Source organism: Leucobacter sp. USHLN154 (assembly GCF_037145595.1).
GTDB classification, from domain to species: Bacteria; Actinomycetota; Actinomycetes; order Actinomycetales; family Microbacteriaceae; genus Leucobacter; species Leucobacter alluvii.
Genome location: NZ_JBBCXF010000004.1, coordinates 112,593 through 168,499, shown reverse-complemented (window position 1 = coordinate 168,499; position 55,907 = coordinate 112,593). Strand labels below are relative to the sequence as shown.

At 66.0% G+C, this 55,907-nt stretch carries 55 protein-coding genes and 3 tRNA genes (2 of these 58 cut by a window edge); 34 read left to right on the top strand and 24 right to left on the bottom strand.

From position 1 onward, the window contains the following. From ssb to WFH23_RS08755, 5 genes are all read right to left on the bottom strand, one after another. Positions 1-401: the 5' portion of a single-stranded DNA-binding protein gene (ssb, locus tag WFH23_RS08775; protein WP_336662243.1), read on the bottom strand. It extends 145 nt beyond the left edge of the window; 401 of the gene's 546 nt are visible here — the first part of the coding sequence; it begins with the start codon at positions 399-401; its stop codon lies off the left edge, out of view. A gap of 3 nt (positions 402-404) precedes the next feature. Next, complete coding sequence (gene rpsF / locus WFH23_RS08770; RefSeq protein ID WP_090145806.1) at positions 405-767, bottom strand: 30S ribosomal protein S6; 363 nt, start codon at positions 765-767, stop codon at positions 405-407. 137 nt (positions 768-904) lie between these two features. Then, positions 905-1,552: a hypothetical protein gene (locus WFH23_RS08765; protein WP_336662242.1), complete on the bottom strand. Its 648-nt coding sequence runs from the start codon at positions 1,550-1,552 to the stop codon at positions 905-907. A gap of 15 nt (positions 1,553-1,567) precedes the next feature. Further along, entirely contained in the window at positions 1,568-2,392 is an 825-nt protein-coding gene (locus WFH23_RS08760; protein ID WP_336662241.1) for a PIG-L deacetylase family protein, read from the bottom strand. 15 nt (positions 2,393-2,407) lie between these two features. Then, on the bottom strand, positions 2,408-3,859 hold the full coding sequence (locus WFH23_RS08755; RefSeq protein ID WP_336662239.1) for a CCA tRNA nucleotidyltransferase: 1,452 nt from the start codon (positions 3,857-3,859) through the stop codon (positions 2,408-2,410). 53 nt (positions 3,860-3,912) lie between these two features. On the opposite strand from WFH23_RS08755, the gene WFH23_RS08750 reads away from it, so the two are divergent. The 3 genes from WFH23_RS08750 to trxA all read left to right on the top strand — a co-directional run bounded on the left by WFH23_RS08750 (position 3,913) and on the right by trxA (position 7,575). Continuing rightward, on the top strand, positions 3,913-6,171 hold the full coding sequence (locus WFH23_RS08750; RefSeq protein ID WP_336662238.1) for a DUF6049 family protein: 2,259 nt from the start codon (positions 3,913-3,915) through the stop codon (positions 6,169-6,171). 98 nt (positions 6,172-6,269) lie between these two features. Then, positions 6,270-7,223 (top strand): thioredoxin-disulfide reductase, encoded by a 954-nt coding sequence (gene trxB / locus WFH23_RS08745; protein WP_200330769.1) that lies wholly within the window; start codon positions 6,270-6,272, stop codon positions 7,221-7,223. 28 nt (positions 7,224-7,251) lie between these two features. Then, positions 7,252-7,575 carry a thioredoxin gene (gene trxA / locus WFH23_RS08740; RefSeq protein WP_336662237.1) on the top strand — a complete coding sequence of 108 codons (324 nt, stop codon included), beginning with the start codon at positions 7,252-7,254 and terminating at the stop codon, positions 7,573-7,575. A gap of 164 nt (positions 7,576-7,739) precedes the next feature. Here trxA and WFH23_RS08735 read toward each other — a convergent pair whose 3' ends face one another. From WFH23_RS08735 to rpmH, 8 genes are read right to left on the bottom strand one after another with little or no spacing between them, the layout of a single operon-like run. Next, positions 7,740-8,750 carry a ParB/RepB/Spo0J family partition protein gene (locus tag WFH23_RS08735; protein ID WP_200330771.1) on the bottom strand — a complete coding sequence of 337 codons (1,011 nt, stop codon included), beginning with the start codon at positions 8,748-8,750 and terminating at the stop codon, positions 7,740-7,742. Positions 8,751-8,753: 3 nt separating this feature from the next. Then, complete coding sequence (locus tag WFH23_RS08730; RefSeq protein WP_234037122.1) at positions 8,754-9,677, bottom strand: ParA family protein; 924 nt, start codon at positions 9,675-9,677, stop codon at positions 8,754-8,756. After that, positions 9,670-10,332 (bottom strand): 16S rRNA (guanine(527)-N(7))-methyltransferase RsmG, encoded by a 663-nt coding sequence (rsmG, locus tag WFH23_RS08725; RefSeq protein ID WP_336662236.1) that lies wholly within the window; start codon positions 10,330-10,332, stop codon positions 9,670-9,672. The genes WFH23_RS08730 and rsmG overlap by 8 nt, the downstream gene beginning before the upstream one ends. A 40-nt stretch (positions 10,333-10,372) precedes the next feature. After that, positions 10,373-10,879: a Jag family protein gene (locus WFH23_RS08720; RefSeq protein WP_090145792.1), complete on the bottom strand. Its 507-nt coding sequence runs from the start codon at positions 10,877-10,879 to the stop codon at positions 10,373-10,375. After that, positions 10,879-11,832: a membrane protein insertase YidC gene (yidC, locus tag WFH23_RS08715; RefSeq protein ID WP_090145791.1), complete on the bottom strand. Its 954-nt coding sequence runs from the start codon at positions 11,830-11,832 to the stop codon at positions 10,879-10,881. The genes WFH23_RS08720 and yidC overlap by 1 nt, the downstream gene beginning before the upstream one ends. A gap of 4 nt (positions 11,833-11,836) precedes the next feature. After that, positions 11,837-12,145 carry a membrane protein insertion efficiency factor YidD gene (gene yidD / locus WFH23_RS08710; protein WP_176698239.1) on the bottom strand — a complete coding sequence of 103 codons (309 nt, stop codon included), beginning with the start codon at positions 12,143-12,145 and terminating at the stop codon, positions 11,837-11,839. Then, positions 12,142-12,504: a ribonuclease P protein component gene (rnpA, locus tag WFH23_RS08705; protein WP_336662235.1), complete on the bottom strand. Its 363-nt coding sequence runs from the start codon at positions 12,502-12,504 to the stop codon at positions 12,142-12,144. The genes yidD and rnpA overlap by 4 nt, the downstream gene beginning before the upstream one ends. Positions 12,505-12,529: 25 nt before the next feature. Continuing rightward, positions 12,530-12,667: a 50S ribosomal protein L34 gene (gene rpmH, locus WFH23_RS08700; RefSeq protein ID WP_010155609.1), complete on the bottom strand. Its 138-nt coding sequence runs from the start codon at positions 12,665-12,667 to the stop codon at positions 12,530-12,532. A gap of 410 nt (positions 12,668-13,077) precedes the next feature. On the opposite strand from rpmH, the gene dnaA reads away from it, so the two are divergent. From dnaA to WFH23_RS08630, 14 genes are all read left to right on the top strand, one after another. Then, positions 13,078-14,544, top strand: a complete 1,467-nt coding sequence (gene dnaA, locus WFH23_RS08695; protein ID WP_200330777.1) for a chromosomal replication initiator protein DnaA — start codon at positions 13,078-13,080, stop codon at positions 14,542-14,544. 399 nt (positions 14,545-14,943) lie between these two features. After that, positions 14,944-16,086 (top strand): DNA polymerase III subunit beta, encoded by a 1,143-nt coding sequence (gene dnaN / locus WFH23_RS08690; RefSeq protein WP_090145786.1) that lies wholly within the window; start codon positions 14,944-14,946, stop codon positions 16,084-16,086. 7 nt (positions 16,087-16,093) lie between these two features. Continuing rightward, positions 16,094-17,398 carry a DNA replication/repair protein RecF gene (recF, locus tag WFH23_RS08685; RefSeq protein ID WP_336662368.1) on the top strand — a complete coding sequence of 435 codons (1,305 nt, stop codon included), beginning with the start codon at positions 16,094-16,096 and terminating at the stop codon, positions 17,396-17,398. Continuing rightward, positions 17,364-17,879, top strand: a complete 516-nt coding sequence (locus WFH23_RS08680) for a DUF721 domain-containing protein (RefSeq protein WP_336662234.1) — start codon at positions 17,364-17,366, stop codon at positions 17,877-17,879. Before recF ends, WFH23_RS08680 begins: the two co-directional genes overlap by 35 nt. Before the next feature lie 216 nt (positions 17,880-18,095). Further along, positions 18,096-20,090 (top strand): DNA topoisomerase (ATP-hydrolyzing) subunit B, encoded by a 1,995-nt coding sequence (gene gyrB, locus WFH23_RS08675; protein WP_336662233.1) that lies wholly within the window; start codon positions 18,096-18,098, stop codon positions 20,088-20,090. Further along, positions 20,080-22,650 carry a DNA gyrase subunit A gene (gene gyrA, locus WFH23_RS08670; RefSeq protein WP_370567926.1) on the top strand — a complete coding sequence of 857 codons (2,571 nt, stop codon included), beginning with the start codon at positions 20,080-20,082 and terminating at the stop codon, positions 22,648-22,650. The genes gyrB and gyrA overlap by 11 nt, the downstream gene beginning before the upstream one ends. Next, the gene (locus WFH23_RS08665; RefSeq protein ID WP_090145778.1) at positions 22,643-23,050 is read left to right on the top strand and encodes a DUF3566 domain-containing protein; all 408 of its coding nucleotides are present in this window, start codon (positions 22,643-22,645) and stop codon (positions 23,048-23,050) included. Before gyrA ends, WFH23_RS08665 begins: the two co-directional genes overlap by 8 nt. Positions 23,051-23,146: 96 nt before the next feature. Beyond that, positions 23,147-23,223 (top strand) — tRNA-Ile (locus WFH23_RS08660). 215 nt (positions 23,224-23,438) lie between these two features. Further along, positions 23,439-23,514, top strand: a tRNA-Ala gene (locus WFH23_RS08655). Positions 23,515-23,736: 222 nt separating this feature from the next. Further along, positions 23,737-25,152 (top strand): sensor histidine kinase, encoded by a 1,416-nt coding sequence (locus WFH23_RS08650; RefSeq protein ID WP_336662232.1) that lies wholly within the window; start codon positions 23,737-23,739, stop codon positions 25,150-25,152. Beyond that, positions 25,140-25,856, top strand: coding sequence for a response regulator transcription factor (locus tag WFH23_RS08645; protein WP_336662231.1), 717 nt, complete (start codon positions 25,140-25,142; stop codon positions 25,854-25,856). Before WFH23_RS08650 ends, WFH23_RS08645 begins: the two co-directional genes overlap by 13 nt. Beyond that, positions 25,853-26,872: a hypothetical protein gene (locus tag WFH23_RS08640; protein ID WP_336662230.1), complete on the top strand. Its 1,020-nt coding sequence runs from the start codon at positions 25,853-25,855 to the stop codon at positions 26,870-26,872. The genes WFH23_RS08645 and WFH23_RS08640 overlap by 4 nt, the downstream gene beginning before the upstream one ends. Positions 26,873-26,960: 88 nt before the next feature. After that, positions 26,961-28,172, top strand: a complete 1,212-nt coding sequence (locus tag WFH23_RS08635) for an alpha/beta hydrolase (protein ID WP_336662229.1) — start codon at positions 26,961-26,963, stop codon at positions 28,170-28,172. Between the two features lie 9 nt (positions 28,173-28,181). Then, on the top strand, positions 28,182-28,667 hold the full coding sequence (locus tag WFH23_RS08630; protein WP_090145770.1) for an NUDIX hydrolase: 486 nt from the start codon (positions 28,182-28,184) through the stop codon (positions 28,665-28,667). A gap of 153 nt (positions 28,668-28,820) precedes the next feature. Here WFH23_RS08630 and WFH23_RS08625 read toward each other — a convergent pair whose 3' ends face one another. After that, positions 28,821-29,312 (bottom strand): DNA/RNA helicase, encoded by a 492-nt coding sequence (locus WFH23_RS08625; protein ID WP_090145767.1) that lies wholly within the window; start codon positions 29,310-29,312, stop codon positions 28,821-28,823. 182 nt (positions 29,313-29,494) lie between these two features. Between WFH23_RS08625 and WFH23_RS08620 the strand changes: the two genes are divergently transcribed. Together WFH23_RS08620 and WFH23_RS08615 are read left to right on the top strand one after the other, a co-directional pair. After that, the gene (locus tag WFH23_RS08620) at positions 29,495-30,004 is read left to right on the top strand and encodes a peptidylprolyl isomerase (RefSeq protein ID WP_090145765.1); all 510 of its coding nucleotides are present in this window, start codon (positions 29,495-29,497) and stop codon (positions 30,002-30,004) included. A gap of 12 nt (positions 30,005-30,016) precedes the next feature. Further along, positions 30,017-30,943 (top strand): rhomboid family intramembrane serine protease, encoded by a 927-nt coding sequence (locus WFH23_RS08615; protein WP_336662228.1) that lies wholly within the window; start codon positions 30,017-30,019, stop codon positions 30,941-30,943. Positions 30,944-31,056: 113 nt separating this feature from the next. Here WFH23_RS08615 and WFH23_RS08610 read toward each other — a convergent pair whose 3' ends face one another. Then, positions 31,057-31,332 (bottom strand): cell division protein CrgA, encoded by a 276-nt coding sequence (locus WFH23_RS08610; protein ID WP_090145760.1) that lies wholly within the window; start codon positions 31,330-31,332, stop codon positions 31,057-31,059. A 59-nt stretch (positions 31,333-31,391) separates the two neighbouring features. Here WFH23_RS08610 and WFH23_RS08605 point away from each other — a divergent pair, with 59 nt between their 5' ends. From WFH23_RS08605 to WFH23_RS08595, 3 genes are read left to right on the top strand one after another with little or no spacing between them, the layout of a single operon-like run. Next, complete coding sequence (locus tag WFH23_RS08605) at positions 31,392-32,171, top strand: class E sortase (RefSeq protein ID WP_336662227.1); 780 nt, start codon at positions 31,392-31,394, stop codon at positions 32,169-32,171. Between the two features lie 8 nt (positions 32,172-32,179). Further along, positions 32,180-32,329, top strand: a complete 150-nt coding sequence (locus tag WFH23_RS08600) for a hypothetical protein (RefSeq protein ID WP_200331145.1) — start codon at positions 32,180-32,182, stop codon at positions 32,327-32,329. Further along, positions 32,326-32,961, top strand: coding sequence for a glutamine amidotransferase-related protein (locus WFH23_RS08595; protein ID WP_090145758.1), 636 nt, complete (start codon positions 32,326-32,328; stop codon positions 32,959-32,961). Before WFH23_RS08600 ends, WFH23_RS08595 begins: the two co-directional genes overlap by 4 nt. A gap of 78 nt (positions 32,962-33,039) precedes the next feature. Here WFH23_RS08595 and pknB read toward each other — a convergent pair whose 3' ends face one another. Genes pknB through WFH23_RS08560 form a run of 7 tightly spaced genes read right to left on the bottom strand, consistent with a single transcriptional unit; the run spans position 33,040 to position 42,242 of the window. Next, positions 33,040-34,755 (bottom strand): Stk1 family PASTA domain-containing Ser/Thr kinase, encoded by a 1,716-nt coding sequence (gene pknB / locus WFH23_RS08590; protein WP_090145756.1) that lies wholly within the window; start codon positions 34,753-34,755, stop codon positions 33,040-33,042. Positions 34,756-34,814: 59 nt separating this feature from the next. Next, positions 34,815-36,614, bottom strand: a complete 1,800-nt coding sequence (locus WFH23_RS08585; RefSeq protein WP_336662226.1) for a serine/threonine-protein kinase — start codon at positions 36,612-36,614, stop codon at positions 34,815-34,817. Beyond that, complete coding sequence (locus WFH23_RS08580; RefSeq protein WP_336662225.1) at positions 36,611-38,098, bottom strand: penicillin-binding transpeptidase domain-containing protein; 1,488 nt, start codon at positions 38,096-38,098, stop codon at positions 36,611-36,613. Before WFH23_RS08580 ends, WFH23_RS08585 begins: the two co-directional genes overlap by 4 nt. Further along, entirely contained in the window at positions 38,095-39,495 is a 1,401-nt protein-coding gene (locus WFH23_RS08575; protein WP_211649635.1) for an FtsW/RodA/SpoVE family cell cycle protein, read from the bottom strand. Before WFH23_RS08575 ends, WFH23_RS08580 begins: the two co-directional genes overlap by 4 nt. Continuing rightward, on the bottom strand, positions 39,488-40,759 hold the full coding sequence (locus WFH23_RS08570; protein WP_336662224.1) for a PP2C family protein-serine/threonine phosphatase: 1,272 nt from the start codon (positions 40,757-40,759) through the stop codon (positions 39,488-39,490). The genes WFH23_RS08575 and WFH23_RS08570 overlap by 8 nt, the downstream gene beginning before the upstream one ends. Before the next feature lie 2 nt (positions 40,760-40,761). Next, positions 40,762-41,328: an FHA domain-containing protein FhaB/FipA gene (locus WFH23_RS08565; RefSeq protein WP_336662223.1), complete on the bottom strand. Its 567-nt coding sequence runs from the start codon at positions 41,326-41,328 to the stop codon at positions 40,762-40,764. After that, positions 41,325-42,242 carry an FhaA domain-containing protein gene (locus tag WFH23_RS08560; RefSeq protein ID WP_336662222.1) on the bottom strand — a complete coding sequence of 306 codons (918 nt, stop codon included), beginning with the start codon at positions 42,240-42,242 and terminating at the stop codon, positions 41,325-41,327. The genes WFH23_RS08565 and WFH23_RS08560 overlap by 4 nt, the downstream gene beginning before the upstream one ends. Before the next feature lie 133 nt (positions 42,243-42,375). On the opposite strand from WFH23_RS08560, the gene WFH23_RS08555 reads away from it, so the two are divergent. Then, a tRNA-Leu gene (locus WFH23_RS08555) sits at positions 42,376-42,458 on the top strand. Between the two features lie 114 nt (positions 42,459-42,572). Here the strand turns inward: WFH23_RS08555 and WFH23_RS08550 are convergent. Next, entirely contained in the window at positions 42,573-43,814 is a 1,242-nt protein-coding gene (locus WFH23_RS08550; RefSeq protein ID WP_336662221.1) for a cation:proton antiporter, read from the bottom strand. 111 nt (positions 43,815-43,925) lie between these two features. On the opposite strand from WFH23_RS08550, the gene WFH23_RS08545 reads away from it, so the two are divergent. Then, positions 43,926-44,681 (top strand): ZIP family zinc transporter, encoded by a 756-nt coding sequence (locus WFH23_RS08545; RefSeq protein WP_200331127.1) that lies wholly within the window; start codon positions 43,926-43,928, stop codon positions 44,679-44,681. 37 nt (positions 44,682-44,718) lie between these two features. On the opposite strand, the gene WFH23_RS08540 is transcribed toward WFH23_RS08545, so the two are convergent. Continuing rightward, positions 44,719-46,548: a helix-turn-helix domain-containing protein gene (locus WFH23_RS08540; protein ID WP_336662220.1), complete on the bottom strand. Its 1,830-nt coding sequence runs from the start codon at positions 46,546-46,548 to the stop codon at positions 44,719-44,721. A 109-nt stretch (positions 46,549-46,657) separates the two neighbouring features. Between WFH23_RS08540 and WFH23_RS08535 the strand changes: the two genes are divergently transcribed. The 10 genes from WFH23_RS08535 to glsA form a co-directional block, all read left to right on the top strand. Then, complete coding sequence (locus tag WFH23_RS08535; RefSeq protein WP_336662218.1) at positions 46,658-47,815, top strand: zinc-binding dehydrogenase; 1,158 nt, start codon at positions 46,658-46,660, stop codon at positions 47,813-47,815. Then, positions 47,802-49,031 carry a thiolase family protein gene (locus tag WFH23_RS08530; protein ID WP_336662217.1) on the top strand — a complete coding sequence of 410 codons (1,230 nt, stop codon included), beginning with the start codon at positions 47,802-47,804 and terminating at the stop codon, positions 49,029-49,031. The genes WFH23_RS08535 and WFH23_RS08530 overlap by 14 nt, the downstream gene beginning before the upstream one ends. Further along, on the top strand, positions 49,028-49,891 hold the full coding sequence (locus WFH23_RS08525; RefSeq protein ID WP_336662216.1) for a 3-hydroxyacyl-CoA dehydrogenase family protein: 864 nt from the start codon (positions 49,028-49,030) through the stop codon (positions 49,889-49,891). The genes WFH23_RS08530 and WFH23_RS08525 overlap by 4 nt, the downstream gene beginning before the upstream one ends. After that, positions 49,888-50,652: an enoyl-CoA hydratase/isomerase family protein gene (locus WFH23_RS08520; protein ID WP_336662214.1), complete on the top strand. Its 765-nt coding sequence runs from the start codon at positions 49,888-49,890 to the stop codon at positions 50,650-50,652. Before WFH23_RS08525 ends, WFH23_RS08520 begins: the two co-directional genes overlap by 4 nt. A gap of 30 nt (positions 50,653-50,682) precedes the next feature. After that, on the top strand, positions 50,683-50,958 hold the full coding sequence (locus WFH23_RS08515; protein ID WP_336662213.1) for a hypothetical protein: 276 nt from the start codon (positions 50,683-50,685) through the stop codon (positions 50,956-50,958). After that, positions 50,948-52,462 carry a sodium:solute symporter family protein gene (locus WFH23_RS08510; protein ID WP_090145729.1) on the top strand — a complete coding sequence of 505 codons (1,515 nt, stop codon included), beginning with the start codon at positions 50,948-50,950 and terminating at the stop codon, positions 52,460-52,462. The genes WFH23_RS08515 and WFH23_RS08510 overlap by 11 nt, the downstream gene beginning before the upstream one ends. Positions 52,463-52,471: 9 nt before the next feature. Beyond that, complete coding sequence (locus WFH23_RS08505) at positions 52,472-52,873, top strand: thioesterase family protein (protein WP_090145726.1); 402 nt, start codon at positions 52,472-52,474, stop codon at positions 52,871-52,873. Then, positions 52,866-53,648: an enoyl-CoA hydratase/isomerase family protein gene (locus WFH23_RS08500; RefSeq protein WP_336662212.1), complete on the top strand. Its 783-nt coding sequence runs from the start codon at positions 52,866-52,868 to the stop codon at positions 53,646-53,648. Before WFH23_RS08505 ends, WFH23_RS08500 begins: the two co-directional genes overlap by 8 nt. Positions 53,649-53,650: 2 nt before the next feature. Further along, positions 53,651-55,270, top strand: a complete 1,620-nt coding sequence (locus WFH23_RS08495; protein ID WP_336662211.1) for a class I adenylate-forming enzyme family protein — start codon at positions 53,651-53,653, stop codon at positions 55,268-55,270. Between the two features lie 136 nt (positions 55,271-55,406). Next, positions 55,407-55,907 carry the 5' portion of a glutaminase A gene (gene glsA / locus WFH23_RS08490; RefSeq protein ID WP_336662210.1) on the top strand. It continues 510 nt past the right edge of the window, so 501 of the gene's 1,011 nt are visible here — the first part of the coding sequence; it begins with the start codon at positions 55,407-55,409; the stop codon falls past the right edge of the window.

Below are 55,907 nucleotides of genomic sequence, written 5' to 3'. Positions count from 1 at the left end.
GCATTGCCGCCGCCGAAGCCGCCGACCTGACCACGTGCCTGGCCGCGCGCGACCTGAGCCGTGGCGAACCGGAGCGAGGGCCCGACCTCTTCGACCTCGAGGTCGAGAGAGGTGCGCTGCTGCCCCTGGTTGTCGGTGTAGCTGCGCTGGGTGAGACGGCCCTGCACGATGACGCGCATGCCCTTGGTGAGCGATGCCGCGATGTTATCGGCGTACTCGCCGTATGCGCGGCACCCGAGCCACAACGGTTCGCCGTCCGACCAGTCGCCCGACTGGCGGTCGCGCACGCGAGGGGTCGAGGCGATCCGGAAGGTCACCCACGACTTTCCCGCCTGGCTGACGCGCGGCTCCGGGTCGGCAACGAGGTTACCGACGACTGTGATCAGCGGCTCACCGGCCATGAGCTACGCGCCGACCTTCGCGGCTGCGCGAGCGGCCTTGGCCTGGTCGCGCTTCGTCTGAGCTGCGCGCTGGGCGATGAGCTCGTCGGAGCGCAGCACCTTGGTGCGGAGCACGGCCTCGGAGAGACCCAGCTGACGATCGAGCTCAGCGGTGGCTTCGTGCGTCGCGGTGAAGTTCACCACGACGTAGATGCCTTCGGACTGCTTCTTGATCTCGTAGGCCAGACGACGCTTGCCCCAGATATCGGTGTTCTCGATCTCGCCGCCCGCATTGCGGATGACGCCGAGGAACTTCTCGATGCTGGGGGCCACGGTGCGCTCGTCGATACCCGGATCGAGGATCACCATCAGTTCGTACGGATGCATTATTGACCCACCTCCTTCGGACTTCACGGCCACAGGATTTCTGTGACAGGAGGGTGTTGATACATCGTGCCTCCGCGCAGCACAGAGTGCACTGAACGCAGACAACTTCAGAAGCTTAGCACCTTCGGCTCTCAGCGTCACGCCGCAGTCGGCGTCCGCGCGATCCCGAAGTACTGCATCGTGTAGTCGTACCACGGGCCGACCATGACGACCGGCCTCCACCCGGTGTCGGTTCCACGTCGGCGAGCCGCGTGCGAACCGATGCAGACGTACGCCACGCGGTCGACTCGCGACTCGTAGACGTGCACGTAGAGGTCGCCGAGGTTGTGCCACTGCGGCATCCCGAGCTGCTGCAGTGCGGCGAGTCGGCCTGAACGGAACTGCTGATAGATCCACTCGTTCCCAGCATCGTTCGAGTTCCACGTGCGCTCGAACACGCGTCTCACGGGGGCGCCCGTGAGACGTCGGAGCGAGTCGGCGCTGCGATTGAACCACAGGCGGTGCCGGATCATGTAGGCACCCCCGATGCTCAGTGCGAGCACGAAGAGCAATCCGAAGGGGAGGAGGGCCAGCGTGAGCGCGCGGCTCGCGCCGACCATCGCCGAGCAGTCGGCACCGGGCGCGCACGTCACCTCTGACGCGGAAGCGGCGCGGAGGACGACGCAGACGACGATCGTCCCGAGCACGACGAAGCCGATGGACCAGGAGAGATGGAACGCCGTTCTGCTCTGCCTGACATCGGGCAGCGTCAGCATCTGCTCGACCGGGTCGAGATACCGGCTCATCACGGGCTCCGGGAGTCAGCGCGCGGCGGATGACGATCCGTGCGCCTCCGGCGCCGGCGTCAACCGCCGGAATGCTTCGACCGTGCCGATGGGCTCGCGCTGACCGCCGACGTGCACGATCTCGTCCCCGTCGACGGTGAGCTGCGTGGCGTACCCCCGCAGCGCGGCGACCTTGCGGGGGAGCCAGGGGGAGACGTCGTGCACTTCCACCGCCTCGCTCGCAGGCGCCGCCGGGTCGGTCTCGCTCGCGAACACATCGGAGACGATCGCCCAGAAGGGCACGTCGAGCGCGTGGGCGACGGCGCGCGCGAGTCGATGGGCCAGCACGTGATCGGGGTGGCCGTATCCGCCGCCGTCGTCATAGCTCACCACTGCCTGCGCATTCGACTGGTAGGCGGCGGCGAGCAGATCGTTCAGCGCCTCGACCGCAGGAGCCGACGTCAGCGCATCCGGACTCGCGTCGCGCGCGGCGGTCGCCCGGCCATCGGCACCCCACTCCATGCCGGAATCCTCGTAGATGACGGGGGGATAGCCTTCGGCGCGGGCGGGCTCGACGCCGAGAAACGCATGGCGATCCACGCCGAGCATGCCGAGCGCCGTTCTGAGTTCGTTCTGCCGCGCCACCGCCAGTCCGTGCGCTGCCACGAGTGCCTCCAGCGGACCGGCTACGACCTCGCCCTGCTCTCCGCGGGTAAGCGTCACGAGGAGCGGCTCCCGCCCCGCCTCGGCGAGCGCGGCGAGGGTTCCTCCGGTCGCGATGGTCTCGTCGTCGGGATGCGCGTGCACGAACAGCACGCGCGCTCGTCCGTCGAACCAGCTCGTCGGTGCACCCTCACTCACGTCACGGTCTCCCATTCACTCGCCACCCTGTTCTGCATACCAGGCCCTGAGGCGCGCTTCAGCCGCCTCCGGGCCGATCGGTCCCTCATCGAGACGCAACTCGAGGAGATAGCGGTACGCCCGCCCGACGACGGGCCCCGGCGGGACGTCGAGGATCGCCATGATCTCCTCTCCGTCGAGTTCCGGCCGCACCGCCGCCAGCTCCTCCGCCTCCGCGAGCTCGGCGATCCGACGCTCGATGTCGTCGTACGCGTGATCCAGCCGCTCGGCCTTGCGGCGGTTGCGCGTCGTCACATCGGCTCTGGTGAGGATGTGGAGCCGCTCGAGCTCATCTCCGGCATCGCGCACGTAGCGCCGCACCGCCGAATCCGTCCACGGCTGATCGCTGTATCCGAAGAAGCGCAGATGCAGCTCGACGAGTCTCGCCACGCGCTTCACGGTGTCGTTGTCGAATCGCAGCTCGCGCAATCGCTTCTTCACGAGCTTGGCACCGACGACATCGTGGTGGTGGAAGGTCACACCCCCGCGTTCGAAGCGGCGCGTAGCCGGTTTGCCGACATCGTGCAGCAGCGAGGCGATGCGCAGCACGAGGTCTGGCGCCGCGGCCGCGTCGTCTTCTGCATCGCTCGCGCGCCGCTCGTGCTCGAGCTCGATCGCCTGCCGCAGCACCGTGAGACTGTGCTCGTAGACGTCTTTGTGCCGCCCGTGGTCGTCCTGCGTCGCGATGAGCGCCGTGAGCTCCGGCAGGAATCGCTCTGCAAGCCCCGTCTCGACCAGCAACCGAATGCCCGGAATCGGGTCGCGCGCGGAGAGCAGTTTCACGAATTCGTCGCGGATCCGCTCGGCCGAGATGATGTCGAGGCGTTCGGCGAGCTCCTCCATCGAATCCCGTGTCTCCGACGTGACCTCGAATCCCAGTTGCGCAGAGAAGCGCGCCGCGCGCAGCATGCGCAGCGGGTCGTCGGTGAACGACTCCTCAGGGGCGCCCGGCGTGCGGATCTTCCTCGCGAGCAGATCCTCGAGCCCGCCCGAGACGTCGACGAGCCGCAGGTCGGGGAGCATCAGTGCCAGGGCGTTGATCGTGAAATCGCGGCGCACGAGATCGCCCTCGATGGTCTTGCCGAAGCGCACCTCGGGCTTCCGAGAGTCATCGCGGTAGGTCTCGGCGCGGTAGGTGGTGATCTCGACGGTCTCACCGTGCACGCGCGCAGCGATCGTCCCGAAATCGCGACCGACGTCCCAGACGTTCGTCGAAACGGCGTCGAGCACCGCGCGCGTCTCATCGGGATGCGCCGACGTGGTGAAATCGAGGTCTGTCACGGCGCGGCCGAGCAGCGCGTCTCGCACCGGACCCCCCACGAGGGCGAATTCGTGGCCCCGATCGGCGAACGCCGTGGCGAGAACCGCGACCGGCGCTGAGTCGGCGATGGCGCGCAGAGCGTCCATGGATGCAGCGAGGGAGGGCATCCCTCTAGGGTACCCGGGTCGTCGTGGGGGATCCGGTCCCTAGACTTGACGCCATGCTCTCCGTACTCCGCCTGCACGTGCGCGTGTTCGGGCCGCGGACGCTCGCCGTCGCCGCGCTGGTCGGTGCGCTGCTCGGGACGTCCGGCACCGCGACCGCAGCGATGACGGCGAGCGGTCCCGGTTCGCAGCGCCCTGCAGTCGAGCACGTGTCGGGCACCCGCGCCGACGCGACCTCGGACGAAGGCGCCGACCGCGCTGCAGGGGTCGACCTCGTCGTCTCGCCGCGAGAGCCGGTGATCGCAGCCGGCGACGACGAGGTGCAGTTCGGGCTGCTGATCCGGAATTCGACCACCGCCGAACTCCCGGCCGGTACCGTCACGCTCGTCCTCGACGCTGATCGCCTGACCGACCTCGGAGACCTCGACGAGCCGATGCCCGCTTCGGCGAACCGCTTCGCAGAGGCGCCAGTGGAGGCGACCGCGCCCGGTTCCGAGCAGACCGCGACAGTCACGGTCTCCCGCAGCGACCTGCCGATCGGCACCGCGGCAGAGGCAGGGGCGTACCGCGTGGGGGCGACGTTGCAGTTCGCCGAAGACTCCGACCAGGGCTTCGCGGCGTTCGGCGCAGAGCCGGGCGAGGACGACTCGGCGGTCAGTCCCACCGTGTCGACCGCGACGCCGGTGATCTGGAGGGGAGCCGGGACGGACACCGTGCCGATGAGCGTCATCGTGCCGTTCGTGCTGCCCTCCGACATTCGCACGCTGCCCACGCGCGGTCAGCTCGAGGAGCTCGCGCCCGTCTGGGACCGGCTGCTGACGGCGGCGCGCGCCCACGACGCGACGCTCGCAATCGACCCCCGACTCATCGCAGGCATTCGCGCGTACGGCGACGAGGCGCCGCGGAATGCTCAGTTGCTCCTCAGCCGCCTCGAGACGACTCCGCTCCCGTCGTTCCTCCTCCAGTTCGCCGACGCCGACCCCTCGGTGCAGGCGGCGCTCGGCTTCACGACGCTGCTGGAGCCCACGAACCTCGATTTCGTGAGCCGATTCGGCAGCTTCTCGGAGACCCCCGATGCGACGGGTCCGGGCGCCGAGGAGAACGGTACCGCTGGAGGTGACGAAGGCGCCGACGCGCCCGACACCGACGGGGAAGCCGGATCAGCAGAACTGCCCCTTCCCACGCTCAGCGAGCTGCTCGACTGGCCGCAGCAGGAGACCGCTCACGTTTGGCCGGCCGAGGGCCGCGCCGATCCCGCCCTGCTCCCGCTGCTCGACCAGGAGGGAGTCGACTCCCTCGTGCTGAGCTCGGACGGAGCGGATCTCGACGGCGGGCCTCGCGCTCGCCTCGGGAGCGACAGCGTCACGGTCACGGATGCTGCACTCGACCGGGCGGCGCGCACGGCGCTGCACGCCGAGACCGAGACGGAGCGATCCGGGGGAGTGGCCCGCCTGGCGGCCGAGCTCATCGTCGACGCCCAGGGCGGATCGGACGGGGTCGTACTGGCTCTCGATCGCGGAGCGACCGGTGACGCCTCCGACCCCGCCGCGCTGCTCGAACAACTCGAGGCGTTCGCGTGGACGACTCCGACGGCGATCGCCGACCAGCGCACGGGGACGGTCGAACTCCGCCCATCCGGGCCCTCTCAAGACCGACTCGAACTCCTGCGCTCGGCTTCGAATCGAGAGGGATCGGTGAACGAACTCGGTGCGGTGCTCACCCACCCCGAGTACCTCAGCGGGTACCAGCGCACGCGATTGCTGCAGCTCTTCTCGACGCCCTACGCCGCCGATGCCGACGGCTTCGCCCAGGTCGCCGCCGACTTCCGCAAACGCGACGCCGAATTGCTCAGCGGAGTGCAGGCGATCAGCACCGAGCACATCCAGCTCGTCGGCAGCTCTTCGCGGGTGCCGGTGCAGCTGCGGAACGCGCTTCCCTTCGATGCGGTGGTGACGGTCGACGTCGACCCCGCGTCCGCCGCGCTCTCGGTCCCGGAGCGCCGCTTCCGCGAGGTGGTCGTGCCCGCGGAGACCAGCGAACGTGTGCTCGTGCCGGTGCGCAGTCGTGTCTCCTCCGGCGAATCAGGCCTCGTCGTCAGCGTCTCGGCGGCCGACGGCAGCCCGACGGTGTTCACGGGTACGCTGCCGATCACGATCCGCAGCAGTATCGAGACGATCATCTTCTGGGCGCTGGGCGGGCTCGCGGTCATGCTGCTCGTCTTCGGCATCGTGCGCAGCGTGCGTCGCCGCCGGAACCGGAACGCACCGGCAACCGGCCCGGACGGAGGCGGCGACGACATCGTCCCCGCGATGTAGGCGCCCTCAGGAGCCCAGGAATACTGCGCGCCTAGGATGGGTTGTATCACCCGAGCGGTCATCGCCGCGACTCAATCCCCAGGTGTGCAAGGAGCGTCATGCACCAGATCATCATCATCGGATCCGGCCCCGCCGGTTTCACTGCGGCAATCTACGCTGCGCGCGCCGGTCTCAAGCCTGTGCTATTCGCGAGCGCCGTGGGCATCGGCGGTGAACTGATGAACACGACGGAAGTCGAGAACTTCCCCGGTTTCCCCGAGGGCGTGCAGGGCCCCGACCTCATGCAGAAGATGCAAGAGCAGGCTGAGCGCTTCGGAACCGAGGTCATCTACGACGACATCACCGAGGTGGACTTCTCCGGCGAGATGAAGCGAGTGACCGCGGGAGACGGATCGGTCCACGAGGCCCACACGGTGATCTACGCCACAGGTTCGGCGTACCGCAAGCTCGGAATCGCCGACGAGGACCGACTGTCCGGGCACGGCGTCTCCTGGTGCGCGACCTGCGACGGCTTCTTCTTCCGCGAGAAGACGATCGCGGTGGTCGGCGGCGGCGACTCGGCGATGGAGGAGGCGACCTTCCTCACCCGCTTCGCGGACAAGGTCTTCGTCATTCACCGCCGCGAGGAGCTCAAGGCGTCCAAGATCATGCAGCAGCGCGCGTTCGACAATCCGAAGATCGAGTTCGTCTGGAATTCCGAGGTCGCCGCGATCCAAGGCGAATCCGAACTCACCGGCATCACGCTGCGCGACACGGTCGACGGCTCGGAGCGCGACCTCGCCCTCGACGGCCTGTTCATCGCAATCGGCAACGACCCGCGCACGCACCTCGTGCACGGCAAGCTCGACCTGACCGCTGACGGGACCATCGCCGTGGAAGGGCGCAGTTCTCGCACCTCTTCGCCTGGCGTGTTCGCGGCTGGAGACGTCATCGACCCGTCATACCGGCAGGCGATCACTGCAGCAGCCTCGGGCACCGTGGCCGCACTCGACGCCGAGCACTACCTCGCGGCTCGCGAGCAAGCCGAGCAGATCGCACTCGCGACTGTCTAACCGCAAGAAATCGTCAGAAGGAGTCACCATGTCACAAGCAATCACCGTCGACGAGCAGAGCTTCGAGCAGGCCGTTCTCCAGAGCAACGTCCCCGTGCTCGTCGATTTCTGGGCAGAATGGTGCGGCCCGTGCCGCGCGGTCGCGCCCGTGCTCGATCAGATCGCCGCTGAGAACGAGGGCAAGATCATCATCGCGAAGCTGAACGTCGATGAGAACCCGAACCTGGCTGCGCAGTACCGCATCACGTCCATCCCGGCCATGAAGGTCTTCAAGGGCGGCGCCGAGGTTCGCGAAATCATCGGCGCGATGCCGAAGCCGATGATCGAGAAGCACCTCGACGGCATCATCTAAGCCGCGCAACCGGAGGTTCGCCTCCGTCACGCAGCACAGCGGCCGGCGATCGTCACTCGATCGCCGGCCGCTGTGCTGTCTGCAGGCGACACGCCTCACATCGCCGGCGCTGCGCCCGGCGACGTCGAGCAGACGCGCTCAGGCCACTCCACGCAGGTGCGAGGTCAGGCGCCGAAGCCGGGGTCTCCGAGATCGGAGAGGATGCGCTTGAGGTCTGCGATCGTGGCGAAGTCGATGACGATCTGCCCCTTCTTCGCCCCGAGCTTGACGGCGACACGCGTGTCGAAGCGGTCGCCGAGTCGCTCGGCGATCTCGCCGAGCTGCGCCTGCACGCCTCCGGCTCGCGGTTTCGGTTTGTTCCGCTTCGGCAGCTCCGAGGCGGCAGCCTCAGCGGCACGCACCGACAGGCCCTCGTTCACCACCTTGTCGGCGAGGCGCTGCATAGCATCGACATCGCCGTCGAGCGAGAGGATCGCACGAGCGTGACCCGCCGTGAGCACCCCGGCGGCTACTCGTGCCTGCACGGGCTCGGGGAGGCGCAGGAGACGAATCGTATTCGACACCTGCGGTCGTGATCGGCCGATGCGCTCCGCGAGCTGCTCCTGCGTGATCCCGAAATCGGCGAGCAGTTGCTGATACGCGGACGCTTCCTCCAGCGGATTGAGCTGGGCCCGGTGCAGGTTCTCGAGCAGCGCGTCGCGCAGCATGTGCTCATCGGCGGTACTCCGCACGATCGCGGGAATCGTCTCCAGCCCCGCGCGCTTCGACGCTCGCAAGCGACGCTCGCCCATGATCAACTCGTAGCGGGCGCCATCGGCCGGTTCGGGCTCGATCGCGCGCACCACGATGGGCTGGAACACGCCGAACTCCCGCACGCTGTGCGTCAATTCGTCGAGCGCCTGCTCGTCGAACTCGGTGCGCGGCTGCGCGCGGTTCGGAACGACGTCAGCGACATCGAGACGGGTCAGGCGAGCTCCCGGCACTTCCTGCAGCGGCGCCGTTTCCGCGGCAGGCGTTCCGCCCTCCTCCGTGGTGACGTTCGCATCGGCACCGGCTGCGCTCAGCCCGGCGCTCGACGGGAAGAAGACGTCGACGGGACGCTCTTCGCCCGACGACGACTGCGGAATGAGCGCGCCGATTCCGCGACCGAGACCGCCTCGTTTCTTGGTCGCCATGCGTTACGCCTTTCCTTCATGCTGTGTACCGGCTGTCGCCGGGAGACTGCCACGTTCGCCGCGCTCGGCGATCTCAGCCGCGGCCTCCAGATATGCGAGCGCTCCGATCGAAGCTCCGTCATAGGCGTGCACCGTTTGCCCGTAGCTGGGAGCCTCAGAGATGCGCACGGATCGCGGGACGATCGCGCTGAGCACCTGTTCGGGGAAGTGCGCACGCACTTCCCCGGCCACTTCCTGTGCGAGGTTCGTTCGGGCGTCGTACATCGTCAACAGGATCGTGGAGATGCGCAGGCCCGGATTCAAGTGCTTCTGGATGAGCTGGATGTTCCCGAGCAGCTGGCTCAAGCCCTCCAGCGCGTAGTACTCCGTCTGGATCGGGATGAGCACCTCGTCGGCTGCGACAAAGGCGTTGACCGTCAGAAGCCCGAGCGACGGCGGGCAATCGATGAAGACGTAGTGATACTTGCGCTCTGATTCCGCGAGGAAGGTCTGCAGCGCCGTGCGCAGCCGCTGCTCTCGCGCGACCAGCGACACGAGTTCGATCTCTGCGCCGGCGAGGTTGATGGTGGAGGGAACGCACCATAGATTCTCGTGATCTGAGGTCGGCTGCAGCGCGTCGGGGATCGTGTCATCGCCGAGGAGCACGTCGTAGATGCTCGTGATCTCGGGGCGATGGGGGACGCCGAGTGCCGTCGAAGCGTTTCCCTGCGGGTCCATATCGATGACCAGCACCGTCGCGCCGCGGCGGGCCAGGGCCGCGGCAAGATTAACGGTGGTCGTCGTCTTTCCGACGCCGCCCTTCTGGTTCGAGACCGTGATGATGCGCGTCTCAGCGGGGAGTGGCGACACCGTCTCCGCGAGTTTGCGCCGTCGCCGAATCTTGTCGACGAGATGGTCGCCGACCAGCGACTTCTCCGCTTCAGCCATGTCTCACGATTTTAGCCCGAAAGACGCGAGTCGTCTCCGCAAGCAGCTCCTGCGCGAACAAGTCCGCACCGAGCTCGACCACAGCCACGTCACGCACCCGGAACTTGCGAAGCGCCTTCGCCGCGGCTTCGATCTCTGCATTGACAGCAGCGCCCTTCAGGAACAGCATCTCGCCCCCGTCGCGGAGCAACGGGGCCGTCAGTGGGACGAGCTTGCGGAGCGCGGTCACAGCTCGAGCCGTGATCTGGTCGACCTCCCACGCATCGTGGAACTCCTCGGCGCGCCCTCGGCGCACTTCGGCGTTCTCCAATCCGAGTACCTCGATCTGCTCCTGCAGCCACGCGCATCGTCGCTCCATCGGCTCCACGAACAGGAAGTGCGCGTCCGGGCGCACGATCGCGAGAACCAGGCCGGGCATTCCGCCGCCGGTACCGATGTCGGCGACCTGAGCACCACTGCCGATGAGTGGGGCGAGCAGTGCGCTGTTGAGCACATGGCGTGTCCAGAGACGCGGCGCCTCAAGGGGACCGATGAGCCCGAGCTGCTCGCCGCGCGTGCCGAGGTCCGCGGTGAACGCGCGCAGCATCTCGATGCGGTCGCCGGCGAGCAGCGGTGCGGCGGCGGGTTCCTGCTCGATCACCTGCTCAGCGGGCATGGCGGTCCTTCCGGAGTTTCACGTGAAACAGGGGGTGAGTTCATCCCCGGCTGATGATGAGACGGCGATCACGGCCTTCACCGCGGGACTCCGAGAAGTAACCGCGATCCGCGACGTCGTCGTGCACCAGTTTGCGTTCGTAGGACGACATGGGCTCGAGCTCGACCTGCTCACGGCCCGCGGCGATCTGCGCCACCGCCGAATCGACCATGCGCTTGAGTTCGGTGGCTCGCGCGTCCCGCGATCCCCCCACATCGACGATCAGGCGCGAGAAGCGCCCCGTCTTCGCCTGCACGGCGAGACGAGTGAGATCTTGCAGCGCCTGCACGGTATCGACCCCCGCGAGACGGTCGAGATCGACGTCCCCTCCGGTCACCGAGACGTATGCCCGGCCGTTCGCGACGTCGATATCGATGTCGCCGTCGAGATCCGCGATATCGAGAAGCCCCTCGATGTAGTCGGCAGCGAGGTCGCCGTCGGCCTCGAGTTCTTCGAGGCTGAGTTCAGCAGTCGAGGTGTCAGGTGCGGTGCGATCGTCGGTCGTCATCACTTGCCCTTCTTCTTCGAACGCTTGGCGCTGACCGGCTGCTGGCGCTGACCGGCCTTCGGGGGAGCGATCTCCTCGCCGCGAGCCTGCGCGCGCTTCTCGTCGTCGGTCAGCTTGCCCTTCGCCTTGAGGCGCTCCTGCCGCGCGCGCCACGCATCACTGCCCGGGGTCGGCATGTTGCGGATCACGATGAACTGCTGGGCCATGGTCCAGAGGTTGGAGGTGAACCAGTACACGTTCAGCGCGAGCGGGAATGCAACGCCTGAGAAGAGGAACGCGAAGGGGATGATGTACAGCAGGATGCGCTGCTGACGGTACATCGGCGAGTTCTTCGTCTCATCGGAGACGTTCTTCGACATGATCTGCAGCTGCGTGAAGAACTGCGACCCGATCATCAGGATGACGTTGATGCCCAGGAGCACCACGACCGTCCAGTTGCCGGACTCCCAGCCCTGCGTGAAGGTCATCTTCAGCGGAGCACCGAAGAGCTCAGCGGCATTGAAGTTCTTCGTCAGCTCCGCCGTCATGAAGCCGATGCCGGTGGTGTTATCGGACGCGTGCCGGAGTACGTAGAAGAGCGAGAAGAAGACCGGCATCTGGATGAGGATCGGCAGGCACGAGGAGAACGGGTTGGTCCCGTGCTTCTTGTAGAGCGCCATCGTCTCCCGGCTCATCGCCTCTCGGGAGTACTGATCCTTCTTGCCCTTGTACTTGTCCTGGATCTTCTTCATCTCGGGCGCGAGATCCATCATGCGGCGCTGCGACTTGATCTGCCGCACCGTCACGGGGATCAGCGCCGAGCGGACCACGACCACGAGGCCGATGATCGAGAGCACCCACGTGAGGCCCGACTCGGGGTCCATGCCGATCCACGTGAAGGCCTGATGCCAGACCGCGAGCACGAGCTCGACGAGCCAGCGGAGCGGCCACAGGATTGTTTCGAAGAAGTCCACCGGGTTAAGCCTTTCGCTCGATGGGGCGGACGAAGCCGCGGGTGTTGGTCACGAAGTGGGAGTGCGCACGCGGCGGGACGTCATCGATGCCGCCGGCAGTGAAGGGATTGCAGCGCAGCAACCGCCACGCAGTGAGAACGGTTCCGACAATGAATCCGCGGATTTGATACGCCTCAACAGCGTATCTGGAACACGATGGATAATACCTGCACACTTCGCCATAGAGCGGTGAGACGACTCGGCGGTAGGCGTGCATGCAAGCGAGAGCGGCATTACGGGGTGCCAACCAGATTTCGGCTGCGACCCGGATCATGAGCGCGTCTCCGTCGACGCATGCCGGCGCTCCACCCGATCGAGCGCACGGTTGATCTCCCGCTCGAGCTCCGCGAACGGAGCATCCGCCGCGGCGGGGAGCGCACGAAAGACCACGTCGACACCCGTTGCCCCGTTCCGCAGGCGTTGCTCCACGATCGTCTTCATACGCCGACGCACCAGGTTCCTGGTCACCGCATTGCCCACAGCCTTGGAGATGATGAACCCGAATCGAGCGGCGTCCTCCGGTGAACGCAAAACCGCGTGGGTGATGCAGAGTGCACCACCCACGCGGCGTCCGGCACGTACGGTCTGCCGGTAGTCCTCTCCCCGGGTGACTCGATTGCGCCGTGCAGGCATGATCGATCCCGGGGGAGTACGACGATTACGCGGTGAGCTTCGAGCGGCCCTTGCCGCGACGAGCTGCGACGATGGCGCGGCCCGCACGGGTGCGCATCCGGGCGCGGAAGCCGTGCACCTTGGCGCGGCGGCGGTTGTTGGGCTGGAAGGTACGCTTGCTCATAGTGAAAACTCCGTGACTTATGGAATAGATCCCCGCGCCTCTCGGGCGGCGAGGAAGTCGGATGTCGGCCACTCGTGTGCGTGCGGTTCCTCATGTGCTCGACACGTTCCGAGCGCACGGTAGCGCACTCGTCTCACACGAGCCACCCATACAAGGTCTTCACTCTACGCCTTCCGCACCATTCCGTCAAAGTTGGGGAGGCAGGATGGCTGCCGGGCACGTGGATCGTGATCGAGAAATGGCGCGTTCCCACATCGACTTGCCTGTGGACAAATCTGTGACTAACGTGGGCGCAAGCGTTTCCACACGGCTGCACTCCGCTGATTTCCCGCGAGATTGTGCCCGTCCCTCTGTGGATAAGCCTGGGTATAACAGGCATTCTTCATGATGAACAGCGAGCCGGGAGCGACGTGACTGAGGACGAACTGCAAGAAGTCTGGGATCGCGTCACCCAGGCGGTGATGAGTGATCCTGCCGTCGGCCCCGCCGTCGGCGCACAGCTCGCACTCGCATTGCCGCGAGGCATCGCAGCCGGAACGCTCTATCTCGCCGTGCAACTCGATTTCACGCTCAAGCTGCTCGAGAACCGACTCCGTCCCGCGATCATGGCGGCGATCTCCCGCATTCCGGAGGCGCGGGAGATCGACAACTTCATCGTCATCGTCGACGAAGACGCCCACCCTGACATCGACCCCGAGCCCGCTGCCGAGACGCCGTCCTCATCCGAGCACGTGCGCGATTTCGACGGCGGCGGATTCGGCGGCTCACGGTTCGACTCGCCCCGTCACGACACCCAGCGCCCCGTTGCAGAACCACGGCGTCGACACGGAGTCGACGATGCCCTCGACAGCCGGCTCAACGAGAAGTATCGATTCGACAGCTTCGTGATCGGGCAGTCCAACCGTTTCGCACATGCCGCTGCCGTCGCGGTCGCCGAAGCGCCGGCCCGCGCCTACAATCCATTGTTCATCTACGGCGATTCGGGTCTGGGCAAGACCCACCTGCTTCACGCCATCGGGCACTACGCACGCGAGCTCTTCCCGGACGTACGGGTTCGCTATGTCAGTTCCGAGGATTTCACGAACGATTTCATCAACTCCATCGCGAACAATCAAGGAGCGGCGTTTCACGCGCGCTATCGAAGCGTCGACATCCTTCTCGTCGACGACATTCAATTCCTTGAAGACAAAGTGGAAACCCAGGAAGCCTTCTTCCACACGTTCAACACGCTGCACGACCACAACAAGCAAGTGGTCATCACGAGCGATGTGCAGCCGAAGCAGCTTCGTGGGTTCGAAGAGCGCATGCTCTCGCGATTCGAGTGGGGCCTGCTCACCGACATCCAGGTGCCCGATCTCGAGACGCGTATCGCGATCCTGCGCAAGAAGGCGGAGCGGGAGAATCTCGAGGTCGACTACAGCATCCTCGAATTCATCGCGAGCAAGTTCTCGTCGAACATCCGCGAACTCGAAGGCACCCTGATTCGGGTGACTGCATACGCGAGCCTGAATCAGCAGCGGATCGACATGCAGCTCGTGCACACGGTGCTCAAGGACCTCATCACGCTGGACGCCGATAACGAGGTGCAGCCCTCCGACATCATCAGCAAGACGGCCGAGTACTTCGACCTCTCGGTCGACGACCTGTACGGTCCGACGCGCGCGCAGCAGATCGCGACGTCGCGTCAGATCGCGATGTATCTCTGCCGCGAACTCACACCGCTCTCCCTTCCGAAGATCGGTCAGTTGTTCGGCGGCCGCGACCACACCACCGTCATGTACGCGCACAAGAAGATCTCCCAGCTGATCGCCGAACGGCGATCCATCTACAACCAGGTCACCGAACTGACCACGCGCATCAAACAGGGCAGTCGATAGAGAAGTTATCCACAGGCCACTCGCCGAGTGTGGATAGTTGGGGAGAACTCGCCCGCGCCTGTGCATGGATCCGGGAAGCCTGTGAGGGAGCCTCCTGTCGCCGGGTTCCGCATGATTCCGCGGATCGCAATCCATCCACCACGATTGCACAAGTCACAGACGTGTAGTTCCGTTACAAGAATTGATGTGCCGGGACTTATCCACAGAATCCACAGACGTTAACACTGTTAACACTTCTCATTCTTTTCAACGGGCACTCGATCACACACACGGTGATCGGCGAAGCGACCCATGAACGATGACACGAACCTCGACCGGATGCTGAGGCTCGACGAGTGTGCAAAGATTGTCAGGCCGAGGAGAACGACGCGACCCAGAACGCGTGCGAAGGGAAGCCCGATGCGATTTACCGTCAATCGTGACGTATTCAGCGACGCTGTATCGTTCGCAGTGAAGTTGCTCCCTCCCCGCCCGACGCAGCCCCTCCTCAGCGGGGCGCTCATCGAAGCCGATGGCGATCAGCTCACGGTCTCGTCGTTCGATTACGAAGTCTCCGCGAGGACCTCGATCACAGCGGTCGTCGCAGAAGCGGGGCGCGCGCTGGTATCGGGTCGATTGCTCGGCGAGATCGCCCAGCGCCTGCCGCACTCCGACGTTGAAGTGTCTCTGCTCGAGAGCCGCGTCGAGGTTCGCTGCGGTTCTGCGTCGTTCAGCCTTCCGGCGATGCCGGTCGAGGAGTACCCGCAGGTGCCGAGGGTTGATTCCGTCTCCGGGTCGATGCCGGCGGATGTCTTCTCGGAAGCCGTCTCGCAGGTGTCGCTCGCGGCATCGAAGGATGATGTGACACCGGTGATCACGGGCGTGCAGTTCGAGATCGATTCGAATTCGGTGACCCTCACCGCGACCGATCGGTACCGCGTCGCGACGCGAAGCATCGATTGGGAGCACCGTGACTCCGGCGATGCACTGACTGCGCTGGTCCCGTCGAAGATCGTTACCGAGGTCGGAAAGACCTTCTCGGGTGTCGGGGAGGTCCAGGTGAGCATCGTCAAGGATGCCGACCGGGAACTCATCGCCTTCACCGGGGGCACGAAGACGGTGACATCGCTGCTGATCAAGGGCAACTACCCGCCGGTTGGTCGTTTGTTCCCCGAGAGCATCGAGAATTACGCCGTGATCAGCACTTCGGAGCTCATTGAGGCCGTGGGCCGCGTCGGGTTGGTGCTCGAGCGGGAGGCGGCCCTTCGCTTCTCGTTCGCCGAGGGCACCGTCACGCTGGAAGCCGCTGGGACCGAGTCGGCGCAGGCCGTCGAGACGGTTGATGCGCACCTCGTCGGCGACGAGATGGTGGTCTCGCTGAAGCCCCAGTTCCTGCTTGACGGCTTGCGTTCCACGCATTCCGAGTTCGCTCGAATCGGGTTTACTCGGACGGACAACCCTGGAAAGCCCGGTCCCGTCCTCATCACGAGTCAGCGCAGCAAGGACGACGCGGACGAGAAGAGTTTCCGCTACCTGCTGCAGCCGAACCTGCTCCTTCGGTAGGCCTGAGATGCGGGTGACGCATCTCTCGCTCGGCGACTTCCGCAACTACGCGTCTGCGGAGCTTCCACTCGCCGCTGGTCCGAATCTGCTCGTCGGCCGGAATGGTCAAGGAAAGACCAACCTCGTCGAAGCCATCGCCTACTTCGCGACGCTCCGCTCGCATCGAGTGACCGGCGATCAGGCGCTCATCCGCGCGGGCAGCGATTCAGCGGTTGCTCGAATGGGAGTGCGCTCGGGGGAGCGCGAGGTGCGCCTGGAGTTGCAGCTCAATCAGGGCCGCGCAAACCGGGCACAGGTGAACGGCAACTCGGTGCGCCCGAGGGAGATCACTCGGTGGTTCTCCGCGGTCGCTTTCGCACCAGAAGACCTCATTATCGTTCGTGGAGAGCCCTCAGGACGTCGGCGGTTTCTCGACGATGCGCTGCTCGCCCGCCATCCGGTCGCCTCAGCGGCCCTGGCAGACTACGAAAAGGTCGTCCGGCAGCGCACTTCACTATTGAAATCCACCCGAAGCCGGGGGTCAACTGTCCCTTCAACGCTCTCGATATGGAACGATCAGCTCGTTGAGTACGGCGTGCAGATCATGATTGCTCGGCGAGAGCTGTTGCGTGACCTCGCTGGTCCGCTTCGTGATCACTATCACGCGCTCGTCGGTTCCGACCACGTTCCTCGGTTGGGTATGGCGGAGAGCGTCGCCGCTTCGCTCACCGAACGGGGCGTTTCACGTGAAACACCGAACGCGAGCGAGCTCCCCGACGTTTCACGTGAAACGCTCGCGCAGGAGTTCCACGAGGCGCTCAGCATGGTGCAAGCTCGCGAGATCGATCGCGGTGTGACGCTCGTCGGCCCGCATCGGGACGATCTCGTGCTCTCGCTCAACGGTCTTCCGGTAAAGGGCTACGCGAGCCATGGCGAATCCTGGTCGTTCGCACTGTCGCTGAAGCTGGGCCTCGCCGAGCTGTTGAGGGCTGAGTCGTCGGCCGGTGATCCTGTGATTATTCTCGATGACGTGTTCGCGGAGTTGGATGCGGGGCGGCGAGCCCGACTGATGTCTGCCGTGGGGGACTATGAACAGGTGATTGTCACCGCAGCGGTGGAATCGGATGTGCCCGATGACGTTTCTTGGCAGAGGATGCGTATCAGCGCAGGCACCGTGGCACCGATGGAGTGCACTGACGACTCCGCAGTAGACGCCAGCGGGGCGGAAGGCGCCACGCCCCCGGTGGTGCGGACGACCCCCGATTCTGAGACATCAGTGTCGCGGGCGGAGGCTCGCGATGACGGACCGATCGAGGGGGACGACGGTGGGTGAGTCGGGCGTCGAGTTCACGTCAGACGCCTATCTTCGTGCGAAATCCGTGTGGCGCGGCGTTCCGCAGCGTCGTCGTTCCCGCCGAAACGGTTCGGAAGCCCCTGGTGGGAGTCCCTTCGGGTTCGGTCGCGATCCGAAAGCTCTCTCAGATGTGCTCGTCAATGTCGCGAGCGACATGGGATGGAGCGTCGAACTCGAGCAGGCTCGGTTGATCGGGGAATGGCCGGAGTTCGCCGGCGATGCAACCGCCGAGCACACGACGGTCGTGGGCATCAGCCACGGCGTCCTTCAGGTCCAGTGCGATTCGACGACCTGGGCGACCGAGCTCAGGCGGTTGCGGGGCGAATTGCTCACGCGGCTCTTGCGAGACTATCCCGATTCGGAGATTCGGGATCTCCGATTCCTCGCGCCGGGTGCCCCGAGCTGGCGGCACGGCATGAGGTCCGTTCCAGGCCGGGGGCCGAGAGACACGTACGGCTGATAGCGGACGACCTGAGGTGCGTTCGGCGGGACGATCTGCTCAGCAATGACGATTCTCGGGGAGGCGACAGGACGGAGGGGGGACGATCCCCGGCGAATCATCGGTTTGCAAGGCCCGTAATGCCCCGTACAGCGCCTGAATCTTGGTAAGCTGGTGGGCGGAAGTACGCAGGGTTCAATCGCGCCCTGAGACGCCCAGATAAGGATCATTCTACGTATGAGTTCAGAGCAGGCGACCGCCACGGAAGATTACGGTGCCGGAGCGATCCAGGTACTCGAAGGGCTCGAAGCGGTTCGCAAGCGGCCTGGCATGTACATCGGCTCCACCGGACCTCGGGGTCTGCATCACCTGGTGTATGAAATCGTCGACAACTCCGTTGATGAGGCACTCGCAGGATATTGCGACTTCATCGATATCACCATTCTGGCGGATGGGGGAGTGCGCGTGGTCGATAACGGCCGCGGCATCCCGGTCGATCAGCATCCGACGGAGGGCCGCTCAACGGTCGAGGTGGTGCTCACCGTTTTGCACGCGGGCGGCAAATTCGGCGGCGGAGGCTACGCGGTGTCGGGCGGATTGCACGGCGTGGGTTCTTCGGTCGTCAACGCCCTCTCGAAGCGGTTTGATGTCGCGGTGCAGCGCCAAGGTTTCACGTGGAACATGTCGTTCACCGACAGCGTCCCGGACGCGCCGCTCGCTCAGGGCGAGGTGAGCACGGAGACCGGCACGACGATCACCTTCTGGCCGAGCGAAGACATCTTTGAGACCGTCGAGTTCGACTACCAGACGCTCCGCACTCGCTTCCAGCAGATGGCGTTCCTGAACAAGGGCCTTCGCATCGCCCTCACCGATCTGCGCGAGCAGGATCCGATCGAGAATGCAGAGGGGGAGCTGGTCGCACCGCCCGCCCCGCATGACGAGTTCATGTACGAGAACGGTATCCAGGACTACGTGCAGCATCTGAACGCGGCGAAGCGCTCCGACCTCGTCAACGAGGAGATCATCTCCTTCGAGGCCGAAGACACCGACCGCAAGATCGCAGCAGAGGTCGCGATGCAGTGGACGACCTCGTACAGCGAAAGCGTGCACACCTACGCCAATACGATCAACACCCACGAGGGCGGCACCCACGAAGAAGGCTTCCGCGCAGCGTTGACCACGCTAGTGAACCGGTATGCGCGTGAGAAGAACATTCTTCGTGAGAAGGACGAAAACCTCTCGGGCGACGACGTGCGAGAAGGCCTGACAGCAGTGATCTCGGTGAAGCTCGGCGAGCCTCAGTTCGAGGGACAGACGAAGACGAAGCTTGGAAACACCGAGGCGAAGGCCTTCGTGCAGAAAGTTGTGGGAGACCAGCTCGGAGACTGGTTCGAGCGGAACCCCGGCCCTGCGAAAGACATCATTCGCAAGTCCATTCAGGCGGCCTCGGCCCGACTCGCGGCTCGCAAGGCCCGCGAGACCGCACGTCGCAAGGGTCTGCTCGAGTCTGGCGGAATGCCCGGCAAGCTTTCGGACTGCTCGAGCAAGGATCCTACGATCTCCGAGATCTTCATCGTCGAGGGCGACTCGGCAGGTGGTTCGGCGAAGACGGGGCGCAATCCGCATACCCAGGCGATCCTGCCGCTCCGCGGAAAAATCTTGAACGTCGAGAAGGCCAGGCTGGACCGCGCGCTCAATAACGCTGAGGTCCAGGCGATGATCACGGCCTTCGGCGCTGGCATCGGTGAGGACTTCACGCCGGAGAAGGCTCGGTATCACAAGATCGTGCTCATGGCGGATGCGGATGTGGATGGACAGCACATCACGACCCTGCTCCTGACGCTCCTCTTCCGGTACATGCGACCCCTGATCGACCTCGGCTACGTCTATCTCGCACAGCCGCCGCTGTACCGCATCAAGTGGTCGAATGCTGAAGACGAATACGTCTACAGCGATGCAGAACGCGATTCGCGGCTCGCCATCGGCGCCGAACAGGGACGGCGGCTCATGAAGGAGAGCGGTGTCCAGCGCTACAAGGGCCTGGGCGAGATGAACCACGAAGAACTGTGGGAGACCACGATGAACCCCGAGACCCGCACCCTGCTGCAGGTCACCATGGATGACGCGGCGATCGCCGACGAGATCTTCGCAACCCTCATGGGCGAAGACGTCGAAGCGCGTCGTACCTTCATCCAGCAGAACGCGAAGGACGTGCGCTTCCTTGACATCTGAGAACGAGACCCCAGAAACAGAGTCCGACGTCACCCTGGCGGCGGACCACGCCGTCCACGGGCGGATCGATCAAGTCGATCTGCAGCTCGAGATGCAGCGCTCCTACCTCGACTACGCGATGAGCGTCATCGTCGGGCGAGCGCTTCCCGATGTGCGCGACGGCCTGAAGCCCGTGCACCGGCGTGTCATCTACACGATGTACGACGGCGGCTACCGACCCGACAAGGCGTTCTCGAAGTGCACCCGTGTCATCGGCGACGTGATGGGCCAGTTCCATCCTCACGGCGACAGCGCCGTGTACGACTCACTCGTGCGTCTGGTGCAGCCATGGACGCTTCGCTATCCACTGGCGCTCGGACAGGGCAACTTCGGATCTCCCGGAAACGACGGGGCCGCTGCGCACCGTTACACCGAGACGAAGATGTCGCCGCTCGCCATGGAGATGGTGCGGGACATCGACGAAGACACCGTCGACTTCCAAGACAACTACGACGGGCGCACGCAAGAGCCGACCGTGCTCACGGCGCGCTTCCCGAATCTGCTCGTCAACGGGTCAGTCGGCATCGCGGTCGGCATGGCCACCAACATTCCGCCTCACAACCTGCGGGAAGTCTCGGAAGCCGCGATCTGGCACCTCGAGCATCCGGAGGCGACTCGCGAAGAGCTGCTGGAAGCGCTCATGGAGCGAGTGCACGGGCCCGATTTCCCGACGGGGGCTCAGATTCTGGGCTCCAAGGGCATACGCGAGGCCTATCGCACCGGGCGCGGGTCGATCACGATGCGGGCGGTCGTCAACATCGAGGAGATCCAGGGCCGCACCTGTCTCGTCGTGACGGAGCTCCCGTACCAGGTGAACCCCGACAACCTAGCCGTGAAGATCGCCGACCTGGTCAAGGAGAACAAGGTTCAGGGCATCGCGGACATCCGCGATGAATCGAGCGGTCGGACCGGCCAGCGACTCGTCGTGGTGCTGAAGCGCGACGCGATCGCCAAGGTTGTGCTGAACAACCTCTACAAGCACACGCAGCTGCAGGAGAACTTCGGCGCGAACATGCTCGCGATCGTTGACGGCATCCCGCGGACGCTCGCGCTCGACGGCTTCATCTCCGCCTGGGCGAAGCACCAGATCGAAGTCATCGTTCGCCGCACGGCCTACCGCCTGAAGAAGGCCGAGGCCGAGGCCCACATCCAGCGCGGCTACTTGAAGGCGCTCGACGCCCTGGATGCGGTGATCGCCCTCATTCGGCGTTCGCCCACGGTCGACGAGGCCCGCGAAGGTCTCATGACGCTCCTCGACGTCGACCAGATCCAAGCCGACGCGATCCTCGGTCTGCAATTGCGCCGCCTCGCTGCGCTCGAGCGGCAGAAGATCCTCGATCTCGCAGCGAAACTGGAAGCGCAGATCGCCGAGTACGAGAAGATCCTGGCCTCTCCCTCGGAGCAGCGTGGAATCGTCGTGCAGGAGCTCGGCGAGATCGTCACGAAGTTCGGCGACGATCGGCGCACCGCGATCCTGCACGGGTTCGACGGCGACATGTCCATGGAAGACCTCATCCCCGAGGAAGAAATGGTCGTCACCGTGACGCGCGGGGGATACGTCAAGCGAACCCGAATCGATAACTACCGTTCGCAGCACCGGGGCGGGAAGGGCGTCAAGGGCGCTCAACTGCGCGCTGACGACATCGTCGAGCACTTCTTCGTGACGACGACGCACCATTGGCTCCTGTTCTTCACGAACACGGGGCGCGTGTATCGAGCGAAGACGTACGAAATTCCTGAGGCTGGTCGTGATTCGAAGGGCCAGCACCTCGCGAACCTCCTCGCCCTCGCTCCCGACGAGCAGGTCACGCAGATTCTCGATGTCCGCGACTTCGCCGCAGCGGGGTATCTCGTACTCGCCACCCGCGATGGATTGGTCAAGAAGACCGCGCTGACGGAGTACGACACGAACCGCACGGGCGGCATCATCGCGATCAAGCTGCGCGACGGAGACGAACTGGTCTCGGCGCTCATCGCCGAGGCGAGCGACGACGTACTGCTCGTTTCGCGCCACGGTATGTCGGTGCGCTTCACCGCGTCTGACCAGGCTCTTCGGCCTATGGGGCGCTCGACCAGCGGCGTTCGCGGGATGAACTTCAGGGAGGGCGACGCACTTCTCGGGGCATCTCGCATCGATGGGAGCGGCGGATACGTCTTCGTCGTGACCGAGGGCGGTTACGCCAAGCGGACCGCTGTCGACGAGTACCGCGTGCAGCAGCGCGGCGGGTACGGCATCAAGGTTGCAAAGCTCGACGAGAACCGCGGCGTGTTGATCGGGTCTCTGATCGTGGACGAGACCGACGAGGTGCTCGCGGTGCTCGCAAGTGGTAAGGTCGTGCGCTCGGGCGTTGCAGAAGTGCCGGCCAAGGGCAGGAACACCATGGGCGTCGTCTTTGCACGATTCCCAGAGCAGGACCGTATTATTGGCATCGCGCGCAATCCGGAGCGTGGGCTCGACGACGATGAGTCCGAGGCCCCCGGGCCCGAGAACGCGGAAAACGAGGAAGACCTGAATGAGTAACACTGTCGCCGACAAGCTGGCCAAGAAGACCCGTAAGAAGGCGCCGGCGAAGCAGGTTCGCCTCAAGCTCGTGTACGTCGACTTCTGGTCTGCGGTGAAGTTCTCGTTCCTCGTAGCGGTGTGCTTCGCGATCGTGAGCGTCGTCGCGACGATCCTGATCTACACCGTGCTGCTGCAGACCGGTGTCTTCGCGCAGGTGGACCAGCTCTTCATGGACATCGTGGGAGAAGACAACAGCCTGATGAAGATCATCGGCTTCCCGCAGGTGCTCGGCTTCGCCGTCGTCGTCGGGATCCTGAACGTCATCGTCGGCACTGCGCTCGGCGCTGTCGGATCGCTCGTCTACAACTTGCTCGTACGGGTTCTGGGCGGTTTCCAGCTCGGTTTCACGAGCAACTGATTCGAGGCCCGGGTCCGAAACGGCCCGGGCCACGCCCGGTATACGAGCCCGATTTCGGATTTGTCTCGGCTTCGGGTAGAGTCATTGCTTGGTCGAGGGGCTATAGCTCAGGTGGTTAGAGCGCTTCACTGATAATGAAGAGGTCCCAGGTTCAAGTCCTGGTAGCCCCACCACAACCACACGAAAGTCCCGCTGAATTCAGCGGGACTTTCGTGGTTTGCGGGACCATTCCCGTGACCGGCGTTCGACCCCGAGCTCTTGATGCCGCCGACGAACGCGCTGGTACGCGGCTCGGCTCGTTTTGCACTTCAGTGCAGATGTCTGTAAAGTAGAGCGAGTTGTTCCGGTCTCGTACGGGAACGGTGAGCGGAGGTTCTCCACCTCCCTCGGGTCCTTAACTCAGTTGGTAGAGTGCCTGCTTTGCAAGCAGGATGTCGGGAGTTCGATTCTCCCAGGATCCACCATCAAGCCCCTGTCGGTTCACGACGGGGGCTTTTTCGTTTCACGTGGAACGTCGCCAGGGGCATGTGGGGGCGACATCGCAGCACTGCTCGAACTGGCGGCAAATTCATGCGGGGTGCGAAGCCCCGAGGGCTACGCCGCCGCTGCGAAGTAGGGAAAACCCGAAGCGCGTTCTCCGGGTCCCACGCTCACCGACGACCCGGGGGAGCACCTACCGTAGAGACATGATCACTCCTCAAGACTCAGAGGCAGCCACGACGCCGCTGCCTCCGCTCTCCAGCGCTGACGCCCGCGCCGTCCCCGGAGGGCCGCAGGGATCGGCGCCCGGCCCGGGTGCGACCGCGCCATCGCCGGGAGCGCCGGGCATCCCGGCGGCGGTGCCGAGTACTGCTCCAGGCCAGAAGTCGAAGCGGTCGGCACCGCCCGAGGTGAAGACGTCCTCCATCCCCAAGCCGCCGCTCAACCTCCTGCTGACGCTGCTGCATCTCGCAGCACTCGGCGTCGTGGGGTTCACGATCACCGCCGTGCTGCTCGCGCTCATGGGCACCGGCATCGGAATGCTCGTCATCGGAGTCGGTCTCGTGCTGCTCGCAGCGCTGGTCTATGCGCTGTACGGCATCGCCTGGTTCGAGACCTTCCGGGTCGGCGGGCTCTACGGACTGCACGTCTCGGCTCCGCAGTGGCAGCAGCGTCGTGCGCCAGGTTTCAAGGGCTGGTTCACCTCGATGGTGCGGCAGGCGGTGGACGGGCGCATGTGGCGCGCGGTCGCGAACTTCGCCATCGCGAGCGCTCTCGGCGCCGCGATGCTGGGCCTCGTCCAGGGCTTCGTGCAGGCGTTCGTCTCGGTCTTCCGCACGTTCAACGTCTGGTGGCAGCCGGGCATCATCGGCATGCTCCTCTGCGCAGCAGGCATCGTCGGTCTCGCACTGCTGCACCGGCTCATCTCCGTCGCGATCATCGGATCGACCGCGACCGAGGCCGAGCTCACGGAGACCGCACGCCTGTCGGCGCGTCAGCGCGAGGGCGCGGTGCGCGCAGCGGACGTCGAGCGCACCCGTATCGAACGCGATCTGCACGACGGGGTGCAGCCCCGGCTCGTCTCGGTGGGCATGACCCTCGGACTCGCTCAGGAGAAGATCGATACCGATCCGCAGGCGGCGAAGCTGCTCGTCGCCGAGGCGCACACCTCGACGAAGGCGGCGATCACGGAACTGCGGCAGCTCGCCCGGGGCATCTACGCCTCGGTGCTCGACGACCGCGGGCTGGACGCGGCGCTCTCGGCGCTCGCTGCACGCTCCCACATCCCCGTGCACATCGACGTGCGGTTGACCGACCGCTGCAGCCGCGACGCGGAAGCCGCCGTGTACTTCGCCATCGCTGAGTCGCTGACGAACGCGGCGAAGCACTCCCGCGCCAGCGAAGCCCGCGTGGTGGTGCGCGTGCGCGAGGACGGCCCGACGCAGGCGCCCCAGCTGTGGGCTCGGGTGGAGGACAACGGCATCGGGGGAGCCCGGGTCACGCCCGGAGGCGGCCTCGACGGGATCATGAACCGGGTGCTCGCCGCGGGCGGTACGACCCGGCTCGACAGCCCGAATGGCGGCCCGACGACCCTGGAGGTGAGCGTCCCATGCGCATCCTGATCTGCGAGGACTCCGTGCTGCTGCGGGAGGGCCTGGTTCGTCTGCTCGAACACGGCGGGCACACCGTCGTGGCGGCGCTGCCCGAAGCCAGTGGTCTCCTCGAAGCGGTGGAGGCCACTGATCCCGAGTTGTGCATTCTGGATGTGCGCCTCCCGCCGACGTTCACCGACGAGGGCATCCTCGCCGCGCTGGAGCTGCGTCGCCTCCGCCCCGGGCTCCCGGTGCTGGTGCTCTCCCAGTACGTGGAAGAGCGTTACGCGAGCGAACTGATCGCGGCGCAGGGCGGAGCCTTCGGATACCTGCTGAAGGACCGTGTGGCCGACGTGGGCGAGTTCATCGAGTCGGTGCGACGCATCGCAGGAGGAGCCACAGTGCTCGACCCCGAGGTCGTGGCTCAGCTCCTGACGCGCAGGTCTCGAGACGACCGGATGCGAGCGCTCACCGAGCGGGAGCGCACGGTGCTCGCGGCACTCGCCGAGGGCCGATCGAACCAGGCGATCGCCGCTCTGCTCTTCCTCTCCGAGGCGAGCGTCGAGAAGCACATCACGGCGATCTTCCAGAAGTTGCAGCTCGAGCCAGACGGCGGAGGCAATCGTCGGGTGCTCGCCGCCATCGCCCACTTCGAGAGCATCGGATCCTCCTCAGCCGTGGCATCCGACGCCGATCGACCTTCCCAGTACCCACAGACCGGAGCTTCCGCATGAACACCCCCACAGACCCGCACCAGCACCCGTCGCAGCCGGAGGGGCCCTCCGCACAGCATCACGGGCAGCAGCCCTCCGCACCGAGCCCCACCGGGGCTTCGGGCAAGCAGTCCCCGACGTCCCGCGCCATCCTCGTGGTCACCGCGGCTGTCGGCGGCGTGGCGCTCCTGGCAGTCGGTGTCTCGGCGGCCTACGCCGCCATCGCGCCGCAGCGCTTCGACGGCATCGAGGCGATCGTCGGCGACGCGAACGCCGAGAACGGATTCGACGATGCAGACGATGCTGCGGTGCCCGCCGTGGACGACGGCTCCGGAACGCAGACGTATTTCGCGAACGTCGACGACGTGCAGTCGCTCGACCTGGATATCGCGGCAGCCGGCTTTGAACTCGCATTCGGCGACGTCACCGAGGCCGAACTCGTCACGAGTGGCGACCGGGCCGAGCAATGGGTGGTGAGCGTCGAGGAGGGGGAGTTGAGCGTCGAGACCCCGGCCAGGGCGTTGACTGCAGGGTGCCTCTTCAACTGCGGGGCGGGCGGACTCGGCAACGCGACGGCCACATTGACCCTTCCCGAATCGATGAGCGAGAGTGGCAGGCTCGATGCGGAGATCAGCGTCGAAGGGGGAGCGGTGCGCGGAGCCGGATCCTTCCGCTCGCTCGACCTCGGACTCGAGGCGGGCGAACTCCGTCTGGAAGGCAGCGCGCAGCGCCTCGCGGTCGACGTCGAGGCCGGGAAGGCCGAGCTGGACTTCGCGGATGTCGTCACAGCAGAGGTCGGTGTCGAAGCCGGCTCGGCGCGCCTGTCGCTGACGGGCGAGGCTCCGGATCGCGTGTCCGTCGATGCGAGCGCCGGCAGCGCCGCCCTCGACCTGCCGGAAGCGGACTACCGCGTCGACGCGAAGACCGAACTCGGTGAACTCGACGATCGCCTGTCGAAGAGCGACGATTCGGCAGCCGCAGACGCGGCGCACGTGATCACGGTTCGCGCCGAAGCTGCGAAGGTGACGCTGCAGTAAGGTGAGCCCGTGCACACCGCGACGTCAGGGTGTGCACGGTGACGACCTTCCGCCCCGCCGCGGCCCATGCGACCCGTACACTGGGCGCATGGACCACGGCGGGGTTTCTGCGCGACACGGCCGATCGGCGGGGCCGAGCGCAGCGGCCCGCGATCCGGCACCCGCCGGGCCGCACACGGATCGCTCGGCGACCACGCTCCCGGCTGAAGCACCTCAACCGACGGTGGTCGAGACCCGCGAGCCGCTGAGCTGGAGGCCCGACATACTCGGCCCTGGCTTCGAGGCGGCCGAACTCGATCTCGGAGCGGATGACGAGGGGCCGCTGGTCGCGACCCTCGTCAGGTGCCTGCCAGACGACCGGTCACTGCTCGATCGCGTGCTGCGTCGCACTCGGGTGCTGGAGGACGTCGACGTGCTCTACGTGCACGGGTGGTCCGACTACTTCTTCCAACGTACGATGGCCCGTTTCTGGACGGACCGGGGCGCCCGGTTCTACGCGCTCGATCTGCGCAAGTACGGTCGGAGTCTGCGAGATGGACAGACGCCGGGCTACATCGAGAACCTCGACGAGTACGACCTCGACATCGGCATGGCTCTCGATGCGCTGGGGCATCCCGAGCGCGGGTCCGGCGAGACGCAGCATCGCTCGGGCTCGGAGCGCAAGCTGATGCTCTTCGGCCATTCCACCGGCGGGCTGGTGTTGAGCCTCTGGGCGTCGCGGCACTCGGGGCGAGCTGACGGCCTCGTGCTCAACAGCCCGTGGCTCGAGTTCCAGTTGACCGGAGCCGGGCGACAGATGCTGGCACCACTGCTCGATCTGGGGGCCCGATTCAACCTTCGCGACTCGGCGCCCCAGTTCGACGCCGGGCTGTACACGCGCGCGCAGCGCGAGGTGGGCCCCGCCGATGAGCTGGACTTGATCGACGAGCGGTGGCGACCGACGCGGAGCCATGCGGTGCTGACGGTCTGGTTGCGCGCGATCCTGGCCGGCCATGCGCGCGTGAGCCGAGGCCTCGGCATCGAAGCCCCGATGATGATGCTGCTGTCGGCGCGGTCGGCCTTGCCGTTGAAGTGGGACCCGAGTCTCACGAGCGCCGACACCGTGCTCGAGGTCGACGAGATCGCCAAGGCATCCCTCCGACTGGGCGCATCGCTCACCGTCGAACGGCTCGACGGCGCCCTGCACGACGTCTTCCTCTCCCGAGACGCCGTGCGCGCGGAGGCCTATCACCGGCTCGACCGCTGGCTCGTCGGCTGGGCTGCGGCGCGCGGTCAGCGGTCGCGGCGCCCGACCGACTAGGCTCGGATCATGGATCTTCGGGTGGCCGCCTACGCGGTGGTTGAGCGGCGTGGCAAGATCCTGCTCACACACTGGCGACGGGGTCACTTGCACGGGTGGACGCTGCCAGGCGGCGGCATCGAGAACGGCGAGGATCCACGGGACACCGTCGTGCGCGAGGTCGCCGAGGAGACCGGGCTCGAGGCGCGCGTCGGCAAACTGCTCGGCGTCGACTCGCGCGTGATGATTCGGGAGGAAGTGCCCGCCGGAGACAACCCGGAGCTGCACACCATTCGCATCGTCTACCGCGCCACCGTCGTGGATGGGCCATTGCGGAACGAGGTGGACGGATCTTCGGACGAGGCGCGCTGGGTCGCTCTTCGCGATCTCAAATCGCTGCGCACGCTCTCCCTCGTGCAGACGGGGCTGCGGATGGCCGGCCTCAACCGGCGGCCATCGGGAAAGCCCGGAAAGGGCGCAAACCGCCAGAATCGAGCAGCCAAACCGCGGAAGTAAGCGCTGGCGACCGAGCGATTCTCTCCTGACGCTGCCGAGTTCCGGCGTCCCTGATGCTGGCGCATGCCGGCGTGAGAATCAGCCGACGTTCTCCGGTGAAACGACGAATGGCGCCCGGGCTCGTGTGCCAGGACGCCATCCACCGCATCGGAATCAGTTCTCGGGTGCGACCCAGAGCTCATCGTCCGTGCGGAATGCCTGCCAGAGCGCGTACCCCACTCCCGCCGCGGCGACCACGCCGAGACCCAGCGCGATCACGCCGCCAGCGCTCTTCTTCGGCTTGAGATACCCCGAGCGCTCGCCGAATCCGCGAACCTTCTTCGCCGCCTTCGGGTTGTCGATCTCGTCGAGCGCTTGAATGGTGCGCGCAAGGGCGCTCGCGACGAACGGCGTCGTGGCCCGACGCACGGTGTCCGCTGCCCGCCGCGCCGATGCGACCCCGCGATCGACGGTCGGACGGACTGCCTCGATGGCGCCGTCCACGCGCGGCATCAGGTGCTCATCGCTCAGTCGACGAGCCTGTCCACCGGCCTGACCGAGCACCTCCCCGGCGTGTCCCAGTACGACCCGCTGCTGATCGAGCAGCTCCTGGGCGTTCTTCCGCAGCTTCCGGAGTTCGCGGCGGCGCTTACGTGAGAGATTCATTCGTATCCTCCTTGCTCGACGAGGCAATCCTTTGGCCATATCACCCGTAGCCTCCACGCTACACCGAACCCGCCCGGCGGCGGCGGCCGGATCCCCGGAAACCGCGCGTTGTCAGGGTTTCCCAGGCTCCGAAGGGCCTTGACAACACTTTCTTCACACGCCCCCCGGCCTACACTGGTCGCATGACGATTCACTCCTCTGTAGCCACCATCCACACGAACCACGGCGACATCGTGGTCAACCTGTTCGGAGATCACGCTCCGAAAACCGTGAAGAACTTCGTCGATCTCGCCGAGAAGGGGTTCTACGACGGCGTGATCTTCCACCGCATCATCCCGAACTTCATGATCCAGGGCGGCGACCCCACCGGCACCGGCACCGGCGGCCCCGGCTACACCTTCGACGATGAGATCCACCCCGAGCTGGGCTTCACCGAGCCGTACCAGCTCGCCATGGCGAACGCGGGAAAGCGTCCCGACATGACCGGTCGCCTCGCGGGCACCAACGGCTCGCAGTTCTTCATCACGACCACGGCTCCTGATTGGCTCAACGGCAAGCACACCATCTTCGGCGTCGTCGCCGACGATGCGTCGAAGGCCGTCGTCGATGCGATCTCGAGCGTGCAGACCGGCGCTCAGGACCGTCCGGTCGACGACGTCGTGATCTCCGGCGTCGATATCGCCGCGGCATAAGGAAGAGTTCAGGTGACGAACGGGTCGGGGCCGGCGTTCGGCGAACGGGTCGAGCCCGGCCCCGACGACGTCTGCTACCGGCATCCGGGCGTGCGGAGCTTCGCGCTCTGCCAGCGGTGCGGTCGAACGATCTGCGGAGACTGCCAGGTCACCTCTGCGGTCGGCGTGCTCTGCCCGGAGTGCACGAAGGAGATGCGCGCGCCCGCGACGAAACGCGCAGCTCGATCCACCAGGGTGGCCGGCCGCAGAATCGCGGCGATGGATGCCCCGGTGACGTACGGGATCATGCTGCTCTGCGCAGTGGTCTTCGTCGCGCAGTGGTTGAGCGCGACGTTCGGCGGGAACGAGGTCACCGCGGCGCTCTGGTACGCGCCGCTGTATTCGATGCCAGGCGTGTTCGAGCCCTGGCGCATGCTGACCGTGATGTTCACGCATTCGACGGGCTTCATCTTCCACATCCTGTTCAACCTCTACGCACTCTGGTTGTTCGGGCGCAATCTCGAACAGGCCATCGGGCGAGGGGCGTTCGCCGTGCTGTACGTGTTCGCGGGCATCGGCGGATCGCTCGGCGTGATGATGTGGGCGTACTTCGACCCGCAGTCTCTCGTGTATCCGACGGTGGGCGCATCGGGCGCCATCTTCGGAGTTCTCGCCGCCACGTTGGTCACGATGCGCGCAGCCCGCGTCAATGTGACGTCGCTCGCGGTGCTCATCGCGATCAACTTCGCCTTCGGATTGATCCCGGGCGCGCAGATCTCATGGCAGGCCCATCTCGGCGGCATGGTCGTGGGTGCCGCTGCGATGTGGGTGATCCTCGCCACACGCGGTGTGCGGCGCAGAAAGCAGCGCGTCGCCGGCCTCGTCGCGCTCGGCGCCGTGCTCGTGCTCGCATCGGGAGCGTACTTCGTCGTCGCCCCAGCTGCGAACCTCGTCGCCTGAGACGCCCCCAGAACTGACTGAGGCCCGGCATCTGCCGGGCCTCAGTCAGTTATCCACAGGTTCATCCCCACCTGGGGAGGAATTACACCCGTGTGATTCGGAAAATGACGACGTTACTTCCACCACGGCGTCATGAGGAAGCCCACGAGCACGAGGCCGAAGCCGATGAAGATGTTGGCCTGTCCGAACGCGGGGACGGGGAGCTGGAGCCCGGCGCTGGTGATGTAGTAGAGCACGATCCACACGAGACCGAGCAGCATGAAGCCGAACATGACCGGCTTGAACCAGACGGGATTCGGAGCATCTTTCCGTGCGGCCGCAAGGTCTGCACGATTCTGCGCAACCTCGGCCGAGTTTCGCTTACTAACATTCTTTCCAGGTGCTGCCATGGGTGACAGTCTACCCGGAACCTGGCTCACGCCCAGTGAGCGGGCTTTAGAATGTGGGGGTGAGCGAGACAGTCGAGAGAGGCCGCCGGCGCCGTCGCGCCAGGTTGAGCCCGTTGACCGTGATCGGCGAATTGCTGCTGGTCGGGGGTCTCGCCGTCATGGGCTACATCGTCTGGCAGCCCTGGCACACCGGCGTCGGTGTCACAGCCAAGCAGACTGATCTTTCGGCTGAAGACTCTGCCCAATGGGACAGCGAAGCAGCGTCGGCACCGTTCGACGGAGTCGTTCCGGTCACGGCTCGCCCCGCGGATGCCGAAGTATTCGCGGTATTGCGGGTGCCGGCATTCGGTACGACTTATGCGAACCGCGTCGCTGAGACGACGAAGTGGGAAACCGTCCTGAATTTGGACGACAAGGGCATCGGCCATTACGAGATGACGCAGATGCCGGGCGAACCGGGCAATGTCGCGCTCGCGGGCCACCGTTCCGGGCCGCTCATCAACTCGTTCCGCGAGGTGATGAATCTGCGCGTCGGCGATCCGCTGTTCGTGGAGACCGCGGACGGTTGGTACACCTACCGGTTCCGGTCGATCGAGTACGTGCTGCCGGATGAGACCGACGTACTGAACCCGTTCCCCCGTCTCGAGGGAACCCCTGGCGACGATCAGATTCTGACGCTGACCACGTGTCATCCGAAGATGGCCGGGAGCGACGAGCGCGCGATCGCCTACTCCGTGTACGAAGGATTCCAGCCTCGCTCCGACGGCCCGCCGCAGGAGCTTCTGGAACTCAATCCGACGATGGGTGCAACCCAGGCCCTCAGAGGGGATCAGGAATAGTGTTCTCGATGCTCTGGCGTTTCTTCCCCGGCCCGGCATGGCTCCGGGTCATCGTGCTGCTGCTCGTTGCGGCGGCCATCGTGTACGCGCTCATCGCGTACGTCTACCCCTGGGTCGCCACGCAGATGCCTGGCGAGGAAGTGACGGTCAACACGTGAGCAAGATCCTGGTCATCGACAACTACGACAGTTTCGTCTACACGCTGAACGGGTACCTGCAGCAGCTCGGCGCTGAGACGCATGTGCTGCGCAACGACGAGGTCACCCGCGGAGGCCTTGAAGCCCTCGTCTCCGAGTACGACGGTGTGCTGATCTCCCCGGGCCCGGGGACGCCGACGGACGCCGGTGTCTCCATCGCCATGGTCGACGTTGCGCTCCGCACCGGCGTGCCGCTGCTCGGTGTGTGCTTGGGCCACCAGGCCATCGCTGAAGCGCTCGGAGCCACCGTCACTCACGCGGAAGAGCTGATGCACGGCAAGGTCTCGCGCGTCATCCACACTGACGATCCGTTCTTCGACGGTGTGGCTCGTGAGTTCGATGCGACGCGGTACCATTCGCTCGCGGTGGTGCGCGACACGGTGCCCGACAGTCTGGTGATCACCGCGGAGACTGCGAGCGGGATCGTCATGGCGGTGCGGCACCGCGAGCTCCCGATCTACGGCGTGCAGTACCATCCGGAATCGGTACTCACCGAGGGCGGGTACCAGCAGCTGGGCAACTGGCTCGCAGTCGTCGGCGTCCCGAACGCGGCGGAAGTTGCGCGCACCCTGTCGCCGCTGCTGATCGACTGACTCCGCGGCCACCGCGTGCGCGGGGAACTGCGGGGACTGCGGGGACTGCGGCGGACGACCGCCACGTTCACCCGCAGGTCAGCCTGCGCAGTACTTCAGGGTGAGAGCGGAACGCTGCGCCTGGGACCCGACGATCGACTGCTCGATGATCGGATACCCCTCGACGGTGGGGCACGACGGGTCGGGCGTGTAGGTCACGTTCAGACCGAGGCTCTCCACCATCGACTTCGCGACCTGCATCGGCTGCGCCACGACCTCCGGCACCTGCACGTTGCCGCTCGACACCACCATCTCGACGCCGGAGCCCGACTCCAGCTCCGTACCCGGCTCGGGCGTCACGCTGAGTACGCGACCCGCAGCCTCGGTGGGGTCGTCTTGCTTCGACACGATGCCGACGGTGAGGCCGAGATCTTCCAGCTTCTGCCGATAGTCGTCTTCGGACATGCGGCCGACCGACGGAACCTTCGCGGTCTCCGGCCCGGTAGAGATGTAGATCGTGATGCTGTCGCCGGAGGTCAGCACTGAGCCGGCCTCCGGCTCGGTGGAGATGATGTGGTCGTTGGCGATCGTCTCGCTCGTCTGCTCCACGCTGATGGTCGTGAGCTCGAGATCGCGCAGTCGGTCGAGCGCTTCGCCGCGCGGCATGTCGATGAGATCGGGCACCTCGCGCGAGGAATCGGGGAGGAATTCCTGCGGCGCCAGGGTGACCAGCCAGAAGACGACGGCGACGATCACAGCGCCGATGGTGAGAATCGCGGCCCAGGTCCACATGACCGGCGGGCGGCTCTGCGTGCGTGTCGCGCCGCCCCCCTCTGAGAGCTGGCGGAGCGCGAGATCCGACTCGGATACCTCCTCGCCGCCGGAGAACAGCACCGTGTCCTGCTGCTGGACGGCGAGCTTCGGCATGCGCCCCTCAGCCGCTTCACGGAGAGCCTCTCGGAACTCGGAGGCCGACTGGAAGCGCTTGGCGCGATCCTTCGCGAGACCGTAGAGCACGACGCGGTCGAGTTCGGGCGTCACCTCTGGTTCGCGATCGCTCGGCGGCTTGGGGCGTTCGCTCACATGCTGGTACGCGACCGCGACTGCGGTGTCGCCGCGGAACGGCACGTCGCCCGTGAGCAGTTCGTAGAGCATGACCGCGGTCGAGTAGAGATCGGTGCGAGCATCGATCGATTCGCCCTTGGCCTGCTCGGGCGAGAAGTACGCTGCGGTGCCGAGAATCGCCGTCGTCTCCTGCAAGGTCGACGACGTGTCGGAGACGGCGCGGGCGATGCCGAAGTCCATCACCTTCACCTGACCACTCTTCGTGATCATGATGTTCGCGGGCTTGATATCGCGGTGCACGATGCCGGCGCGATGAGAATACTCGAGCGCCGTCAGCACCGAATCCACGACACGGCACGCCTCCGACTGCGACAGCCGGCCCTTGGCCTCGAGCTGACGGAGGTTGGTGCCCTCGACGTACTCCATGACGATGAACGGCAGGCGCTTCGGGCCATCGGCCGTCTGAATCAGGTCGTCACCGGCGTCGAAGACGCGGACCACCGTGGGGTGGGCCATGCGCGACGCGGACTGGGCCTCCTGACGGAAGCGCGAGCGGAACTGCGCGTCTCCCGCGAGGTCGGCCTTCATCACCTTGATGGCGACTTGACGGCCCAGCTTCGTGTCGGTGCCCCGATACACGGTCGCCATGCCACCCTGGCCGACGAACTCCCCGATCGCGTACCGGCCGGCGAGAATTCGCTGTTCGCCGACATCGGTCGTTTCGGGCATGTTCACCTCTTCCGTGGTCATGGATTATCGTCCTCAGTTTATCTCGATGCGAACCGGGATTTCGCCGTGTGGCCGAGCTGTTACCCTTCGTCGTCGCCGTTCGACCCCGAATTCGGGTTGCCGTTCGGGTTGCCCGAACCGTTCGACCCGGAGTTCGAGCCGGTGGTCGGGGCCTTCTCGGGTGCTTCGAGGGTGATCGCGAGGTCGGGTGATGCCGGCGAAACCCGCTCCGCGCCGTTGCCCTGGCACGAGACCGTGTAGTTCACCGTGATGGCGCCGTCACTCGCGCCTTCCTCGAGCTCATCAGCGACGAGATTCGCGGTCGTGCCGGAGAGGCTGGCGAGCGAGGCGCCGGTGGGAACGACGTTGTAGTTCGTGACCTGCATGCCGGTGGGGCAGACGTACGTCGGCAGCGAGACGGTGAATGACGCGCCTGACTTGACGGAGCTCGGGCCGGTCGGTGCGCCCGGGGCGGGTGCCTCACCGTAGGCGACGTTGTAGGTCAGGGTGATCGGCTCGTCGAGCGGCACGCTGCTGCCGGTCGGGTTGACCGAGGTCACCACGTTGACCTGATCATCGGGGGCCTGATTGCCGGGGGCGGTCGTCACGTTGGTGAAGCCGAGTCCCTGCAGGTACCCGACGGCCTCCTCGACGTTCCGCCCGACGACTTCGTCGCCGTTCACGACGCCCGTGGTGGGCTCCGGGGGAGTCGTGGTCTTCGTGGGAGTGGTGGTGCGCTTCGGCGTCGAGGTCGTCGGCTGCTGGTTGGCGTCGTCGTTGCCGTTCAACAGGGCGATCGCCGTGCCGCCGCCGATGAGCAGCAGCAGCACGAGCAGGGTGATCAGCGGCCAGGTCCAGGGGCTCCGCTTCTTCTTCTTCGGTTCTTCCTCGACCGGGGCCTCGTCGTCCGCGATATCGGCGCCCGCAACGGCGCCCGCCATGGCCGTGGTGCGCGGCAGCGCCGTGGTCGCAGCATCGTTCGAGGCGGTCTGCGGCAGCGCCATGGTCGCGGGCTGGCTGTCGCCGAGCACCTGCGGAACGTAGCTCGCGGCAAGCTGCACGTCGCCGCGGTGCAAAGCGGTTGCGGCCTGCGCCAGCTTCGCGGCGGTCATCGGCCGACCTGCCGCATCCTTCGCGAGGCAGGCGTACACGAGGTTGCGCACGGGCTCGGGAATGTCGTTCGGCAGGTCGGGCGGCGTGTCGTTGATCTGCGCCATCGCGATGGCCACCTGCGATTCCCCGGTGAAGGGGCGCTTGCCGGCGAGGCACTCGTAGGCGACGACGCCGAGCGAGTAGATGTCGGTCGCCGCGGTCGCCGTGTGCCCGCTGGCCTGCTCCGGCGCGAGGTACTGCACGGTGCCCATGACCTGACCGGTCGCGGTGAGCGGTACCTGGTCGGCGATGCGCGCGATCCCGAAATCGGTGATCTTCACGCGCCCCTCAGGCGTGATGAGCAGGTTGCCCGGCTTGATGTCGCGGTGCACCAGGCCGGCGTCGTGGGCTGCCTGCAACGACGTCGCGGTCTGCGCGACGATGCCGAGCACGCGGTTGGCGGGGAGGCGCCCCTCGCGATCGATGATCGCAGAGAGCGGCTCGCCCGGGACGAGCTCCATCACGATGTACGCGGAGCCCTGCTCCTCGCCGTAATCGAACACGTTGGCGATGCCTTCGTGGTTCACGAGAGCGGCGTGACGGGCCTCCGCGCGGAAGCGCTCGAGGAAGCCCGGATCCCCCATGTACTCGTCTTTGAGGATCTTGATGGCGACGGTGCGGCCGATAATGCTGTCGGTCGCCTTCCACACTTCACCCATGCCACCGACGGCGATCCTCGAGCTGAGCTCGTAGCGTCCGCCGAATGTGATCCCTGCCGCTGGCCTCATTCGCTCAACACCGCTTCCATTACTCGTTTTCCAACAGCCGTGGGGAGATCGAACGAGCCCCCCTCATTTCCGAAGTTCGCGCCGCCGCCGTCGGCGACCACAACGGCTACCGCGACCTCCGGGTCCTCTACCGGTGCGAAACCAGTGAACCACAGCGTGAAGGGAAGATCATTCCCATCTGCGTCCGTGCCGTTCTCCGCGGTACCGGTCTTGCCCGCGACGCGCACGCCGTCGATGCCCGCGTTCTGCGCGAGACCCTCCGGCGTGTTCACACCGCGCTCCATCATGCCCGCGACCGCATCCGCCGTCTTCTTCGAGACCGGCTGACTGAACTCCTCGGGCGCGTACTCCTTCTCGACCTTCAGATCGGGCGTGATCACCTTGTCGACGAGGTACGGCTTCATGACCGTTCCGCCGTTGGCGATGCCCGCCGAGACCATCGCGATCTGCAGCGGCGTCGCACGCACATCCTGCTGACCGATCGAGGAGAGGGCGACCTGCGCCTTGCTCTCCGGCACCGGCGACTGGCTCGGCGTCACCGGAGTCGGAATCGCGATCTCCTGCTCGAACCCGAACTTCGCTGCCATCTCCGGCACGGCGTTGTCATCCATCTTCGTCGTCATCTCGGCGATCGGGATGTTGCACGAGAGCACGATCGCCTGATCGAGCGTCGCCTTCTCACCGGGGCCGCAGGTGCTGCGGGAGGCGTTCTGCAGCACGGAGCTCGACTGGGGCAGCGTCCACTGCGCCGGGTTGTCGAACTCCGTCGACGGCGTCGCCTCTCCGGCTTCGATCGCGGCGGCGGCCGAGATCAGCTTGTACACCGAGCCGGGGTGGTAGAGGTCGCCGGCGATGGCGCGGTTCTGGAGCGGCTGCGCGGGGTCATCGTTGAGCTGGCGGTAGTTCGTGATGATGTCGGCGTCGTTGTTGCTCGACAGCGCGTTGGGATCGAACCCTGGCGTCGAGGTGAGCGCGAGAATCCTGCCGGTCTTCGGTTCGACGGCCACGACGGCGCCCTCGAACCCGTTCTCGGTCATCGCCGCATACGCCGCTTCCTGAGCCGCGGGGTCGATCGTGGTCTCCACCGAGCTGCCCTGCGGCTCGACGCCGTTCAGGGTGTTCATGATGCGCGTGAAGAACTGCGCGTTGCCGCTTCCCGAGAGGTCCTGGTTCATCGCGGACTCCAGGCCCGTCATGCCCTGGGTGCGCGAGAAGTAGCCGGTGAGGGGCGCATACATCGGCCCGTTCGCGTACTGGCGCACGTACTGGAAATCGTCGTCGGTCGGCGTCGAGTAGGCGACCGGATCGCCATCGACGAGGATCGCGCCGCGCTCCACCTTGTAGCTGTTCATGAGCGCGCGCGAGTTCAACGAGTTGGCGCGCAGGTCGTCGGCCTGCACGAACTGGATCATGGTGACCGAGAAGAAGAGCACGATGAACATGCCGAAGACGGCGCGGGTAATGATCTTGAGGGGCTTGTTCATGCGCGGATCACCAGCTTCGGTCGATTGCGTACCGAGTTCGAGAGCAGGATCAGCAGAGCGATGATGATCCAGTTGGAGACCAGCGACGAGCCGCCGGCCGCGAGGAACGGCGCCGTGAGACCCGTCAGCGGGATCACGCGTGTGACACCGCCGACGACGATGAAGACCTGGAACGCGATGGTGAACGCGAGCCCGGCGGCCAGCAGCTTGCCGAAGTCGTCGTGCCCGGCGAAGCCGATCCGGAGCCCGCGGCCGACCAGCAGCAGGTAGGCCGCGAGGATCACGAAGATTCCGATCAGACCCAGCTCTTCACCGAGGCTCGGGATGATGTAGTCGCTGAACGAGAGCGGCGTCACCCACGGGTAGCCCTGTCCCAGTCCGGTGCCGGTCATGCCGCCGTTCGCCATTCCGAAGAGCCCCTGCACCATCTGGTAGCTCGCACCGTTGGGGTCGGCGAACGGGTCGAGCCAGTTCGCGAAGCGGTTGCCGACGTAGCTCAGCGTCTGGCTCGCGATGAGCCCTCCGGCCAGGAAGAGGCCGAGCCCGAGAATGATCCAGCCGATCCTGCCCGTCGCCAGGTACAGCATCGAGAGGAACAGGCCGAAGTAGAGCAGCGAGGTGCCGAGGTCCCGCTGGAAGACCAGCACGGACATCGCGGCGAGCCAGAAGACGATGAGCGGCCCGAGGTCGCGGGCGCGCGGGAAGCGGATGCCGAGGATCTTCTTCCCGGCCATCGCGAGCGAGTCGCGGCTGCGCACGAGATAGCCCGCGAAGAAGATGGCGAGCAGGATCTTGGCGATCTCGCCCGGTTGGAAGGAGAACCCTCCGATGTTGATCCAGACCCGTGCGCCGTTGATGGTCTGCCCGATGCCCGGGAGCATCGGCAGGAGCAGGAGCACGACGGCCGCGAGGCCCGTGAGGTAGGTGTAGCGGAACAGCACCATGTGGTTGCGGATCACCCACAGCACGATGATCGCGGCGATGACCGCGATGGTCGACCACAGCAGCTGGCGCACGGGATCGGCCGCTTCCTCGTCGAACGAGATGCGGTAGATCATCGCGATGCCCACCATGTTCAGCATCGCCGCGATCGGCATGATGAGCGGGTCGGCATCAGGAGCGATGCGGCGGATCGTCAGGTGCAGGCCCACCAGTGCGACGGCGAAGGCGATGCCCATCGGCAACAGTCTCGTGGACGGCTCACCGCCCACGGTGAGGTCGATGATGACGATCGCGCCGACGCCGATGGCAATCGCGAAGAGGAGCAGCGAGAGCTCGAGCGCCTGCAGCTTGCGCGGCGCGCGCAACGCCGTGATGCGCTGCAGCACGGTCTCGCTGGTGCGGGTCTTCTCGAAGGTGCGGGCTTCCGCGCCGCCCGAGGACTGGGCGTCACTCATCCGCATCCCCCAATCGCAGCACGATATCGCGGGCTTCCTCCAGCGAACCCGCCGTGAGCGTGCGCTTCACCTGGCGCTGCTCGAGGCCGTCGAGGTCTTCGAGAGGTATCTCGGTGTCCTCGGCGACCGAGTAGAGCGAGAGCGCGCCGATGTTCTGCTGCACGCCCTGGTAGATGATCACCGTCTCGTCGTTCGTGCCGACGAAGTAGCGGGTCTGCGTCCACTGATACCCGACGAGCAGGGCGCCGCCGATCGCGACGAGCACGGCGACCGCGCCGAATGCCCAGAGCAGACGGCGACGCCGGTTGCGGCGCTTGGTCTCTGCGATGAGCTCGGCGAGATACTCGTCGACGCGCGACTCGAAGTGGCTCTCCTCGACGACCGGGGCCTTGCGAACCGCGCGCTTGCGGCTCAAGAGGCGATTGCGCGCCGTGGAGGTGGTCCCGTCCATCGCCGCTTCAGTGGTGGCTGCCGAACCTGCGAAGCGCCGGCCCTCATGCTTCAGCTCGAGCGTGTCACCGGGATCGACCGCGGGAGCGGCGACGGTCTCGACGAGAACCACGGTGACGTTGTCGGGGGCGCCGTGCGAGAGGCTCTTGTCGATGAGGGCGTCGACGCCGCCCTGCAGAGTCGAGCGACGCCGCAGGATCTTCTCGATGTCGACGTCGTCGACGTACCCGCACAGGCCGTCGGAGCACAGCAGCCAGACATCGCCCGGCTGCGTGTCGACCACCTGCGTGTCGACCTGCGGCGACGAATCCACGTCGCCGAGCACGCGCATCAGCACCGAGCGGCGAGGATGGATCTTCGCCTCCTCCTCGGTGATCTTGCCGCTGTCGACGAGGCGCTGCACGAAGGTGTGATCCTTCGTGATCTGCTGGAGCGCGTCGTCGCGCAGCAGGTACAGGCGGGAATCGCCGATGTGGCCGATGGCCAGCTGATCCTCGACGGGAATGAACCCCGTGAAGGTCGTTCCCATACCCGCCAGCTCGGGGCGGTCGCGCACGGTGGAGCGGAGCTTCGTGTTCGTGTCGAGGATCGCCGTGCGCAGCACATTGGTCATCGCCTCCGGGCTGCCCATCGGCGGCACATCGAGCTCTGCCATAGCTTTCGCTGCGATCGCGGAGGCGACGTCACCGCCCGCGTGACCGCCCATGCCGTCGGCGACGAGGTAGATGTAGTCTCCGGCGAAGGCGGAATCCTGGTTGTTCGACCGCACCATGCCCACATGGGAGCCGATGGCGCTCGTGTACGCGACCGTCACGCTCAGGGCCTCAGCTCGAACGTGGTCGTGCCGATGGTGACGGGCGTGAACGGGGGAACCGGCACGGACTTCGTGACGCGGGCTCCATCGAGGCGAGTGCCGTTCGTGGAGTCGAGATCGGTGAGGATCCACTCACCGCCCGTGCGTGCGAGGCGCGCGTGATAGGTGGACGTGTACTCGTCGACGATGACGAGGGTCGAATCGCTGCTGCGCCCGATGGTGACCAGGTCGTCGTCGAGCACGATGGAGGTTCCGGAGGCGACGCCCGACGTGATGACGAGATGCTGCGGAGCTCCCGCGCCCCCGGCGGAGGGCAGAGCACCGCCGCTCGGCGTGATCGCGGGCGGGGCCGCTGCCGCCTGAGGGGCGGCCGGCGCGGGGGAGTGCGTCGGGGAGGAGACCGGCGTCATCGCCTGCACCGAGGGGCCGGATGCCGACCCGTCTCCCTTCATGCGTCGCACCGGGGCGCCGAACAAGTCGCTGCGCAGGGCGTAGACGATCGCGAATATGAAGATCCACAGCACCAGCAGGAAGCCGATGCGGAGGATCAGGAGGGTGAGTTCGCTCACAGGCCTCTCCAGAAGTCTTCATCGATGCCCGGGGCCGCGTCTTGCGCGGGCTTCGGGCTCGAAGTGCGTGGGGCGCTGCGGTCGGCGCCTCGGTCGGGTGAGTCTGAAATTCGAGGGGCCGCGCCCGCGCTCGGCGGCGCACTGGGGAAGTCGGCGGCGGGAACCGGGCGGGGCTGAGGCGGCTCCTGCCGAGCGGCCGGATTCACCCGCGTCGGGGCGGCGGGCGCCGGACGCTGCGGTGTCTGAGCTTCGCGGCCGGGAACCAGCTGGAACTGGAGACCCGTCTGACCGATGGTGATGACGGTGCCGGGGGAGAGCGCCGCCTCACGGAAACGCTGCCCGTTGATCTTCGACCCGTTCGTCGATCCGAGGTCGCGTGCGATGCCCGCCGCTCCGTCCCAGATCAGCTCCAGGTGCTTGCGCGACGCGGCGTTGTCTGAGATGCGGATGCCGCAGTCGCTGCCCCGCCCGACCGTCGTGGTGCCGCGGCTCAGCTCATGGCGGGTGCCGTCGACGTCGATGGCGGCGACCCAGTCGACCGCGCCCTCGACGCGCGACGCATCGACCTCGAGCACGCCGACCGTGATCGAACTGTCGCTGCGGATCTCGACATCTGGCTCGCCGAGCAGCTGATAGCTCTGCCGCTTCGCATGCTTCGTGATGACCCCGCGCAATTCCTGCCCGAGCGTGCTGCCCAGCTGGTACAGCCGGTCGGCGTCTTTCTCGGAGACGCGCACGACGAAGCGGTTGGGGGCGAGCACGCGGTCGCGGTCGACGACGACCGCGCCGATGTCGAGCTCGCGCTTCAGAGCCGACGCGATCTCGACCGGCTGCACTCCTGAGCGGAACGTGCGCGCGAACGCGCCGTTGACGGCTCGCTCGAGCCCGCGCTCGACGCTATCCAGAATGCCCACGTGCCGTCTCGTCCCTTCGTCTGCCCGGGCGACGCCCGCGGCGGTTTGGTTTAGTTTAGCCCGCTTTGGTGAGACGGGCTTCGGCTGCTAAGCTAGGGGAGTTGTCTGAGTGGAAGCGCTCAGGAAACGTCTCGCGCGAGTGGCGGAATGGCAGACGCGCTGGCTTCAGGTGCCAGTGCCCGCAAGGGCGTGGGGGTTCAAGTCCCCCCTCGCGCACGAGAAGGTCTTTCAGTACAGGGAAGGCTTCAGATTATTTTCTGATGAGCAGGGCCCGGAATCGGTAACGGTTTCGGGCCCTGCTGCGTTTCTGGCAGTCGGAGGCAATCGACGTCAGTTCTTGTCGGCCGTGGTCGCCGGGGCGGCGGAGGCGTCGTGCGTGAGCGCGACGATCATGCGGGGAGCGGTGACGCCGTGGAAGACGACACTGCCCAGTACGACGACGATGGTCAGGTAGAGCGCCAGATTTGCGTAGTCTTCTCGCAGCGCATTGAATGCGAGGAGCCCGAATACGACCGAAGCCGTACCGCGAGGCCCGGCAAGGCCGATGGCCGTGCGCTCCCTCCACCGGAGTGCGCTTCCCCAGAGCGCTGCATGCACCGGGACCACTCTCAAGACGGTCAGTGCCAGAACGCCCAGTGCGATGAGCACCCAGTTCACACCCGTCTCCGCAGCAAGGATGATCACGGCGCCGAACACGAACCACACGCCGAGCGATGAGAGAAAGCCGAGGTCGTCGACAGCAGACATCTCGGCGTGGTCGAGGCTCGAATCGGATCGGCGGTGCTCGAGGCGGCCCGACCGGAACGCGATGCCGGCGACGAACGCCGCCACGAAGCCGTTTCCGTTGAACTGGATCGCGAGCACGTACACCAGAAGCGGGATCATCACGATCCCGATGCGCAGGGACTGCGCGGTGAGCCAGTTCTTCCGGTGGGCCACCTGCATCATGACGCCGGTCGCACCCCCCACGATCGCACCGACGAGCACCGCGATGAGCGAGGCCCAGAGAGCGCTCTCGAGAGCCGGACCGATTCCTTGGGCTTCCTGACCTTCTGCGACTGCCAAAGCGAAGATGAAGAGCGGGGAAACGAGGCCGTCGTTGTACCCGCTCTCGACATTGAGGCTGTGCCGCACTCGAGACGGGATGCGCGTGTCGCGAAGCATCCCGGCTGAGGCCGCGAAATCTGTGGGCGTGATGATGCAGGCGAGAACGAGGATCACCGCCCAGGGAGTTCCCGGGAGGAGCAGCATGCAGGCGAGCGACGTGAGGATGAGGGCGCCTGGGAGTCCGATGGAGAGGAGACGGGCGACGATGCGGCCCTCTCCGCCGAGGAAGCCACGTCGTACCTCGGTCGCATCGACGAATAGGAGAACGGCGAGGACGATCTCGACGACCTTCTCCGCCACATCCGTGTCGAGATGCTCGCCGAGATCCTCTCCGAACAGCAGGCCGGAAAGCGCGCCGAGGACGATCACCGCAAGCGGGCCGGCGATGCGAAACCTCTCGAGTACGCGACTGAACAGCGACCACACGACGATGACGGCCAGCCCGCTCACGATCAATGCATGCACGCCCTGCATGCTACTTGCACGAAGCCAGCGGGAGGCGAACCCACGGATCAGGCGGACGCCGAGTAGCGTGGCTGGGAGACCGAACATTCCGAAGCGACGGGGGTGGCGATGATTCCGATGTGGTTGCAGGCCCTCTGGTGGGGGTTCGTGGGCGGCGCTGCGCTGATCCTCGGAGCGTTCGTCGCCTGGCGGTGGCGCATACCGCCGAAGGTCGTGTCGACGATCATGGCGTTCGGCGCCGGCGTGCTGATCTCGGCCCTGGCGTTCGAACTGGTCGACGAGGCTGCCGACGGGGGAGGCCTCGTGCCCACCGTCTCGGGGTTTCTCGTCGGTGCGGTGATCTTCGTCGCGTCGAACGCGCTGCTCGCGCGCCGCGGGGCGCGGCACCGGAAGCGGTCGAACGGGCTTCAGTCGAGCGAGACGCAGCAGCCGGGGAGCGGCACCGCGATCGCAGTGGGGGCGCTGCTCGACGGCATCCCCGAATCCCTCGTACTCGGCCTCGGCCTCGTCGCATCGGGCGCGGTCAGCCCGGCGATGCTCGTCGCCGTCTTCATCTCGAATGTTCCCGAGGGGCTCTCGAGCAGTGCCGGCATGAAGCGGGCCGGCCGCAGCGCAGCATACGTGTTCGGCGTGTGGACCACGATCGCGGTGCTGTCGGGCGTCGCCGCGGCGGCCGGGTTCCTGCTGCTCGACGGTGCACCCGCCGCCCTGATCGCGTTCATCACGGCGCTCGCCGCCGGCGCGATCCTGGCGATGCTCTCCGACACGATGATCCCTGAAGCGTTCGAGGACGACCACATGCTGACCGGCCTCACCACCGCCCTGGGGTTCGCCGTGGCGTTCAGCGTGCACTCGCTCGGAGGCTGAAGCGAGCGCTCGGAGAGGCGGCAAGGGCATCTCTGCTTCACCTCGTGCGAGATGCCTTATCCGTCTCGTGCCTCCGCACCCTCCAGAGGCGCAGTGCGGTGTGCAGGTCCGTGCGCCGTCGCCCCGAAGCCCAGTCGGGATGGATCAGTTCAGCGATGCGCCGCACGCGTTGCCGCACCGTGTTGGCGTGCACGTGCATCGCACGCGCTGTGGTCTCGGCGTTTCCGTCATTCTCGAGGTACACCCACGCCGTGTCGAGCAGCACCGACCCGTGGGCGCGGTCGTATGACAGCAGCGGCGCGACCGCGTGATGCACGAGATCTGACGCGGTCGACGCCGGCAGGTGGGCCAAGAGCAGGCCGGTGAGGCCGAGGTCCCAGCGCGGATCTGCCACACCGGTGAGATCGAGCGCCTGCATGGCTCGAACGCTCCTCCGTGTATGCAGCAGCGCTTCCTCGGCCTGGGACGCGGTGAGCACGGTTTCTACCTCGGCAATGCTCGACCGCAGTCCCGAACCGGCAAATCCGCGTTCGATCTCCTCTCCGGTGAGGTTCTCGCCGATCGCGACGAGCAGCCCACCGGACTCACCGGCGATTCCCCCGCGCGGTGCGGCCAATTCCCTGAGCTCGGCGCGCCCTGCGCCGAGGTCGTCGCATCCGATCGAGATGATTCTGACCTTCGATCCTTCTCGCAACCAGTAGCGCTGCAGCTGCCGGGAGATCTGCTTCCAGTCCCGGCTCGCCCCTTGTTCGAGTCGGGTGATCAGACTCTGCTGCTCTTCCGCCGATGCTGCGATGCCGCGTTCTTCGGAGAGGATGATGGCCGTCAGCACGGGCCCGCTGCGCTCGAGGAGTACGCGCTGGTCGTGATCCAACCGTCCTCGCGCTTCGAACGCTCCGAGTGTGCGTTCTCCGGCGACGGCGGCGCACACCACGGATGCCTCAGTTTCGATCGTTCGGTGATTGTCGGAGGGAAGGGCGGACCGGTGCGCACCATCGACGCGGAGATGCTTGACTTCGCTGCGTTGCAAGTACCGCACGTCGACACCGATCTCCGCAGAAATGACCTGTGCGAGCTCCGCCGGTGATCCCTCGTGACGGAGGACTTCGAAGAGCGTTTGATCGAACGTTTCGATCCTGGCGAGAAAGCGGTGGCGCGCTTCAGCTTCGGCCCGTGCCTCATCGCGTTCCGACAGACTCGCCCTCAGATCATTGATCAGACCGGTGCGCTGCAGGGCGACTGCGGCGAGTCCGGCGATCTGACTGAGGAGATCTACCTCTTGCGGGGTGTAGCGGCGTTGGCGCCGCTCTGCAACGAGCAGGGCACCCGAACGCTCGCCCTTGACGCGCATGGTGACCGCGAGGATCGAGACGACGCCTTCGAGACGCACGGCCTCGTCGACCTTGGGGATGTGCGGAAAGCTGCTGTCGTCGAGATATTCGGTGGTCTGGGCGATGGTGGATCCGCCAGCGGCTTGGCCGAGGATGCCCGTACCGAGCGGCATGCGGAGTCCGCGGTACTCCGGTGTGAGCACGCCATCCGTCGTGCGAATGTAGGTCTCCTGCGCGCTCTGATCGTTCAAGCTGATGTAGGCCATATCGCTGCCGAGCAGATGTTTACTGCGGTGGCACACGAGTTCGAGTGTCTCATCGACGTCAACGGCGGCGTTGATGTTCGTCGCGACCTCGGCGATGATCTGCGCCGTCTCGCGTTGCTGGCGAACCTGCAGCACCTCCGCTCTGAGCTGCTGCACATCGGCCCGACTGAGGCCGTCGCGCCCGAAACTCGCCGCGAGCCCCTGGATCGTCGGGTCGTCGTCCGGTGCCGACTGGAGCAGATCGAGAAGGTGCGCGTCGGATCCGGTCATGTGTCGGATCTTATATTGATTCGGCCAAGATGTGTCGGTTGGCATATAGGGCAGGGGCTCGCCATCTGGTTGGCTAGCTGGAGTTCACCGTCGATCCCGAAAGGCAACCATGAGCGCGAGCGAGACTCCGAGGCGACGCACCCGGGGCGCCGTGCTCCGCAGACTCGATGCCAGTTCCCCCTTCGCCGGATCGACTCCCCTCACCATCGAGGAGCTGGCACTCGCTGCTCCCGTGGGTCGTGAGGTGCTCGTGAGGATCGAGGCTGCGAGCGTGTGCCATTCCGACCTCTCTGTGGTCGAAGGCCTTCGCCCGCGCCCCACGCCGATGCTGCTCGGACATGAGTCGGCGGGAATCGTCGAGGAGGTCGGTCCAGACGTTGTCGACGTTGCGGTCGGAGAACGGGTCGTGATGACATTCTTGCCGCGGTGCGGCGATTGCGCCGAGTGCGCTACCGACGGACGCCTTCCCTGCTCCGTCGGAACGCGCTCGAACGAACGGGGCGAACTCATCGGCGGTGGCTTCCGTATCGGATCACTGCCGCGCACCGGGGAACAGGTGCGGCACCATCTCGGTGTCTCGGGCTTTGCCACACGAGCGGTAGTCGACGAACGCTCGGTCGTCGCGATCGAACACGATGTTCCAGCGGATGTGGCGGCCGTGCTCGGGTGCGCCGTGCTCACGGGCGGCGGGGCAGTCATGAACGTGACCGACCCGGGCGAAGGGGCGTCGGTCGTCGTGGTGGGCCTCGGCGGGGTCGGCATGGCTGCCGTTCTGATGGCCGTCGCACTCAACTATCGAGTGACAGGCATCGACGGAGTGCAGGCGAAACGTGATCTCGCCGTTCAACTGGGGGCGGAGCAGGCCTGCGATCCCGAGACCTCTCGCGATGTCGTCGAACGGGCTGACCTGGTCATCGATGCGACCGGCAACGCTCGCGGCTTCGAGACCGCGGTTTCGTTGACCGCACCTGGTGGGACAACAGTCACCGTGGGCCTGCCTCCCGCTGAGGCGATGAGCTCGATCAGCCCGCTCGGACTCGTCGCGGAGGCGCGCACGATCGTCGGCAGTTACCTGGGCTCGGCGGTGCCGAAACGGGACATTCCAAAATTCATCTCCCTCTGGCGGGAGGGCAAGTTGCCGATCGAGCGATTGATCAGCTCGGAGATCCGCCTCGACCAGATCAACGAGGCGATGGACGCACTGGCGGCGGGCGAGCAGATGCGACAGATCGTCAGGTTTGAGGAGGCGTCTCATGACGAGCAGTGAGCGAATGGTTCGAGCGCGGGCCGCCATCGTCGCGGGATCGCGGACGCCGATCGGACGTCGCGGTGGAGCGTTCGCGACGCTTCGGGCGCGCGACCTCGGGGCGGCCGTCATCGCCGAGACGCTCGCTCGTTCGACGGTCGAACCTGAAGCCGTTGACGATGTCGTGCTCGGATCAACATTGGCGCCGGAGGGCAACCCGGCACGCGTCGCGGCGCTCCAAGCGGGAGTGCCGATCCGTGTTCCGGCCCGCAGTATCGATCGGCAGTGCGGCTCGGGTATCGATTCCGTCTGGATGGCCGCACAGGCGATCACCTCGGGGGCGATGGACATCGTGCTCGCGGGCGGCATGGAGTCGATGACGCACGAGCCGTTCCAACTCGAACGCTCGGCGCGAGCCTTCGCTCCCACACCGCCGCAATTCCTCGCGCGTGAGCTCTCGCCGGCAGCGCTCGGCAATCCCGGCATGGGAACGACCGCCGAGAATCTTGCGGAGTCGTACGCGATCTCGCGCAGCGAGCAGGATCGCTACGCCTGCACGAGTCAGCGACGAATGGCCGACGCGACGGCTGCCGGTGTGCTCGACGAGGCGATCGTGCCCGTCACAGTCGGAAGCACGCGCATCGAACGCGACGAGCACCCCAGACCCGATACGACCGAGGAGAAGCTCGGTGCACTGCGGCCGGCGTTCTTGCCCGGGGGAACCGTTACCGCGGGCAACGCCTCCGGCATCAACGACGGCGCGAGCTGCGTCATGGTGATGTCAGAGGACGAGGTGCGCCGGAGAGACCTCGCACCGCTCGCCTGGGTGGTCGACGGCGCGGTCGTTGGAGTGGACCCCAATGTCATGGGCATCGGACCAGCGCCGGCCATCGGCACACTGCTCGATCGCACCGGCTGGCGGCTTGACGAGGTCGATGTCATCGAGATCAATGAGGCTTTCGCGGTGCAGGTGCTCGCGTGCGCGGCCGACCTCGGAATCGACTCGGATCGCGTGAACGCCTGGGGAGGGGCGATCGCGCATGGGCACCCGATCGCGGCAACGGGCACGGTCCTCATCATGAAGGCCATCGACCAACTCGCGCGCGCGGGCGGAGGGCGGACGATCGTCTCCGCCTGCATCGGCGGGGGCCAGGGCATCGCCCTCGCCATCGAACGAGACCGATCGGCCCCCGGCGTCGCCGGGTGGCGGACACACGAGCACCGGAGGAACACATGAGCGAGATCTCTCGCGTCACCGTCATCGGCGCGGGCGTCATGGGCAGCCAGATCGCCATGCTCGCCGCTCAGGCGGGTTGTACGACGACGCTGGTCGATATCGATGAGAATCGAGTGGATGCCGCCGTGGAGACACTGCGTCGTACGATGGCGCGATCCGTCGAACGCGGGCGGGCGACCGCTGAGGAGGTGGGCGCCGCATTCGAGCTGCTCTCCACCAGCACAGACCTCTCCGAGGCCGCGAGCGACGCCGATATCGTCATCGAGGCGATCATCGAAGACCTCGGGGCCAAGCGTGCGCTCTTCGCCCAGCTCGATGAAATCGCTCGAGTCGATGCGATCCTCGCGACGAACAGCTCGAGCATCGTCTCGAGCCGCCTGGCCTCCGTACGCAATCCGGCCCGGGTGTGCAACATGCACTTCTTCAACCCGGCGCTCGTGATGCAGCTCGTCGAGGTCGTCGGGGGCGACCACGCCTCTGAGGAGACGGTGGCGCGCGTCGTGGGGCTGGCGAAATGCATGGGCAAGACTGCGGTCGTCGTGAGGCGGGAGATCTTCGGCTTCATCGCGAACCGCATCGTCGGCGCGGTGTTCGATGAGGCCATCTCGCTGCTCGAAGCCGGCGTGGCCACCCCTGAGGAGATCGACACTGCCGTCACACTCGGGCTCGGGCACCCGATCGGACCCTTCGCGTTGCTCGATCTCACCGGCATCGATGTGAACGTCGGCATCAAACGGCTCGAAGCGCAGGAAACGGGCGTTACCTCCCGAGGCCCGTCTCGCACCCTGCTCGAGCTGGTAGAGGTCGGCCATCTCGGCAAGAAGAGCGGTCGCGGATTCTACGAATACGGTGCACGATGAGCGACGACGTAGCCTCCGAGATCCTGGGTCGCGTCGGAATGATCACGATCACCAGGCCAGACTCGCTCAACGCTGTGACATTCGCCGTCGTCGAGCGCGTCGCGCGCCAGTTCGAGACGTGGTGCTCCGAGGGAAGCGTCGACGGCGTGGTCGTGAGCGGAACGGGAGACCGCGCTTTCGCGGCGGGCGCAGACATTGCCGAACTCCAGGGCAAGAGCGTTGCAGACATGATCGACACGGGCATGCAGCACTGGCTCACGCGCATTCGGGAGTCCCCGCTGCCGAGCGTCGCCGCGGTCAGCGGGTTCGCGTTCGGCGGCGGTTGCGAGCTCGCTCTCGCCTGCGACATCCGGCTTGCGACGCCGACGTCGAAGTTCGGGCTTCCCGAACTCGGGCTCGGCATCATCCCAGGCGCCGGGGGCACGCAGCTCCTCTCCCGCTATGCGGGGATCTCTGTCGCGAGCTATCACATTCTGACCGGACGCCCGATGAGCGCCGAACGAGCGCATCAGATCGGCCTGGTGAGTGAGATCCATGAAGCGGCAGCGATCCGCGAGGCTGCTATCGCCCTGGTCGAGGCGATGGCGGCCAAGGGGCCGCTCGCGCTGCGCCTCGCCAAGCGCGCCATCCGCGCGTCCGCAGATACCAGCCTCGCCGCCGGCCTCGAGGTCGAACTCCTGGCTCAAGCGGCGCTCTTCGGCACGGACGAACGCGCCGAAGGCCTTGCCGCGTTCGTCGAGAAGCGAACCCCCCACTTCTAACACGCGCACAACGAAAAGAAAGGAAGAGCTGTGGCTCAATCACAACCCCGGACAGAGAGGTCCGGTGGGTTCTTCGCAGTATCGAAGTTCCGACTCGTCTCCACCGCAGTCGTGGTGGTGATGTCGATCGTCGCCCTGACACCGTGGTCATACGCGACCCGGATCGGCACCCTGCCCGTCATCAACATCATGCTCATGGCCATCATGTTCGTCGGATTCGTCGTACTGGTGATCGACCTCGTCGTCACCCGCGAGGGCGGAGCCGCCGAACGCGCGCAAGAGGCGGGGGCGGACCATGGAGAATAGCGTCGTTCCACTCATCATCCTCGGCTTGTACATGGTGTTCGTCGTCGCCGTCGGCGTCTATGCCCGGCTCAAATCAAAGCGAAGCAGCGCCAAGGACTACCTCACCGGAAGCGGCGACGTGAATGTCTGGGTCAACGGCTTCGCGATCTTCGCGGCCTTCGCGACCGGCGGCACCATGCTCGGCAACATCGGACTCTCCTACGCCGGGGGATGGGGCTACATCACGGCCTACAACGGCGGCGTTGCACTCGGGTACCTGATCACGACCTTCTTCCTCGCGAAGACGCTCCGCAACATGAGCGTGGCGACGGTGCCCGAGTTCATTCGCAAGCGCTTCCACAACAAGCTCCTCAACTTCATCGTGCCGCTGATTCTGATCGGTACCCTGATCGCCTACCTCGTCGCCCAGATGAAGGTCGGCGGCCTGCTCGGCGAGCAGCTCTTCGGTTTCTCCTACGGCTGGTCTGTCATCGGCGTCGGCGTGGTCTACATCTTCTACACGTTCTACGGCGGAATGCGAGCAGTGACGCTCACGGACTTCGTCCAGGGGCTGCTCATGATCTCGGTCGTCGTGCTGTGCGGCGGCTTCGCGTTGGGGTCCAACAGCGGCGCCGCTACTCTGTACGACCTCGCCATCACGTTGCGCCCGCAGTGGCAGGGCACAGAGGCCTTCCCTCTCGCCTCATACATCGGGGCGTTCGTGATCTGGGCCACCGTCAATGCCGTGCTGCCGCACACGGTGATGCGCATCTTCGCCGCGAAGAACGAGCGTCAGGGTCGAGCTTCGCTCGCGATCGGCCTCGGTCTCTACGTCCTGACTGCCGTGGTGACCACGGTATTCATCGTTGCCGCCGTGGTCGTGCTGCAGGGCGGCGAGGATCTGGAGTCACCCGACAGCACCTTCCTGATCTTCCTCGCACAGCAGACCCCCACCTGGTTGGCGGGACTGGCGTTCGCCGGGATCTTCGCCGCCGTGATGTCCTCGGTGAGCGCGATGCTGCTGGCACTCGGTGGAGCCTTCGCCTACGATCTCGTGGCGGAGTTCAGGCCGAACATGAGCGACAAGTCCAAGCGTCGTCTGACCAGCTGGAGCGTACTCGGATTCGGGGTACTGACACTCGTGCTCTCGCTGAATCCGCCGGAGCTGCTGACGCTCCTCTACAGCGCGGCCGTCGGCCTGCTCGCGTCAGGTCTTTTCTTCCCGACACTGCTCGGGGTGTGGTGGAAGCGCATGAACAGCATCGGCGCGCTCTCGGGAGTGCTCGTCGGTGCCGTCTCGTATCTGGCACTGCTGTGGGGAACGGCGATGCCAGCGCTGTCGCAGGTGACGGTCTCGCTGCCGTTGTCGCTGGGGGCATGCATCATCGGGTCGTTGCTCACGAAACCACCGCGGCCAGAAGAGCTCGCGCGCATCACCATCGCGCACGAACGCGAATACACCGAGCGGGATGACGCAGCCGTCGGTGCACCCAACCAAGCGCCCGTAACCGTCGAGAAGGACTAGGCAACCCACGTGTACTCCACCATCATCACACCCAGAATCAGCGAGACCGACGCCGTCGGGCACATCAACAACACCGTGCCGCCGGTGTGGTTCGAAGCGGGCCGGGCGCAGCTCTTCGCCGAGTTCCGCCCTGACGGCTCTCTCGAGGGGTGGCCGTTGGTCGTCAAGTCATACACGGTGACGTTCGATCGCGAGATCATGTTCGGCGCCGACGTGGTGGTGGAGTGCCGTGTGGCCCGCATTGGAAACACTTCGCTCGCGCTGCGCGAGGAGATCGTGCAGCGCGGGGCCGTGTGCGCGACGGGTGAGGCCGTCTACGTTCACCTCGGCGAGGATCGGCGGCCCGCTCCGATTCCGGCCGGGGTTCGACGGCGACTCGAAGCGCAGATGGCGGCGGTGTCCCATGACTGAGCGTGTGGCGGTGCGCGTTGCGGATGGCGTCTGCACCATCAGCTTGAACCGGCCGGAGGCGCTCAACGCGCTGGAGAACAGCATGATCGCCGCGGTGAACGCGGCGCTCGATGCGGCTGAGGTCGACGATCAAGTTCGGGCGATCCTCATTCGCGGCGAGGGGCGCGCCTTCTGCGCGGGAGACGATCTCATCGACATGGGCACGCCAGAGCATCCCGAGCCTGAAGATCTCAGCGAGCGCTACGCCAATGGGTATCCGAGCATCGTGCTGCGAATGCTCGCGATCGAGAAACCGATCGTGGTCGCAGTGCGCAAGTACGGGCTCGGGGCCGGATTCGAGATCGCGCTCGCCGCGGACCTCATCGTCGCGGAACCCACGGCGAAGTTCGGCCTCCCTTTCGTGCTGCGTGGGATCGCCGCGGGAACGAGCCTGCTGCCGAAGCGCGCTCCCGCGCACCTCGCACGGCGATTGCTGTTCCTGGGCGACATGATCACGGCGACAGAGGCGCATCACGTCGGCATCGTTGCGACCCTGAGCGCCGACGGCGTCGACATCGATGATCTCGCCCGCGACACAGCCGTGCGATTGGCGTCGTCGGCGACGCGGGCCATCGGCCTCATGAAGCGCGCGCTCGGCGGTTCGGAGGCACTCAGTGTCGTCGAGTCCTTCGGCGCGCAGGTCAAGACGACGGTCAGCAGTGTGCAGACCGCAGATTTCGCCGAGGGGAAGCTCGCGTTCACGCAGAAGCGCCCCGCGGAGTACCAGGGGAACTAGAGATGAATTCAGTACCGATCCGCACGACTCAGGTGCGCGACCTGCCGCTTCATGCCTACGTCGAGGCGCACGCGCGAGCGCACCCCACGCGCCCGGCGATCCATTTCGCGGGAACGACGCTCACGTATGGGGAGGTGCAGCGTCAGGTCGAGCAACTCTCGACTTTTCTCGCGCATCGAGGAGTCGCGCACGGCGACACCGTCGCCGTATTCATGCAGAACTCCCCGCAGTTCATCATCGCGAGCCTCGCGATACAGCGTCTGGGGGCTGCACTCGGCCCGTGCAACCCGATGTTCAAGGAGTGGGAGCTGGAGTACCAGCTCACCGATCTCGAGGCGCGGGTACTGCTGACGTTCGACGACCTCGTCCCCGTCTTTCGGGCGACGAGCGGCACACTCATCGAGACGGTGGTGCTGTCGCGGTGGGATGACGTGATCGATGCCTCCGGCGACGCCGTGATTCGGGATGAGGGGCCCCCGGTACGCGACGCCGGGTCCCATGAGACCGTGCGATTTGCGGAGGTCGTGGCGGGCGTCGAGCCGGTGGTGCCGGGTGCCGAGATCGACATGGAACGCGATGTCGCATTGATCATCTACACGTCGGGCACGACGGGGAAGCCCAAGGGCGCGATGCTGTCGTACCGCAACGCGGAGTTCAAGACGGCCGTGACCGTGCAAACCTACGGCTTCACTCACGAAGACGTGTTCTCCGCGGCGATGCCGATCTTCCACATCGCCGGCATGACCGTCGGAGTCAACTGCCCGCTCATGGTGGGCGGTTCCATCGTCTTGCAGGCCCGGTTCGAGGCGGGCACCATGCTGCGTGACCTCGAGCAGCACCGGGTGACGGTCACCTACATGACGCCGCCCATGGTGACCGCGATGCTCGATTCGAATCGGATGCCGCACTGCGATCTGTCGGCTGTGCGCCTCTCGTTGGGAACGAGTTTCGGGGCGCAGATCACGGAGGAACTCTCGGACCGGTGGGAGCGTCACAGCGGTGTGCCGATGTTCGAGTGGGCGTACGGAATGAGCGAAACACACACGGGGAACACGCAGATGCCGCCCCAGGCGATTCGATACGGGTGCCACGGGAAGCCGGTGCTCGACACGGAGATCCGGATCGCGGACCCCGAGGATCCCACGCGTTCGATGCCGCAAGGTCAGCCGGGCGAGATTCTCATCAAGTCGCCGAGTGTCTTCCTCGGATACCGCAACCGCCCCGACGCCACGGCAGCAGCGATGTTCGACGGGTGGTACCGCACCGGAGACGTGGGGCGGATGGACAGAGACGGCTACCTGCTGTTCGAGAGCCGCAATCAAGACATGATCAAGTGCAACGGATACTCGGTGTATCCCGAGGAGGTCGAAGGCATGCTCGTGCGGCACGAGGCGGTGCGGGAGGCCGCGGTGGTCGGGTATCCGGATGCGCGACGGGGTGAAAGCGTGCGGGCGTACGTAGTGCTCGAGCCGGGGGCTGCGCTCTCGGAAACGGACCTGATCGCGTGGACGCGTGAGCGCATGTCTGCGTACAAGTATCCGCGTCAGATTCGGTTCGCCGAGCGGCTGCCCACGACGACGACCGGCAAATTGCAGCGCGTGAGGCTTCGCGACCTCGACTGAGCGTGGCCCCGTGGTGTCACCAGGGCTGAAGCGAGCGCTTCGTCGCGCGACCTCGCGGAACAACTTCGTGCTTGCGGTGAGCAGTGCGACGGGAGTTTACTGGGCGCAGGGGGGACTCGACCCAGGGGAGGCCTCGATGTTCGAAGCCGATATGGAAGGGGTGCGTCAGCGCGCGTTCACGGGCTCGCTTCCGGGCCAGGGGCGCGTCGATGAGCTGCTGCACGAGGCGCACGCACGGTATGCGGCGCTCCAGGACGGGGCCGTCGCGGACTACGTTCCGGTGCTCGCGAGAGTCGATCCCGATCGCTTCGGGCTCTCCCTCGTCGGGGTGGACGGCGCGACGTACGAGGCGGGCGCCGCTGACGACGCCTTCACCATCCAGTCGATCTCGAAGGCGTTCGTCTTCGCGCTGGTCTGCGAGGAGATCGGTCACCGGGCGGTGCACGAGCGCGTCGGCGTGAACAACACCGGCCTCCCGTTCAACTCGGTGATGGCGCTCGAACTGAACCTGGGCAGCCCGATGAACCCAATGGTCAACGCCGGAGCGATCGCGACGACGGCGATGATGCCGGCAGCGTCGCACGATGCGCGGTGGGAGGCGATCCGAAACGGGCTCTCGCGCTTCGCCGGTCGGGAG

Excerpts from the sequence above, each read along its gene's own strand:
- WFH23_RS08585 (WP_336662226.1), bottom strand. The coding sequence starts at position 36,614 with ATGAGGCCAGCGGCAGGGATCACATTCGGCGGACGCTACGAGCTCAGC.
- WFH23_RS08730 (WP_234037122.1), bottom strand. The coding sequence starts at position 9,677 with ATGGCTGAAGCGGAGAAGTCGCTGGTCGGCGACCATCTCGTCGACAAG.
- rnpA (WP_336662235.1), bottom strand. The coding sequence starts at position 12,504 with ATGCCTGCACGGCGCAATCGAGTCACCCGGGGAGAGGACTACCGGCAG.
- WFH23_RS08610 (WP_090145760.1), bottom strand. The coding sequence starts at position 31,332 with ATGGCAGCACCTGGAAAGAATGTTAGTAAGCGAAACTCGGCCGAGGTT.
- WFH23_RS08495 (WP_336662211.1), top strand. The coding sequence starts at position 53,651 with ATGAATTCAGTACCGATCCGCACGACTCAGGTGCGCGACCTGCCGCTT.
- WFH23_RS08575 (WP_211649635.1), bottom strand. The coding sequence starts at position 39,495 with ATGAGTGACGCCCAGTCCTCGGGCGGCGCGGAAGCCCGCACCTTCGAG.
- dnaN (WP_090145786.1), top strand. The coding sequence starts at position 14,944 with ATGCGATTTACCGTCAATCGTGACGTATTCAGCGACGCTGTATCGTTC.
- yidD (WP_176698239.1), bottom strand. The coding sequence starts at position 12,145 with ATGATCCGGGTCGCAGCCGAAATCTGGTTGGCACCCCGTAATGCCGCT.
- rpmH (WP_010155609.1), bottom strand. The coding sequence starts at position 12,667 with ATGAGCAAGCGTACCTTCCAGCCCAACAACCGCCGCCGCGCCAAGGTG.
- WFH23_RS08635 (WP_336662229.1), top strand. The coding sequence starts at position 26,961 with ATGGACCACGGCGGGGTTTCTGCGCGACACGGCCGATCGGCGGGGCCG.
- WFH23_RS08500 (WP_336662212.1), top strand. The coding sequence starts at position 52,866 with ATGACTGAGCGTGTGGCGGTGCGCGTTGCGGATGGCGTCTGCACCATC.
- WFH23_RS08680 (WP_336662234.1), top strand. The coding sequence starts at position 17,364 with ATGACGGACCGATCGAGGGGGACGACGGTGGGTGAGTCGGGCGTCGAG.
- trxA (WP_336662237.1), top strand. The coding sequence starts at position 7,252 with ATGTCACAAGCAATCACCGTCGACGAGCAGAGCTTCGAGCAGGCCGTT.
- WFH23_RS08750 (WP_336662238.1), top strand. The coding sequence starts at position 3,913 with ATGCTCTCCGTACTCCGCCTGCACGTGCGCGTGTTCGGGCCGCGGACG.
- WFH23_RS08625 (WP_090145767.1), bottom strand. The coding sequence starts at position 29,312 with ATGAATCTCTCACGTAAGCGCCGCCGCGAACTCCGGAAGCTGCGGAAG.
- rpsF (WP_090145806.1), bottom strand. The coding sequence starts at position 767 with ATGCATCCGTACGAACTGATGGTGATCCTCGATCCGGGTATCGACGAG.
- WFH23_RS08525 (WP_336662216.1), top strand. The coding sequence starts at position 49,028 with ATGAGCGAGATCTCTCGCGTCACCGTCATCGGCGCGGGCGTCATGGGC.
- WFH23_RS08755 (WP_336662239.1), bottom strand. The coding sequence starts at position 3,859 with ATGCCCTCCCTCGCTGCATCCATGGACGCTCTGCGCGCCATCGCCGAC.
- WFH23_RS08540 (WP_336662220.1), bottom strand. The coding sequence starts at position 46,548 with ATGACCGGATCCGACGCGCACCTTCTCGATCTGCTCCAGTCGGCACCG.
- WFH23_RS08650 (WP_336662232.1), top strand. The coding sequence starts at position 23,737 with ATGATCACTCCTCAAGACTCAGAGGCAGCCACGACGCCGCTGCCTCCG.
- WFH23_RS08520 (WP_336662214.1), top strand. The coding sequence starts at position 49,888 with ATGAGCGACGACGTAGCCTCCGAGATCCTGGGTCGCGTCGGAATGATC.
- WFH23_RS08620 (WP_090145765.1), top strand. The coding sequence starts at position 29,495 with ATGACGATTCACTCCTCTGTAGCCACCATCCACACGAACCACGGCGAC.
- WFH23_RS08765 (WP_336662242.1), bottom strand. The coding sequence starts at position 1,552 with ATGAGCCGGTATCTCGACCCGGTCGAGCAGATGCTGACGCTGCCCGAT.
- WFH23_RS08640 (WP_336662230.1), top strand. The coding sequence starts at position 25,853 with ATGAACACCCCCACAGACCCGCACCAGCACCCGTCGCAGCCGGAGGGG.
- WFH23_RS08630 (WP_090145770.1), top strand. The coding sequence starts at position 28,182 with ATGGATCTTCGGGTGGCCGCCTACGCGGTGGTTGAGCGGCGTGGCAAG.
- WFH23_RS08665 (WP_090145778.1), top strand. The coding sequence starts at position 22,643 with ATGAGTAACACTGTCGCCGACAAGCTGGCCAAGAAGACCCGTAAGAAG.
- recF (WP_336662368.1), top strand. The coding sequence starts at position 16,094 with ATGCGGGTGACGCATCTCTCGCTCGGCGACTTCCGCAACTACGCGTCT.
- rsmG (WP_336662236.1), bottom strand. The coding sequence starts at position 10,332 with ATGCCCGCTGAGCAGGTGATCGAGCAGGAACCCGCCGCCGCACCGCTG.
- gyrB (WP_336662233.1), top strand. The coding sequence starts at position 18,096 with ATGAGTTCAGAGCAGGCGACCGCCACGGAAGATTACGGTGCCGGAGCG.
- WFH23_RS08535 (WP_336662218.1), top strand. The coding sequence starts at position 46,658 with ATGAGCGCGAGCGAGACTCCGAGGCGACGCACCCGGGGCGCCGTGCTC.
- pknB (WP_090145756.1), bottom strand. The coding sequence starts at position 34,755 with ATGACCACGGAAGAGGTGAACATGCCCGAAACGACCGATGTCGGCGAA.
- WFH23_RS08580 (WP_336662225.1), bottom strand. The coding sequence starts at position 38,098 with ATGAACAAGCCCCTCAAGATCATTACCCGCGCCGTCTTCGGCATGTTC.
- WFH23_RS08530 (WP_336662217.1), top strand. The coding sequence starts at position 47,802 with ATGACGAGCAGTGAGCGAATGGTTCGAGCGCGGGCCGCCATCGTCGCG.
- WFH23_RS08735 (WP_200330771.1), bottom strand. The coding sequence starts at position 8,750 with ATGGCGACCAAGAAACGAGGCGGTCTCGGTCGCGGAATCGGCGCGCTC.
- WFH23_RS08720 (WP_090145792.1), bottom strand. The coding sequence starts at position 10,879 with ATGACGACCGACGATCGCACCGCACCTGACACCTCGACTGCTGAACTC.
- WFH23_RS08510 (WP_090145729.1), top strand. The coding sequence starts at position 50,948 with ATGGAGAATAGCGTCGTTCCACTCATCATCCTCGGCTTGTACATGGTG.
- WFH23_RS08645 (WP_336662231.1), top strand. The coding sequence starts at position 25,140 with ATGCGCATCCTGATCTGCGAGGACTCCGTGCTGCTGCGGGAGGGCCTG.
- trxB (WP_200330769.1), top strand. The coding sequence starts at position 6,270 with ATGCACCAGATCATCATCATCGGATCCGGCCCCGCCGGTTTCACTGCG.
- WFH23_RS08600 (WP_200331145.1), top strand. The coding sequence starts at position 32,180 with ATGCTCTGGCGTTTCTTCCCCGGCCCGGCATGGCTCCGGGTCATCGTG.